Here is a 44,013-nt window from a genome sequence, read left to right as displayed (position 1 = left end):
GGGGCGGGTGGGGCGGGGGCGGGTGGGGTCAGTGGCGGCGGGCGAGGCGGGCGAGGATGCGGCCGGGGGTCATCGGGACGACCGAGAGCATGAGGCGGCCGGAGGGGTCCTTGGCGGGGGTGATGGCGTATACGCGCAGGCCACGGCGCCAGATGAGGGGGCGGGGCAGGCGCAGGCCGGCGGCGCGCAGGGGGGCGGAGCCCTCCTGGCCGCGGGCGTGCACGTGGACCCGGACCGAGCGGCGCTGGCCGCTCAGCGCGCTGGCGGCGATCACGTCGGCGACGGTGAACTCGGCCTCGACCACGGTCGCCGGGCTTGTCTCGGTGATCTGGACCGGCGCGGTCAGGTCCTCGGCGCGGACGCTGATCTCGCCGTGCGCGGCGAGCTCGGACAGCGGGCTGCGGGCCGTGATGGCCAGCACCGTCGCGCCGTCCGCGCCGCGCCGCCACACCGCCTGGGTGGCGTCGAGCTTCGCGGCCCAGCCTGCCGCGTGCGCGGTGATCTCGAAGGTCTCGTCGGGCAGCGCCGAGCCGGGGGTACGGAATCCGGGGTAGGCGGCGTACCAGCGGTCGCCTTCGACGACGATCGGGGCGATGCCCTGATCGACGTCCTGGCGGATCACGGCGAGCAGGTCGTCGACGCCGCCCGCCTGCACGACGGCGATGCGCAGCCGGGTCTCGACCTCCAGCTCCGCGCCGGTCTCGGCGGTCAGGTGCCGGTCGGCCAGCTCGCGTACGCAGGCGTGCACCGCCTCCTGCACCGAGCGGTCGACGGTGAGCAGGTCGTCGCGCAGCACGACGGCGACCTCCAGCGCGAACAGCCGGGACAGCACGGCGTCGCGGTCCTTGCCGGGCGCCATCAGCCCGACCGTGAAGTCGACCAGGCGGCGCAGGCAGTACAGCCGGTCGGCGGCGTTGCTCAGGTGGGTGACGTTCTGGGCGTTGAGCCGCCGCACCGCGTAGTAGCAGTCGTAGTCGGCGACGACCGAGATCCGCGACGCCCGGTAGCAGGCGTCCAGCGTGAACGGGAAGTCGCTGCCGATCGGCATGTCCTCGGGGTAACGGATGCCGTGGCGCTCGATCAGGTCGCGGGAGAACAATTTGATGTTGGCCAGCGACCAGGGCAGCCCCGACCCGGCGAAGCTGATGTCGGCCTCGTTGCGGGCGAAGACCTGCTGGTAGATGAAGCGGCTGTTGACGCCGACGGTCTTGCCGAGCACGACCTCGGCGCCGTACCGGTCGGCGGCGTCGACCATCCGTTCCAGCGCCTCGGGGCCGAGGTAGTCGTCGGCTCCGACGAAGAAGACGAAGCGCCCGGTGGCCAGGCCCAGGCCGTTGTTGCAGGGGCTGGCGGGGCCGCCTGAGTTCGGCTGGCGCACCACGCGCACGGTCCCGGGGTAGCGCTCGGCGAAGCGGGCCAGCTCCCGGTCGCTGCCGTCGGTGGAGCCGTCGTCGACCGCGACGATCTCCAGCCGGTCCAGGCCGATGGTCTGCTTGACCAGCGATTCCATGCAGCGCCGCAGGTAAGGCATCGTGTTGTACACCGGGACGATGACACTCACGTCAGGGGTCACGTATTCGCCTCCAGCGCTCGGCAGGGGTGCCGGGGTTCGTGTGGAGACACCCGGGTGCGGCTTGCTGGCGACTACGGTAACAATAAGCCCGCAGCACGCGTAGATCAGGAGCGGACCGCAGCGGTCCACGGGCTGCGCTCGAACCGGCAGCACCCAGAGAGGCGGACCAGTGGGAGTCGAACGTCGCGGCCGCGGCCGTGTCGTCATGATCGTCGACACCGGGGTCCACGGCGACTCCCGCGTGCAGAAGCAGGCGATCTCCGCGGCGGAGGCCGGCTGGGACGTGACCCTGATCGGCCGTTCTCCGACCGACGAGCCCCAGCAGTGGCAGCTCGGCGGCGCACAGGTGCGACTGATCGTGGTCGGCGGCGGCTCGGGTGGCGGCACCGGAGGTGGCGGCGGCGGTGCCAAGGCCGTCCTGCGACGGGTGCGCACGGCCATGCCGGGCCCGGTCAAGCACGCGCGCAAGCCGGTCGACGTGGCCCTGGTCTGGTACTGGCAGCGCAAGCTCGGCGACAAGTCGTGGCGGCGCCTGGAGCCGGACCTGTGGAGCTTCGAGGCCGCTTTCGGCAAGGTCATCGACGAGCTGGACCCGGACCTGGTGCACGCCAACGACTTCCGGATGCTGGGCGTCGGGGCCCGCGCGGTGCAGCGCGGCCGGGACCGGGGGCGTGACGTCAAGCTGGTCTGGGACGCCCACGAGTACCTGCCCGGCGTGATCCCGTATCGCGACCACGCCCGCTGGCTGCCCGCGCACCTGGCCTACGAGCGCGAGTACGCCCCGGTCGCCGACGCGGTGATCACGGTGTCCGACGAGATCGCGGCCCGGCTGCAGCGCGACCACCGGCTGCCGGTCACCCCGGCGGTGGTGCTCAACGCGCCCGAGGTCAGCCACGATCCCGGACCGGCCGGCCCGACGCTGCGGGAGCTGTGCGGCATCGGCCCGGACGTGCCGCTGATGGTCTACAGCGGGGCGGCGTCGCCGCAGCGCGGCCTGGGCCTGGTCATCGAGGGCCTGCCGCAGCTGCCCGGCCTGCACCTCGCGATGATCATCAACCAGCCGGACGGGCCGTACGCGACGGCGCTGAAGCAACGGGCCGCCGAGCTGGGCGTCGCCGACCGCATCCACCTGATGAGCTACGTCCAGCACGACCGGGTCGTGCCGCTGCTGGCCACGGCCGATCTGGGCGTGATGCCGATCCGGCACCACCTCAACCACGAGATGTCGCTGGCCACCAAATTCTTCGAGTACTCCCACGCCCGCCTGCCGATCGTGGGCAGTGACGTGCGCACCCTCGCGGCGACCGTACGCAGCACGGGGCAGGGCGAGGTGTTCCGCGCCGACGACGTGGCCGACTTCGTACGGGCAGCCAGGGCCGTACTGGCCGACCCGGAGCGCTACCGGGCCGTCTACGACAAGCCGGGCCTGCTCGACGGCTGGACCTGGCAGCACCAGGCCGACGTGCTGGAGCGCGTCTACTCGTCCCTGCTGCCCGGCCACTGACCGGTCGCGATCACCGACGCGGGCGGCGCTCCCTCAGGACGCCGCCCGCGACCCGTCTCAGCCGCCGTACCAGCGGCGGGCCGTGTCGTGCCAGAGGTCTTCGCGTTCGGGTTCGGTGCACCCGGTGAAGACCTGCTCGTAGGCGTCGTACAGGTGGGTGAAGCCGCCGCGCAGGCGCTCGATGGGCAGGTCCGAGCCGAGCATGCACCGGCTCGGGCCGAACGCGTCCAGGGCCCCGAGCAGCCAGGGGCGTACGCGGTCGGCGGTCCAGTCGCCGAAGATCGTGCCGAGCGCGTCGACGCGGGTGGCGGTGTTCGGCGCGGCGGCCACCTCGGCCAGCCGTGCCGCGTGCGCGCGTGAACCGGCGGCGGTGAGGTCGGTGGGCCAGCCGAAGTGGTCCAGCACCACCCGGACCTCCGGCAGCTCGCGGGCGAGCCGCGCCACCTCGCCGAGCTGGTCGGCGGTGGCCTCGACGGTGAGGGTGAGGCCGTGCTCGGCCATCAGCCGCAGGTGGGCGACGGCGTCCCCGGCCAGGACCGTGCCGCCGCCCAGCCCGCTGACGAGCCGGATGCGCACCCCGGCGGCGGCGGGCAGTTCGGCGAAACTGCGCAGGAACCCGGGCCAGCCCGCCGACGCGGGATCGGCGAGTGTCACCAGCAGCACGTCCAGGCCCGGCCCGGCGGTATCGCGCCGCGCTCCGGTGGCGGGCGGCTCGGCCGCGCCCGGGGCCTGCCCGTCTGCCTGGCGCTGGACCCAGGCGGCGGCGTGCAGCGGGTCGGCGCTGCCCGCGTCGGACCAGACCACCCCGCGCACCGGGTACGCGGCGGTCTCGGCGCGGTAGTCGGCCAGCGGGTAGACCTCGGGCAGGCTGTCGTAGTCGCCGAGCAGGTCCCGTACCGCGGTGCGGTCGGCGAGCCAGCCCACCGGGTCGTCGCGCTGGTCCCACAGATGCACGTTGCAGTCCATGATCGGCCTCACCGGCCGACGGTAGCGGCCCGGCGGTCGACGGCGCTGCGGACACGCGCGGCTTACTCCAGGATCTCGACGTGGCACATGCAATTTTTGCGCCACGCGTTGACAGCATCAGCGTCATGGGTGCAAATTTGTGACTGCCTCGAAACATCGGTGCAATCCATGCGCCGCAACGGCTCTGCCGCACCCTGCTCCACCGCACCGCTCCCCTCCGGGGCCGCTCACCCGCGCCAGGGGTTTCCGCCGTCCATTTCCGACGAGGAGACCGTCCATGCCCCTCGCGTCATCGTCCCTGCATCCACCCCTGACCAGGCTGTTGCGCCTGCTGGCCGTAGTCGTGCTGGCCGCGGCCGCGGGCCTGCTGGCCGCGCCGCAACGCGCCGACGCGGCCCCGTTCTCGGTGCTGGTCTTCTCCAAGACCGCCGGGTTCCGCCACGACACGATCCCGGCCGGGATCACCGCCATCCGCAACCTCGGCACCGCGAACGGCTTCACCGTCGACGCGACCGAGGACGCCACCGCGTTCAACGACACCAACCTGGCCAAATACGCCGCGGTGGTGTTCCTGTCGACGACCGGCGACGTGCTCGACGCCACCCAGCAGTCCGCGTTCGAGCGCTACATCCGCGCGGGCGGCGGCTACGCGGGCGTGCACGCCGCCTCCGACACCGAATACGGCTGGTCCTGGTACGGCAACCTGGTCGGCGCGTACTTCTCCAGCCATCCCGCTGAGCAGACCGCCACGGTGAAGGTCGAGGACCCGGCGCACCCGTCGACGGCGGGCCTGCCGCCGCTGTGGTCGCGGTTCGACGAGTGGTACTCGTTCCAGACGAATCCTCGGACGAATGCGCACGTGCTGGCGAGCCTCGACGAGCGCAGCTACGCCCCGGGCGGCTCGGCGATGGGCGCGGACCACCCGGTGGCCTGGTGCAAGCCGTACGACGGCGGCCGGTCCTGGTACACCGCGCTCGGGCACACCGCGGCGGCGTACACCGACACGAACTTCCTCAACCACCTGCTCGGCGGCATCCGCACGGCTGCGGGCCAGGTCGCGGGCGACTGCACCGCGACCAGCGCGGCCAGCTTCCAGAAGGTGAGCCTGGACAGCAACACCAGCAACCCGATGGAACTCGACGTGGCCGCCGACGGCCGGGTCTTCTACATCGAGCGCGACGGCCGCGTCCAGATCATCAAGCCGAGCACCGGCACCACGGTGACCGCGCTGACCCTGCCGGTGTTCACCGGCAACGAGGACGGCCTGCTCGGCATGCGCCTGGACCCGGGCTTCGCGAGCAACGGTTTCATCTACCTCTACTACTCCCCCACCACCGGCTCGGCCCGCAACCAGCTGTCGCGGTTCACCGTCTCCGGTGACACGATCAGCACGGCGACGGAGAAGGTGCTGGTCCAGGTCGCGACGCAGCGCAACACGTGCTGCCACGCGGGCGGCTCGATGACCTTCGACGCGGCGGGCAACCTCTACCTGGCCACCGGCGACAACACCAACCCGTTCGAGTCGAACGGCTTCGCGCCGCTGGACGAGGGCGCGGGCCGGTCGGACTTCGACTCGCAGAAGAGCTCGGGCAACACCAACGACCTGCGCGGCAAGGTGCTGCGGATCAAGCCGCAGGCCGACGGGACGTACACGATCCCGAGCGGGAACCTGTTCGCGCCGGGCACCGCGCTGACCCGGCCCGAGATCTACGCGATGGGCTTCCGCAACCCGTTCCGGATCGGCACCGACCCGGCGACCAACACGCTGTACGTCGCCGACTACGGCCCCGACGCGGGCGCGAACGACCCGAACCGGGGCCCCGAGGGCACCGTGGAGTGGAACATCGTCGGGCAGGCGGGCAACTACGGCTGGCCGTACTGCATCGGGGCGAACTACGCCTACAACGACTACACGTTCCCGTCGGGACCCGCCGGGGCGAAGTACAACTGCTCCGCACCGGTGAACAACTCGCCGAACAACACCGGCCTGACCAACCTGCCGCCCGCGCAGCCCGCCACGGTCGACTACGACTACGGCGGCAACCCGCTGTTCGCCGAGATCGGCGGCGGCGGTGCGCCGATGGGCGGGCCGGTCTACCGGTACAACGCGGCGTCGACGTCGGACCGCAAGTGGCCGCAGTACTTCGACGGCAAGGCGATCTTCGGCGAGTGGAACCAGAACAAGCTGTACACGATGCAGGTCACCCCGAACGGCAAGCAGCTGGTCGACATCAACCAGCTGTTCGGCTCGATGAGCTTCCTGCGGCCGATGGACCTGGAGTTCGGGCCCGACGGCGCGATGTACCTGATCGAGTGGGGCACCGGCTTCGGCGGCAACAACGCCGACTCCGGCGTCTACCGGATCGACTACATCGCCGGGGACCAGAACCCGATCGCGGTCGCCTCGGGCAACCCGACCTCGGGCGGGGTGCCGCTGACCGTGCAGTTCTCCAGCGCGGGCTCGCGTGACCCGGCCGGGCAGCCGATCACGTACGCGTGGACGTTCGGCGACGGCGGCACCTCGACCGCGGCCAACCCGTCGCACACGTACGCTACGGCGGGCAACTTCAACGCCCAGCTCACCGTGCGCGACCCCGGCGGGCGTACCGCCGTGGCCAACGTGCCGATCACCGTGGGCAACACCGCGCCGACGGTCACGTTGACCGCCCCGGCCGACGGCGGCTTCTTCGCCTGGGGTGACCAGGTGCGCTTCACGGTGACGGTGACCGACCCGGAGGACGGCACGATCAACTGCTCGCGGGTCAACGTGCAGTACTACCTGGGTCACGACGCGCACGCGCACCCGCTGCAGGGATACACCGGATGCACCGGGGTGATCCAGACCTCGATGGGCACCGGCCACGGTGACGACGCGGACATCTTCGCCGTGATCGAGGCCAGCTACACCGACCTGGGCGGGGGCGGCGCCGCGCCGCAGACCGGCCGGGCCACGATCAAGCTGCAGCCCAAGCACAAGCAGGCCGAGTTCTTCAACAGCACCGGCCGCGCGCCGGGCGCGATCGGCGGCGGCGACCCGGGCGTGCAGCGGGAGACGACCACCGACGCGGCGGGCGGCTTCCAGAACATCGGCTTCATCGAGGACGGCGACTACTGGTCGTACAGCCCGGTGAACCTGCGCAACATCACCTCGGCGCGCTTCCGGGTGGCCTCGCCCGGTTCCGGCGGCCGCATCGAGGTGCGCACCGGCGCGCCCAACGGCACTCTGCTCGGCACCGCCACGTTCGGCGGCACCGGCGGCTGGCAGACGTTCGCCGACGTCACCGCGACGCTGTCGGCGAGCACGGCGACCGGGCCGCTGTACCTGGTCGCGAAGAACCCGGTCGGCGACACCGGCCAGGGTTCGATCTTCAACGTGAACTGGGTCGACTTCATCGGCCAGGGCGTCGCCGACGGCTCGCAGTTGCAGATCACGCCGGGCAGCCTGGCCTTCGGCTCGGCGAACGTCGGCACCACCACGGCGGCGCAGACCGTCACGGTGAGCAACCCGGGCACGGCGGCGGCGAGCATCAGCGCGATCACCGTCTCCGGCCAGTACACGCAGACGAACACCTGCGGCAGCTCGCTGGCCGCCGGGGCGTCCTGCACGGTGAGCGTGCGGTTCGCGCCCACCTCGGCCGGGGCGCAGAGCGGCACGCTGTCGGTGGCCAACGCGACCACCGCGCAGCCGCTGGCGGTGTCGCTGACCGGCACCGGGGTCAGCAGCACCACCAACCTCGCCATCGGCGCGGCGATGTCGGCCAGCACCGCCAACGGCGGTTTCCCCGCCTCGGCCGCCAACGACGACAACACCGGCAGCTACTGGGAGTCCAACAACAACGCGTTCCCGCAGTGGCTGCAGGCCGACCTGGGCAGCGCCAAGCAGGTCGGCTCGGTGACGCTGAAGCTGCCGCCGCCGGCGGCATGGGGTGCCCGCACCCAGACGCTGTCGATCACCGGCAGCACCGACGGCACGAACTTCAGCACGCTGAAGGCGTCGGCGGGTTACCAGTTCGACCCGGCCACCGGCAACACGGCGACCGCGACGTTCACCGCGGCGTCAGTGCGCTACCTGCGGGTGACCATCACCGCGAACACCGGCTGGCCCGCCGGGCAGCTCTCCGAGCTGCAGATCTTCGGCGGCGGCGGGCAGCCCGGCCCGGCCGTGCTGGCCGCGAACCCCGGCTCGGTCGCGTTCGGCAACCAGAATGTGGGTACGACCAGCGGCGGCTCGGCGGTGACCGTCACCAACACAGGCGGCACCGCGGCGGTCATCTCGGCGGTGTCGGCGTCGAGCCAGTTCGCCGCGAGCGGCTGCGTGGGCACCCTGAACGCCGGGGCGTCCTGCACGGTCACGGTCACCTTCAGCCCGACCTCGGCCGGGGCGAAGAGCGGCACGCTGACCGTGGCCAGCAACGCGTCCAACCCGTCCCTGACCGTCAGCCTGACCGGGACCGGCACCACGGTGCAGACCCCGGCCACGCTGGCCGCCAACCCGACCAGCATCGCGTTCCCGAACACGACCGTGGGCAGCACGGTCACCCGTACGACGCAGATCGGCAACACCGGCGGCACCACCGCCTCGATCTCGTCAGTAACCGTGTCCGGGACCGGGTTCACCCTGTCGGCCAACGGCTGCGGGTCGGCGCTCGCGCCCGGGGCGAACTGCACGGTGACGGTCGCCTTCAACCCCGCTACCGCGGGCGCGAAGACCGGCACGCTGACCGTGGCCAGCAGCGCGTCGAACCCGACACTGTCCGTCGCGCTGACCGGCACCGGCACCACGGCGACCAGCTCCAACCTGGCGCTGGGCAAGCCGGTGACGGCGAGCCACGTGCAGAACTACGTGCCCGGCAACACGGTCGACGGTGACGCGAACTCGTACTGGGAGAGCCCCAACAGCGCCTTCCCGCAGTCGATCACCGTCGACCTGGGTGGTTCCGCCACGCTCAGTTCGGTCGTGCTGAAACTGCCGTCGGCGTGGGGTGCCCGCACCCAGACGCTGTCCGTGCTGGGCAGCGCCAACGGGTCGACGTTCACCACGATCGTGGGCTCGGCGGCATACCAGTTCAACCCGGCGGGCAACACGGTGACGATCACCCTGCCCGCGACCACGACCGCCCGTCACGTCCGGCTGACCTTCACCGCGAACACGGGCTGGCCCGCGGCGCAGCTGTCGGACTTCCAGGTGATCGGGGTGTTCGGCTAGGCCCCGGCCGGTGGCGGCGGGCGCGACGCCCGCCGCCACCGTCCATAGCCGAGGGTTGTTCCCCTGCGGCCCCGGATGGTCCACGATGTGACGATGCGTATCTCCTGGCGTGCCGCCACGGGCGGGCTGGCCGGTCTGGTCGGGGCCGTGACCTGGGCGATCAGCTCAGCCGTCTACCAGCCGATCATGGAACCTGCCGGCGTGTGGTTCAGCGACTCCGGAGGCACGGCCGACCCCTTCGGCGTGCTGCCGGAGGTCGGCGGGCTGGTGCAGCAGACCGCCTCCAACAACACCTACTGGCCCCGCGAGCTGCGCCAGCTGGCCATCCTGCTGGCGGTCGCCGCGATCATCGTGCTCTGCCGCACGTCCTCACGAGCCGTCGCCATGGCGGCTGTCGCTGCGGGCGGCTGGCTGACCGCCGACGTGCTGCTCGACCGGGCCGACGTGCACGGCGGCGACACCGCGTTCGTGCTGGCGGCCGCCGCGGTGGCGTACCTGGCTGCCGTCGCGTTCATCGCGGCCCGGCTGTCGCGCGCCGAGCCCGGCGGGCCCGCGCTGCGGCACGTGGTGGCCGGAACACTCGCGGTGCTCGCCGCGGCCTCGCTGCTCGTGGTCACCCCGTGGACCGAGCAGACCACCCCCACGGAGGTCCGGGTCGAGGCCGAGATGACCGCGCTGAAGATCGCGTTGTGGGCGCTGTTCGCGCTGCTCGCGGCCGTCACCGTCGGCCGTCCGGCGGCTCGCCCCGCCGTCGCGCTGGGCTTCGGGCTGGTCTCCGTCGCGGCGGGGCTGTGCCTCGTGGTCGGCGAGAGCAGCAGCGCCTACCCGAGCGTCTTCGTCTACGCGCTGCCGGTCGCCGTCGTCGCAGCGATGACGGCGGTCGCCGCGCCGCGCGTCCGCGGCGTCGGCGGGCTGGTCGCCGTGGCCGCTGTCAGCGCCGTCGGGGCCGCCGCCGCGTTCGTGGCGCTGATCTTCGGCGGCATGGTCGTAGGGAGCCTGCTCACCCGGCTGGCCGACAATCCGCCGGTCAACGGCGCGGACACCGACATCTCCGCGCCCCTGGTGGTGACGGTGGCCGGAATCGCGCTGTCGCTGCTCACCCTCGCGGTGACGGCACTGCCCGACGCGCTGCGCGCCGTCCGGACCGGACCGCCCGAGAGCGCCGCCGTAGCCGGGTGACCTCCCGGATCGGGATGCCCGCCGCGGCCTTACCATCGACGCGAGTGCTCGTGACGGACTCCGCCGCGTCGTGCGGCCCTGCGGCCTGCCACGCCTTACGCTCGGCAGATCGACACGGCGAGGAGATGAAGTGATCCGCTGGACGTACGCGTTCATCGACCGGCCCGCTGACGCGTTCACCGAGGCGGCGTCATTCTGGTCCCGGGCGACCGGCACGCACCTGACCGCGCGCCGGGGCGGGCACGGCGAGTTCGCGTCGCTGCTGCCGATCGGCGCGGCCGACGCGTGCGTCAAGCTCCAGGCGGTCGACGGCGACGGCGGCGCGCACCTGGACCTGTGCGTCGACGACCCGGCGACCCTGGCCGCGCGGGCGATGGCACTGGGCGCGGAGCAGGTCGCGGACCGGGGTCACCCGGTGCTGCGCTCGCCTGGCGGGCTGCTGTTCTGCGCGGTGGCGTGGCAGGACGAGTTCCGCCGCCCGATGGCGCACACCACGCCCGACGGCGCGCTCAGCCGCCTCGACCAGGTCTGCATCGACGTCGGCCCGGCCGCGTACGACGCGGAGGTCGCCTTCTGGGCGGAGCTGACCGGCTGGGACTCCGCGTTCGGCTCGCGGCCGGAGTTCCATGTCGTCGCGCCGCCCGCCGAGCTGCCGGTGCGCATCCTGCTGCAGCGCCTCCAGCAGGAGCGGCCGACCTCGGCGCACCTCGACCTGGCCTGCTCGGACATCGAAGCGGTGCGGGCCTGGCACGAGAAGTGTGGGGCCGTACATGTCGCCGACGGCGCGCGCTGGGCCGTCATGCGCGACCCCGCCGGAGGCGTCTACTGCCTGACCGCACGAGACCCGAAGACGGGCGGCCTGCCCGCAACATGATCCACCCGGCTGCGCCGTGGCCCGACGGTGCGGTATCTTTGGCGATTCGAGCACAAAAAAGAACGGCACGCTGAAAGCGTCCGTTCGGGCTTCAGTATAGACCCGAAGGAGCCAGGTTTGTCAAGCGACGTCGCCGACGAGATTCACCACGAGCAGGAGTACGTCACCGACCTGTACCGCCGCCTCGACAACCTGCGTGAACAGGCCGAGCGGCGGCTGTCGCAGGCGCTGCTCCAGACAGGCGGCACCCAGCAGGAACGCTCGCAGCGCGAGTCGACGGTCGCCCTCTACGCCGACCAGCGGGCCTCGCTCGGCGCGGTCGAGAGCGGGCTGTGCTTCGGCCGGCTGGACCTGGCCGAGGAGGGCGCGCGCTACATCGGGCGCATCGGCATCTTCGACGAGACCGCCGAGTACGAGCCGCTGCTGGTCGACTGGCGGGCTCCCGCCTCCCGGCCGTTCTACCTGGCCACCGCCGCCTCGCCGCAGGGAGTGCGGCGGCGGCGGCACATCCGCACCAGCGAGCGCACCGTCACCGCCCTCGACGACGAGGTGCTCGACCTGGCCGACGCCGCCGCGACCACGCCCCACCACGAGGGGCTGACCAGCGAGGCCGCGCTGTTCGCGGCGATGGACGCGGGCCGCACCGGCCGCATGCGCGACATCGTCGAGACCATCCAGGCCGAGCAGGACCACATCATCCGCGCCGACCTCAACGGGATCATGGTGGTGCAGGGCGGCCCCGGCACCGGCAAGACCGCCGTCGCCCTGCACCGGGCGGCCTACCTGCTGTACACGTACCGCAAGGAGCTGCAGAGCCGGGCGGTGCTGGTGGTCGGCCCGAACACGACGTTCCTGAAGTACATCTCCCAGGTGCTGCCGTCGCTGGCCGAGACCGGGGTGGTGCTGCGCACCGTCGGCGGGCTGTTCCCCGGTGTCACCGCCACCGGCGTCGAGCCGGACGAGACCGCCGAGGTCAAGGGCCGGGCGGTGATGGCCGAGGTGCTGGCCGCCGCGGTACGCGACCGGCAGCGCGTGCCCGACGACACCGTCGAGGTCGAGTTCGACCGCGAGCCGCTGGTGCTGGACCGGGCCGCCTGCGAGGCCGCCCGCGACGTGGCCCGGCGCAGCGGCAAGCCGCACAACCTGGCCCGGCCGCTGTTCGACGTCGAGATGATCCACGCCCTGTCGGCGCAGCTCGCCGACCGGATCGGCACCGACCCGTACGCCGACGACCCGCTCGGCGGCGACGACGCCCCCGGCGACCCGCAGCTGCTCGACGCCGCCGACCTCGCCGAGCTGCGCCGGGAACTGCAGGCCGACCCGAACGTGCAGACGGTGCTGGACTGGCTGTGGCCGGTGCTGACCCCGCAGCGGCTGCTGGGCGACCTGTACGCGAGCGAGGCCCGCATCGCCTCGGCCGCGACCATGCTCACCGAGCACGAGCAGGGGCTGCTGCGCCGTGACCGCGACGCCGGGTGGACCGCCGCCGACGCGCCGCTGCTCGACGAGGCCGCCGAACTGCTCGGCGAGGACGACCGCGACGCCGAGGAACTGGCCGAGCGCCGCCGTCGGCAGCGGCTGGCGTACGCCGAGGGAGCCCTGGAGATCCTGCACGGATCACGCTCCATCGACCTGGAGGACGAGATCGACCCCGAGATCCTCACCGCCGCCGACGTGCTCGGCGCGATGGAACTCGGCGAACGCCAGGAGGACGCGAACCGGCTGACCGCCGCCGAGCGGGCCGCCGCCGACCGCCGCTGGGCGTTCGGGCACGTCATCGTCGACGAGGCGCAGGAGCTGTCGCCGATGGCGTGGCGGCTGCTGATGCGGCGCTGCCCCAGCCGGTCGATGACCATCGTCGGCGACGTCGCGCAGACCGGGGACCCGGCGGGGACCTCGTCCTGGGACGCGGTGCTGCACCCGTACGTGGCCGACCGGTGGCGGCTGTCGCAGCTGACGGTCAACTACCGTACGCCCGCCGAGATCATGGATCTGGCCGGTCAGGTGCTCAAGGCGATCGACCCGGCGCTGGAGCCGCCGCGTTCGGTGCGCCACACCGGCCAGGCCCCCCAGCTGACCGAGGTCAGCCCGGAAGAGCTGGCGGCCCGGCTGGCCGACGAGGTACGCCGCGAGGTCGCGGCGCTGGGCGACGGCACGCTGGGCGTCCTGGTCCCGACCGGCCGGCTCGACGAGCTCGGCGCGATCGTCACCGCGGCCGTGCCCCAGGCCCGCGTCGGTACGCAGACCGAACTGACCGACCAGGTCGTGGTGCTCAACGTACGCCAGGCCAAGGGCCTGGAGTTCGACGCCGTCGTCATCGCCGACCCCGGCGGCATCCTCACCGAATCCCCCCGTGGCCACAGCGACCTCTACGTCGCCCTAACCCGCCCCACCCAGCGCCTGACCGTCCTCCACCACGGCGACGCCACGTTCTAACCCCACCCCACCCCTCAGGCCCGGCCCCGCCGCCGGGCTCCGGCCCCTTCCCGCGACAACTCTTAAAGACTTGCGGCCTCCGAATGACTCGGAGGCCGCAAGTCTTTAAGAGTTGCGGATCGGGCGGGGCCGCAGGCGGGGCGCGGACGCGCGGGGCGGGGCGCGGGTGGGGCGGGGTGGTGGTTTGGGTCAGGTGGTCCCGGTCAGGTGGCTCGGATGAGTGAGAGGAGTCGATGTGGACGGTCGTGGGGACGTAGACTGCGGCGGTGGGATCACGCTGGGTGGCGGTCCTCGTCGCCGCGCTGCTCGCGGTGGCGGGGTGTGGCACGTCCGCGAACGGGACGCCGGAACCACGGCCCGCGCCGCAGGCGGCGGCGATACGGCTGGAGCTGGTCATGGACGTCACGGGGCCGCAGCGCACCGCCGTCGAGTCCTGGCTCAAGGCGCGGCCGGAGGTCGCGTCGTTCACGTTCGAGTCCCGCGAGCAGGCGCTGGCCCGGTTCCGGGAGGCGTACCGGGAGTCGGGTGAGCTGGTCGGCTCGCTCAGCGCCGCCGACCTGCCCGAGTCCTTCATGGTCACCCTCGCCGCGGGCGCCGACGCGGACGGCTTCGTGGCAGCGGCCCAGCCCCTGGACGGCGTCGACCACGTCGAGCACGACACCGGCGAACCGCCGCCGGGCTGACACTCCGCCGACTGGTGGACTCGCCCGCCGGGTGGTGGACCCCCCAGGCCATGCGTCGTGTGTCACGGCCGCCAGCGGTGGATGTGCACCGCTGCCGCGCTCTGCCACGCTGCCCGCACTTGCAGCGCAGGACTGCGGTGCTCATGGAGGCCATCGTGTTGGATTCGCCGCCTGACGTCGCGGGCCGGTGCGCAACCGACGGTATGGCGACAGACCGCAGCCGTCGCGCCGGGTGCTTTGCCAACCTGGGGGCGACGTGACGCCGCACAGTGCCCGGACGGTGTCGCGACGGAACGGAGGCCGCCATGGACGCCACCGGCACCCGCCCGCCGACCGCTACTCCGCTCGCGCGCGAGACCGGGGTACGCATCCTCGGTCCGATCGAGGCGGCGGGTCGGGACGGCCCGGCCGCGCTGTCCGGAGCGCGCCAGCGGGTCCTGCTCGCGGTGCTGGCCGTACACGCGGGCACCGTCGTGCACCAGTCGCGCCTCATCGACGCGCTGTGGGGCTGGGACCCGCCGCGCACCGCGGTCAAGACGCTGCACAGCCACATCGCGCGGGTGCGCCAGGCGCTGGACGCCTGCGGCCTGCCCGCGGCCCTGCACACCCGGCATGCCGGTTACCTGCTCGACATCCCCGCGCTGGCGGTCGACGCGCACCTGTTCGAGTCCATGGTGGCCGCCGCCCGCCACCACCTCGCCGACGGCGCGCCCGAGGCGGCGGCCCGCGAGCTGCGCGAAGGGCTCGCGTTGTGGCGCGGTGACGCGCTGGCCGACGGCGAGCCGACGGGCTGGGCGGCCGCCGAGGCGGCCCGGCTCGACGAGGTGCGGCTGTGCGCCGAGGAGGACCTGTGGGAGGCCGAGCTGCGGCTGGGCCACCACCGCACCGCGACCGGCGAGCTGGACCGGCTCCTGGTCACCCACCCGCACCGCGAGCGCCTGGTCGGACTGTCCATGCTGGCTCTGTACCGGTGCGGGCGGCCCGCCGAGGCGCTGGACGCCTACCGGCGGCTGCGCGCGTACCTCGCCGACGAGCTGGGCGCCGATCCCAGCCCGGACCTGCAGCGACTGCACACCGCGATCCTGCGCGAGGATCCGGCACTGCGGGGCCCGGCCGGCTCCGTGCTGCCGTCGGCTTCGGCGACGGCTGTGCCCGGCGGGCAGCTCGCGCGCGGCGTCGAGCCTGTGCCTGCGGAGCTGCCTGCGGCTGCCGGGCACTTCACGGGCCGGGACGAGGAACTGTCGGCACTGGATCAGCTGATGGAACACGAGGGCCCCGAGCCGCGTATCGGCTTCGTGGCCGGTCCCGGTGGCATGGGCAAGACCGCGCTCGCCGTACGCTGGGCGCACACGGCCGTGCCCCGGTTCCCCGACGGCCAGCTGTACGTCGACCTCGGCGGCCACGACCCCGCGACCGCGCTGCCCGCCGCGCAGGCGCTGGCCCAGGTGCTGGTCAGCCTCGGTGTGCCCGCCGGGCGCATCCCCGCCGACACCGCCGCCCGCTCCGCGCTCTACCGGACGCTGCTGAGCGAGCGCCGCGTGCTGGTCGTGCTCGACGACGCGGCCGGACCCGACCAGGTGCTGCCGCTGGTGCCGCCGAACGCGGCGAGCCTGCTGCTGGTGACCAGCCGCAGCCGCCCGACCCCGCTGGCCGTCCACCACGCGGTGCACGCCGTGGCTCTCGACGCCCTCGACCGGCACGCGGCCGTCGCGCTGCTGGCCCGGGTGCTCGGCCGGGCCCGCGTCGACCGCGAGCAGGCCGCCGCCGTCGCGCTGGCCGAGTTGTGCGGCGGTATGCCGCTGGCGCTGCGGATCGCCGCCGCGAAGCTCGCCGCCCGCCCGGGCCGCCCGCTGGCCGAGCTGGCCGCGGAACTGGTCCACGACGACCGCCTCGACGAGCTGTCGGTGCCGGGTGACAGCCGCGGCGTGCGTACGGTGTTCGGTTCGGCGTACCGGGCGCTGCCCGCTCCGGCGGCCCGGCTGTTCCGGCTGCTCGGCCTGCATCCGGGGGCCACGTTCACCGGCGACCTCGCCGCCGCCGTGGTGGACCTGGCGCTGCCCGCCGCGCGGCGGGTGCTTGCCGAGCTGGTGTCGGCGCACCTGCTCGCCGAGGTCGGCCCGGACCGCTACCGCTGCCATGACCTGCTGCGGCTGTACGCCCGCGAGTGCGCGGACGCCGACGAGACCGCCGAGGCCCGCGCCGAGGCAGTCGACCGGCTGCTCGACTGGCACCTGGCCGTCGCCGACGCCGCGAACCGGCTCGTCGATCCGGGCCGCGACCGGGTGCGGGCGGCACCCCGGTTCCCTCCGGCGCGGCTGCCGTTCGGCGACGACCCGGCTGCCGCGCTGGCGTTCCTCGACGGCGAGCGCGCCGGGATGCAGGCCGTCGTGCGGTATGCCGCCGAGCACGGGCACGACGCCACAGCCTGGCAGCTCACGTATCTGCTGACGGGGTTCTTCGACTCGCGCGGGCACTGGGCCGAGCGGGTCGAGCTGTGCCGCTGGGGGGTCGCCGCCGCGGCGCGCTGCCACGACCCCGGCGCGGAGGGGCTGATGCGCAGCGGCCTGGGCGTGGCCCTGATCATGACGCGGCGTTTCGACGAGGCCCTCGACGTGCTCCAGGCGGCGCTGGCGCTGACCCGCCGGTGCGGGGACGCGCGCGGCGAGGGCCACGTGCACAACAACATCGCCGTGGCCCATGCGGGGCTGCGCCGCCATGACGAGGCGGTGGAGGCGTACCAGCAGGCCCTGGCCCTGCACACGGCGCGCGGCAACGCGCTCGGGGTGGCGCTGGGGCTCAACAACATCGGCGACGCGTACGTCCGGATGGGACGCGCGGAGCTGAGCCTGCAATACCTGGCCCGCGCCCTGCCAGCCGCCCGGGAGCTGGGCAACGCCCGGCTGGAGGCGGCGGCCCTGAGCGGCCTGGGCCAGGCCCACGCGGCCCTGGGCGACCTCGACGCCGCGCTCAACCACCTGCGCCAGGCCCTGGCGGTACGCAGGCACCGCGGCGACCGCCGCCACGAGGCCGACACCCGCAACACCATCGGCACCGTGCACCTGCGCGGCGGCGACCACCGGGCCGCGCTGGACGAGTTCGGCCGGGCGCTGGAACTCAGCCGCGAGATCGCCGACCGGCACCTGGAGGCGTGCGCGCTGGCCAACCTCGGCCGCACCCACCTGCAACGCGACGACCCGGTCGCCGCCGCCGGTTACCTGCGCCTGGCGCAGACCCTGCGCGGCCTCGCCCCGGACCACTTCGAGGCCGCCCGCATCGCCCGCGACCTGGGCGAGCTCGCCCACCGCGGCGGCGACCCGGCCGAGGCACGCACGCAGTGGGAGCTGGCCGTCGACCTGTTCCGCAAGGCCAACGCGCCCGCTGAGGCGGACGCGCTGGCCGACACCCTCGCCTGAGCGCGGCCGTCAGTACGCGGCCGGGTCGCGCACGGTCACCGTCGACGTGGCCAGGACCCGGCCGTCCCCGTCGAGGAACTCCACGGCGAACGCCTCGTCGCGCTCGCGCGCCGCGTCACCGGCCACGAACACCCGCAGATGGGTCGAGCCTCCGGCGGGCAGCGAGATCTCCGCGGACGGCACCGCGACATAGTCACCGGGTGCGACGGCGGTCCCGTCGGCGGTGCGGTATCGCAGCACCGCCCCCGACCCGGCCGGGGTGCCCTTGACCACGAGCTGCACGGCGCACCACTCCTTCTCCCAGCAGACCGCGTCGCGGTTGATGGCCACGCACTGCGGTCCGCACGGCGTGCTGCCCGCCGCGGACGCGGGCTGCGGCAGCAGCACGATCATCGCGAGGAGAGCCAGGGCTGAGGCGCTGAGCCAGCGCGCGATACGAGTCATGGCCGCACGGTAGGAAAGCCGGGTTGTGGAAAGGTTGTGCCGCAGGGTGGGTGCAGGAAGCTGCAGCGATCGGGGGTTACCCGCCGGGGCGGGCGGCTGGCATGATCTCGCCCATGACCGAGGCAAACGACGCCGACCAGTACGGCCACGTCCGGCTCACCGTCACCGAGCCCGACGGGCAGCTCATCACGGAGGTGCTGCCCGCCAGGGCGCTGCCGGGCGGGCTGGCCGAGCTGCTGGGCAGCCCAGGCCTGGTCATGGGCGCGGCCGCCGGTGACGTGCTGGTGCTGCAGGCCAGCGGCTTCCAGGTGGTGCGCCGCGGCCCGAACGACTGCGTGCAGGTGTACGCCGACCCGCCGCTGGACGACCACGCGATGGCGTGGCTGGCCAAGGCGTTCGAGGCGGCGGGCGGTTACGTCGAGGCCCCGCCGCAGCGGCAGTTCGCCGTGGTCACCGTCCCGTCGGCGGCGGGCCGTGAGCAGGTCGAGGCGATCATGGCCGAGGCGGGGACGCAGATCCCCGGCCTGGAGTGGCAGTTCGGCACCGCCTGAGCCCGCTCAGAAGGTCACGATGATGCCGACGACCGGTTTCTTCGGCATACGCAGGACGCGCGCGGCCCAGTTGCCGAGCCGGGACAGCAGGTACTTGCGGGCGATCAGCGCGCGTACGCGCGCCGTCCCGGCGTCGTCGAGGACCCGGGCGCTGCCTTCCACGGGTACGGCGCCGGACGCGACGCGGCCCCGGACGTCGCAGGGGGTCAGGGAGACCCGGCTCGTGCGGCGGATGCGCTTGACCTTCCACGCGTCGGCATCGGACACGATGAACAGCTCGCCGCCGTCGACTGCCAGCCAGACCGGGGTGGCGACGGGCGTGCCGTCCTTGCGGTAGGTCGTCAGGCTGACGTATTTGGCGCGGGCGAACTGCTCGGCAGGGGTCACGCGGATCAGCTTAGGGGCTTCCCGCGCCCGTCCGGATGCGGGAAGCCGTGCGCTGTCAGCCGCCGACCTCGGCGAGCTGCTTGAGGGCGGCGGCGGTGCTGTCGGGGTGGGCGTCGAGCAGCGGCAGGCGTACGCCCGGGGTGGGGATGCGGCCCTGGGCGTGCAGCGCGGCCTTGACCACCGTCGGGTTGGGCTCGGCGAACAGCGACTTGGACAGTGGCGCGAGCCGGTGGCCCAGTGCGCGGGCGGCGGTCGCGTCCCCGGCCTGCCACAGCCGGATCAGCTCGGCGAACTGCGCGGTGGCCAGGTGTGCCGAGGACAGGATGCCGCCGTGTGCGCCGAGCGCCAGCAGCGGCGAGATGAACGTGTCGTCGCCGCCGAGCACCGCGAAGCCCGCCGGAGCATCGGCCATCAGCGCGATGGTGTCCTCGTTGATCCCGCCTCCGGCGTACTTGACCCCGGCGACGTTCGGGATGGCGGCCAGGCCGCGCAGTGCGCCCGCGGTCAGGTACTGGCCGGTGCGGTACGGGATGTCGTAGACGATCAGCGGCACCGGGCTCGCAGCGGCCAGCCGGGCGAAGTGGGCGAGCACGCCCGCCTCGCCGGGGCGCACGAACGGCGGCACCACGGTCAGCGCCGCGACCGCCTCGGTGCGGTCGGCCAGCTCGGCGAGGGCGTCGGCGGTGGCCGCGCCGACGGTCAGCGGAGCGGACCGCTCCCGGCACACCCGGGCCACGGTCTGCACGACGGCCTGCTTCTCGGCCGTGGTCAGCGAGCCCGGTTCACCGGTGGTGCCGAGCGCGACGAGGCCGGTCGCGCCGTCGTCGAGCACCTGGTGCGCCAGCCGCTCCAGCGCGCCGAGGGCGACCGTGCCGTCGGTCTCGAACGGGGTGATCAGCGGGAGGTGGAGGCCATGCAACGTCATGCCCTCATGCTGCCGAAACCCTTCCGGAAGGACCAGTTCCGATTCCTGACGCAACCAGTAAGCTGAGCTGATGCTTGACGTGCGCCGCCTGCGCCTGCTGCGCGACCTGGACCGGCTGGGCACCATCGCGGCGGTCGCCCAGGCCCACACCTACTCGCCCTCGGCGGTGTCGCAGCAGCTCGCCGCGCTGCAGCGGGAGGCGGGTGTGCCGCTGATCGAGCGCACCGGCCGGGGCGTGACGCTCACCCCGGCGGGCAGCGCGCTGGTGCGGCACACCGAGACCGTGCTGGCCGCGCTGGAGGCCGCGTCGGCGACGCTGGCCGCGGCCCGCACCGGCCTGCACGGCACGATGCGCATCGGCGCGTTCCCGACCGCGGTGCGCACCCTGCTGCCCGCGGCGCTGGTCGCGCTCGCCCGCGACCATCCGGCGCTGGACCTGATGGTCACCGAGCTGGACCCGGTGGCCATGCCCGACGCGCTGCGCGACCGCAGCCTCGACGTGGCGCTGCTGCACGACTACGACCTGGCCCCGGTCGCGCCCGACCCGACCGTCGACTCGACCCCGCTGCTCGACGAGACCGTGTACCTGGCGGTGCCCGTGGCGTTCGCGGTCGACGGCGATCCGGTGCGGGCGGCGCGCGAGGCCGACTGGATCGTGGGCACGCCGGGCACCCTGTGTCACACCGTCGCGCTGCGGGTCTGCCAGGCCGCGGGGCACCAGCCACGGGCCCGCCATCACGCCGACGACTTCACGGCCGTGCTGGCGCTGGTCGCCGCCGGTCAGGGGGTGGCCCTGGTCCCGCAGCTCGGCGCGGTGCAGCCACCGCCGGGCGTCCGGCTGGTGCCACTGGACACCAGGCGGCGCACCAGGATCGCGTACCGGCGCGGCGCGGGCGAGCACCCCGCGGTGGCCGCGTGCGTCGCCGCCGTACGCACGGCCACCGCGGCGTTCCTCGCCCAGCACGCCTAGACCGCGCGCCGCAGGCCTCCCCGGCACCCGATCATGACGGGTTAGCATCCTGGGCATGTCGACGCGGCTGGTACAGATCAACATGAAGGCACACGACGACGCCGCGCTGGGCGGTTTCTGGGCGCAGGTGCTCGGCTGGGGGATCGCCAGCGAGGGACCCGGCGTGACCAACCTCGAACCGCACGGCTTCGGCTACCCCGACCCCACCGCCGTGTGCATCGACCTCATCGCGTCCCCGGAACCCAAGACGGCGAAGAACCGGGTGCATCTCGACCTCGCCACGACCTCGGCGGCCCACCGCGCGGAGCTGATGGCGCGCCTGACCGAGCTCGGCGCGACCCCGGCCGACATCGGCCAGGGCGACGGCGCGTGGACGGTCCTGGCCGACCCGGAGGGCAACGAGTTCTGCGTGCTGGACCCGCAGGACGAGGACACCGGGCCGATCGCCGCGGTGGTCGTGGACTGCGCGGATCCCGCTGCCATGGCCCGGTTCTGGGGTCAGGCCACGGACTGGACCGTGCACGGGGTGACCGAGCACAGCGCGGTCATGCGTTCCACCGCGGGCGTCGGCCCGTACCTGCGGTTCGTCCGCACCCCTGACGTGAAGACCGGCTGGAACCGCGTCCACCTCGACGTCCGCCCCTATCCCGGGGACAGCCCGGAGGCGGAGACGGCCAGGTTGCTGGCGCTCGGGGCGACCGTCGCCGACCTCGGCGGGGGCGAGGTCCCGTGGACGGTCCTGGCCGACCCGGAGGGCAACGAGTTCTGCCTGCTGTCCCCCGCCTGATCCCGCCCCGGGCGGGCCACCCGGATGCCGGCTGGCCCGCCCGGTCCGATCAGTGCGCGACGGGGCAGCCGCCGGTGAGCTTGCCGAGGAACTGGTTCGGGTCGTAGTAGTGCTCGACCTCGACCAGCTTCAGGTCGTCGCTGACCTTGGCGACGCTGACGCCGAACATCTCGATCGTCTTACCGTCGGGCTGGTGGCCGTGGTACTCGCCCTCGAACGCGCCCCAGTGCCGCCACTTGAACGTGACGACCGGCGGCGGGCTGAGGACCTCCAGGACCTCCCAGTAGAACCCGCCCGGGAACGCCTTGTGGAAGATGTGGTGCGAGGACTCGAACGACTCCTGGCCGCTGCGGTAGAACGGGCTCTCGCCGATCAGGATGTTGTAGCTGCCGATGTCGACGATGTCCTGCGCGCTGGCCCAGGCTCCGCCGTTGACGTTCGTGCGGAAGTGCTCGGTCACCATCGAGACCCAGGTCGCGGGGTCCTTCTTGTACGAGACCTCCATCTCGAAGACCTGGACGATGCTCTCCACGATCGCCTCGAGCGAGTCGGGCGCGTGCTGGGTGCTGCGCTGCCCGGGCATGACCGTGTGGGACAGGTGGTAGTCGGGGGTGGTGCCGTCACGCCAGGCCGACGGGTCGGCGGCGTCGATGACGGCGGTGCGGCCCTGCAGCCACAGTGGGGTTTCAGACATGAAACGCCCGTCCTTTCAACAACGTGGGGGGTGAGGGTGCCCGGCAGGCCGGCCGCCTGCCAACGCGTACGGCCACCAGCCACGCGCGGTCACCGGCCGTCGGGTGCCGGTGGACGCCGCGTGGAGCGGGGGCGATGTCGTGAGGGTCCGGCCGTGGCACCAGTCCGCGCCGGCGGACGGGCAGACGTCATGGCACACCGGAACACCTCCCCCATCAGGTGGTCGCAGTGAGACTATCGAGGTTGCGACCGCTACGGAACCCCGAACATCATCTTCCTGAGTGGACGGAACAGCGTTTCCACCCCAGGCCGCAGGCGTGCACGACGGCCGGGTCAGACGACGACGATCGTATGTGGACCACGCATGACCTCGATGGAGTAGTACGTCGGACGCAGCCGCGGCGCACCGCCCTCCCCGCTCACCTCGAAGAACCGCAACTGGCCGCGCCGGTGTACGAGGTCGAGGTGGTCGAACACGGTCACCACGACGAACTTGCCGTCGGCGTCGAAGGCGACGCCCTCGGGCCGCAGCCCGTCGAACAGCTCCTCGTCCACCGCCGTCAGCCGCCCGCTCGCCGGGTCGAAGGTGAGCAGGCTCAGCGAACCCTGCCGGTCCAGCCGTGGATCGCCCCAGGCCAGGTGGCTCATCCGCAGGTTCGAGGTGACCACGTGGCGGCCGTCGGGGCTGACGGCCAGACCGCCCGGATTGCGGCCCACCCCGGCCTCGCCGATCTTCTCCCCCGCACCCGTGTCCGGGTCGATCCGCAGCACCGACAGCCTGCCCTCGGACGGCTCGCCGTCGGCGGCGTCGCGCCCCCACAGCACGTCAACGGTGAGGAAGTGCCGCCCGTCCGGGGTGAACCAGCCCAGGAACGGGAACCGCCCCGTCCTGATCGGCGGCCCGACCGGCTCGATCCACAGCTCGGGCGTACGGTGCGCGGCGTACAGGCGCACCTCGTCCCGCCACGGATAGCACACGGCCAGCAGCTCCCCGCCCGGATGCCACTCCACGTACGACGGCACCGTCGGCGCGCCGTCCTCGGCGTGCGGCACCAGCACGGCCCCGTCGCCGAACCCGTTCGGCCCGATCGGCACCAGGCGCAGCGACGGGTACGGGTCCGGGCCGAGGATGGCGAAGACGTCGCCGCAGGCCAGCGCGAGCAGGCCTCCGCCGGGGTGCAGTGACACGGCCTGCGGCATGTGCCCGGCCGGGTAGGCGTACAGCAGCTGCGGCTTCGCCGCGTCCCCGATGTCGTACGCCCGGATGGTGCTGCCCGCCTCCAGTTCGGTCAGCAGGTGCGCGTCGGGGCCGCGCGGGCCGAGGGTCTCCACGACGTACGCGTACTCCCCCGCGCCGTCGACCGCGAGCACGCTCGGCGGCGGGGTCACCGAGTTCGACGCGGCGATGGTGCCGATGACCGGCGGGGTGCCGTCGAACGCCAGCGGCAGCGCGATGACGGTGAGCGTGTCCTCCTGCCCGGCCTCGCGGGGACCGAGCTGTGCCTGCAGCGGCGCGGACGGCACCGCGTCGGCGTCGCTGACCACCACGATGCGCCGTCCCTGGAACAGCCCCGCCGCGGGTGGCCCCTGCAGTGATCCGGCCCTGGCATAGGTGCTCATGTGCGGCTCCTTCCGGTCCTGACGACCAGCGGCGGAGGCCGCGACAGACAGCCCTCGCGTTCACGGCCAGGCTATGCCCGCCGGGCCGACCCGGCCGGAGCGTTGCGCGATCTGTGCCGCCGCCCGATCCCACCCGTCCCGTCAGCCACTCGGGGAACCACCGGCCCGTCGGCGTGTGCAGCACCCGCCGACGCGTCGGCGGAGCCATGGCGCGGCGTTGATAGAAACATGTCATGTCTTGGATGCTGGTGCCGCTGGTCGCGGCCCTTGCGCCTGGCGGTCGGGGTCATCCCGCCGCCGGCCGACTGACCACAGCTCGGGCGATCGCCCGCTGAGCGTGGCGGGCGGTCAGTGCGGGATGGGGCGGCGCTCGCGGCGGCGGTCCAGGCCGTCGCGGTACTCCTCGATGGCCAGGGCGACCTCGGCGCGGGTGCGGGTGTGTTCGAGGCCCGGCAGGTAGTGCACGTGCCGGGCCAGGCCGTCCAGGTCGACGGTGAAGTACATCGCCATCAGCGGGTTGACGAACAGCTCCGTGCCCTCGGTGCGCGGCAGCGTGTGCACGTCGCCGAAGTCGCCGCGGACCGCCGAGGCGATCTGGGTGTTGACGATGCTGGCGGTCAGCGGCGTTCCGGCGGCGGCGTGCGCGACGGCGTCGCAGTACGCGGCGGCCTCGGCACTGCCGGGCGGGATCGAGAACGCGCCCAGGAACGCGCCCTCGCGCTGGAGCGCGGCCAGGTTCTCCAGCACGTGCGCGTGGCAGACGCCGTGGTGGGAGTCGATGCCGAAGCCGAGGCTGACGACCAGTTTCTGCGGCACGGGCAGGCCCGCGACGGCGGCCAGGCTGGTCATGTCCTCCTCGGGGGTGCCGAGGCCGGACTCGTCGCCGCGCATGAGGATGTCGGTGCCGCCGTCGGCGAGCACGATCGCGTCGATGCCGAGCAGGTCGACGAGCTTGCGGTACGCGGCGCGCAGCGGGCGTACGCCGGTGCGCTCGAAGGCGTACACGACGGGGTCGTGGCCCTGGGTCGCCAGCCAGCGGGCCAGGGTGCGTTCCGGGAAGTAGCGGTCGTTGCCGGCGCTGTCGGGGCGCACGGCGGCCAGGCCGGTGCGCACCCAGGACGACAGGCTGAGCGCGCCCAGCTCGCTGACCGCGTAGCTGGCCAGGGTGACGCGGGTGCCCGCGTTGCGCAGGGCGAGGGCGAGGGGCAGCCCGGCGTACACGTCGAAGCCGCCGCCCGCGCCCGCGATCAGGACGTGTTGCGCGTCGCGCAGGCGCTGGGACAGCGGTGGCTCGAAGACGGCGGGCATGTCCGGCACGGTAGTGCGCGGCGTCGAGGCGGGCACCTGCTTATTCGGATACCCCCGGATGTTCCGACACCCGTCTTCTAACATGAAAAAGGATCAAACAGACGAAGGTGGATCAGGTGGACGCACTGCGGACAATCGGCTCCAAGGCGTGGGCGATCGTCGGCATCGCCCTGGCCGCCGCCGTCTTCGTGTTCCTGATCATCCTGCTCAAGCCGCTGGTCATCGCCCTGGTCGCCGCCGTGATCGTATCGCTGGCGCTGTCGCCGGCCGTGGAGGCGCTGGCCCGCCGGGGGCTGCGCCGCGGGCTTTGCGCGACGCTGGGCGTGCTGTTCCTGATCGCCCTCGGCTTGGGCGTGCTGTTCCTGGTGGTGAAGGGCCTGGCCAGCCAGTGGAGCGAGCTGAGCGCGGCGCTGGGCAAGGCGGTGCACCGGCTGCACGAGTCGCTGACCTCGCTGGGCGTGCTGGGCTCGAACGCCGAGACGGCGCGCGACTCGCTGACCGACCGCACTTCGACGCTGGTGTCCGGGCTGCTGCCCGCGCTGGGCAACCTCGCCGGAACCACGGCCAGCGTCTTCATCGGCACGTTCGTCTTCCTGTTCACCACGTTCTTCATGCTCAAGGACGGCCCGGCGATGGTCCGTGCCGCCCAGCCGTGGATGCCCCTGGGCCGCCCGTGGATGGACCAGGTCGGCCGGATCATCCGCGGGTACGTGGTCGGCTTGACGCTGCTCGGGGCGTTCAACGCCGCGGTGGTCGGGCTGGGCGCGCTGTTCCTGGGCGTACCGCTGATCGCCACTCTGATCATCATCACGCTGCTCGGCAACTACGTGCCCTACCTGGGCGCGTGGGTGGCCGGGGCGTACGCGGTGCTCATCGCGCTGGCGTCGGGCGGCGTGAAGACCGCGGTGATCATGATGGTGGTCGTGTTCCTGGCCAACGGCACGCTGCAGACCATGCTCCAGCCCTTCGCGTACGGGGCCGCGCTGCGCATGCGCCCGCTGACGATCCTGCTGGCCACGGTCGTCGGCGGCCTGATCGCGGGCATCCTCGGCGTCATGCTGGCCGCCCCCGCCGCCGCCATCATCCAGCACACGTTCGAACTGCTGCGCGCCCGCCGCGACGGCGGCCCGCCCGCCGCCGAGCCCGACGAGGGGCCCGGCGAGGGGCCCGGCGAGGGGCCCGGCGATCTCGCACCCGCCTGAGACGAGCCGCGTCCGCGCCGTGCGCGAGATCGCCGGGACCGGTCAGTAGGTCAGGCCGAAGCCGTACGCGAACAGCGGCGTCTTGCCGTCGCCGTGGTTCACCGGTTCCTGCGCCGCGTTCGCGGGCCAGGACATCGGCAGCTTGCCGGTCGGGGCGTACGCGCCGAACAGCACGTCGGCCACGCCCGCGCCCTCGGTGCCGGGCAGCCACGCGGCCACCAGCGCCCGCACCTGCGGCAGTTGCGCGCTCACGTCGACGGGGCGGCCGGAGACCAGCACGACCACCACCGGCACGCCGGACTTGCGCAGCGTGGCGAGGGTGTCCAGGTCGACCTGGTCGAGCTTGACCCCGTCCGGCCGGTCGCCCTCGTACTCGGCGTACGGCGTCTCGCCGATCACCGCGATGGCCACGTCGTAGTCGCGGGTCAGCCCGGAGCCGTCGGCGCTGTAGGTCACCGTGCCGCCGGGCTCGACGGCCTCCTTGACGCCCTGCAGGATCGTGGTGCCCTCGGTGATCGCGCCCGAACTGCCCTGCCAGCTCAGCGTCCAGCCGCCGGACTGGTTGCCGATGTCGTCGGCGTTGCGGCCCGCCACGAACACCTTGCCGGTCTTCGGCTTCAGGGGCAGGATGCCGCCGGTGTTCTTGAGCAGCACCTGCGACTTGCGTACGGCCTCCCGCGCCAGTTCCCGGTGCGCGGCCGACCCGACCTTGTCGAACTGGGCACGGTCGGCGAGCGGGTGCTCGAACAGGCCCAGCTCGAACTTCTTGGTCAGGATGCGCCGGTTGGCGTCGTCGATGCGCGCCATCGGCACGGTGCCCGTGTTGACCTCGTCGCGCAGCACGCCGATGAACTCGCGCCAGCGCTCGGGCACCATCACCATGTCGATGCCCGCGTTGATCGCCGCGCTGACCTCGGCCGGGGTGAACGCGTCGCGTACGCCGTCCAGCTGGTCGATGGCGTTCCAGTCGGAGACCACGAAGCCGGTGAAGCCCAGCTCACCCTTGAGCACGTCGGTGATCAGGTAGCGGTGGCCGTGCAGTTTCTCGCCGTTGAACGAGCTGAACGAGACCATCACCGAGCCGACGCCCGCCTTGACCGCTGCCCGGAACGGCGGCAGGTGGACCTTGCGCAGCTCCTCCTCGGAGATCTGCGCGTCGCCCTGGTCCTTGCCGCCCAGGGTGCCGCCGTCGCCGACGTAGTGCTTGGCGGTGGCCAGCACCGAGTTCGGGCCGCCCAGCTTCTCGCCCTGCAACCCGGTCACGATCGTGGTCATCGCCGACGCGATCTCGGGGTCCTCGCCGAAGGACTCGTAGGTGCGCCCCCAGCGGACGTCGCGGGCCACGCACACGCACGGCGCGAAGTCCCAGTCCAGGCCGGTCGCGGTCACCTCGGTGGCGACCGCCTCGCCGATCCGGCGGGCCAGCTGCGGGTCGCGGGCCGCACCCAGGCCGATGTTGTGCGGGAAGATCGTCGCGCCGCGCACGTTGTTGTGGCCGTGCACGGCGTCCACGCCGTAGATCATCGGGATGCGCAGGCGGGTGGCCAGGGCCTCGTGCTGGAAGCCGTCGTACATGTCGGCCCAGCCCTGCGGGCTGTTGTCGGACGGCACCGAACCGCCGCCGGACAGCAGGGAGCCCAGCGCGTAAGCGGTGACGTCGCTTCCGACCACCTCGCGGCGCTCGGCCTGGGTCATCTGGCCGATCTTCTCGTCGAGGGTCATCCGGCCCAGCAGGTCGTCGACCCGCTCGGCGACCGGGCGGGAGGCGTCGAGGTAGGGCGCGTCAGGGTCGTACGCGCCGTCGTCGGTGTCCCTGGTGAACCAGTAGACGGCGGCGGCAGCGGCGAGCAGGAGCACCAGGCCCGCGGCGAGCAGCCGGACGCGGCGGCGGGACGGCGGCGGGGGTGCCGCCGTCGGAGCGGTGACGGTCGTGGTCATGATGCCTTCCAGGGGCGTCGCGGCAAGGGTCGGACGTGCTGCCGCGAGTGCCCTCATCGCCACGACGGCGTCAGTCAGCCAACACTTGCCGCGTTCCGGTGTCAATGGATTGCTGGAACAGAATGCCGCACAGATGAAACAGAATCTGAAACAGAAACCTGTCCCCATAGGAGTACGCCCCGGGACGCGCCGCCGGAGGTTGCGCGGCGCAGAAATTGCATCGACACGTTTGCACGGCGGTCCTACCGTTCGTGGCATGACCCATCGACATCCACGGGTCCTCCCGCGCAGGCTGGAGGGCGACTCGCCGATCGACGGACGGCACGCGGACTACCTGGCAGCGCGGAGGCGCCAGGTCCCCGCGGGCGACCATCTCCCCCTCACCCTCACCCCCTGGGCCGGTGGCCCGCAGGCCGAGCAGTGGCGCCCCGACGCCGCCCCGGCCGCGCACGAGGCCACCCCGGCCGTCCTCCAGCACGTCCCACGCCCCTGACGCGCTATGACCCCAACACCGGGAACACGGGGCATCTCGGTGTAGCCGCAGCACCACGCCGCTGAGCGAACCGTCGCGAGCCGCCCGGTCGCGCCGGTGACTCGCAGCTCACAGGCTTACCGCGAAAGGAAGGGCACCTTCCACAACGCATGGCGTTGGGAAGGTGCCCTTCCTTCGCTTCGGTCAGTGGCAGGAGCCGGTGCCGGAGTCGTTGTAGGTCTTGCCGGCCTGCGGGACGAACTGCCAGTCGTAGCTGTCGGCGTGCAGCGTGAACTTCAGCACGCCCCAGGTGTCGCTGTTGCGGGCCTGGCTGTTGGGCTGGATGGTGCCGAAGCCGTAGAAGCCCGCGCCGCCCATGCCCGCCACGAACGAGCGGATGCCGCGCGAGCTGTCGGCGGCACCGCTGGCGTTCATCGGGGCGAAGCGCTCGTACTGGTGGTTGTGGCCCCAGACGATCACGTCGGCGTTGTAGTCGTACAGCGCCTGGTAGAGCGGGCGGGTCGAGGTGGACGGGGCGTGGTTGGCACCCGAGGTGAACAGCGGGTGGTGCCAGTACGCGATGGTGCACGGCTTGCCGCTGGCGGCGAGGTCGTTGCGCAGCCACGTCTCCTGGGCCGAGCCCGCCGACATGCTGATGTTGGAGTTCAGCGACACGACGTGCCAGTTGCCCAGGTCGTAGGAGTAGTAGCCCTGGCCGGACGGCCCGGCGACCGAGCCGAAGTAGTTGTAGTAGCCGGTCGCGCCCGAGGTGTTGTAGTCGTGGTTGCCGGGCGCGGGGCGGGTACGCGCCTTGTGGCGGCCCCAGGTCGGGTTGTAGTAGCTGCTGAACTCCGACGCGGTGCCGTTGGTGTAGACGTTGTCGCCGGTGGTGAACACGGTGCCGGAGATCCCGTCGAGCAGCGCCGCGGTGGCGGTGTCACCCGAGCCGGAGTCGGCGATGTCGCCCGCGCCGACCAGCACCGGGTCACCCGAGGGCGGCGGCGTGGACGGGCTCGGCGACGGCGTCGTGCCGGTGGTGACCACCAGTTGCGGCGAGTCCGCGCCGCTCTCGCGGGTGTCGTAGTAGGCGCCGTCGCTGTTGGTCGAGCTCGCGCCGATGCTGAACGTGCCGTTGCCCTTGACGTACGAGGTCACGTCGACCTCGTACCAGCCGTTGGCGACGACCGAACCCAGCGTGCCCAGCGTCGCCCCGTCGAGGGCGGGCTTGTTGTTCCACGTCGTGCCGGTCTCCGACCACGACGTGTTCGACATCGCCTTGAAGGTGCCGCCCGCGACGCTGCCCTCGTTGCCGCTGATGTGGCGCAGCCGCAGCTTCGCGCCGGTCACGGTGCCGCTGACACCGCTGACCGTGAACCGCAGGAACATCTGGCGCTGCGGCGAGCTGTCGACGGTGATCTGGACGGAGGTGCCGTAGTTGGTCGACGCCGTGTCGGCCTGCACGTACGTGTCGGCCACCGGGGTGAACGTGGTCGTCGCGGCGGCGGCGGTCTGCGCCGACACCGTCAGCACCGTCGCGACCGTGGCGGCGGTCAGCACGAACGCCGTGCCGGCCGTCAAAGCCATTCGGCCCTTGCGGATTCCCATGACTCGAGCCCTTCTGGGGGTGTACGGCCGCGCGGTCGGCGCAGCCGTGCGAGGAATGTAGGGAGTCCCGGGAACGGGTGACCCACGTTCGGGTGAACGGCGTGGGTGAGTCGGATGAGCGTCCACAGCCGACCGGCTGCTGTGACACCGTCTGTTCATCGGAAGCACGCCCGCTGGTGGCGTGCGCGAAGGCCCTGCGTACCGCGGGCGGCTCAGGATGTGCCCGACGCGGGGTGCCCGCGGCGTGCCGCGACAGCGGTGGCCGTGGACCGTCCACGTCGACCGACCCGTCGTCGCGGACGCCATGCCGCGGGAGGAGCGCAAACGCGTGTACCTGTCCACCGTCACCAGTCCGGCCGCCACACCCCCGGCGGGCAGGTCCGGACGACGCCGGTTCGCCAAGGTCAGCGGGAACGTGATCGCGCTGGGCACGGTCAGCCTGATCACCGACGTCTCGTCCGAGATGGTCACCGCGATCCTGCCCCTGTACCTGGTGCTGGGCCTGCAGTTGAGCCCGCTGGCGTACGGCGTGATCGACGGTGTCTACACCGGAGCGACCGCGCTGCTGCGCCTGGTCGGCGGATACGTCGCCGACCGCACCCGCCGCCGCAAGACCGTGGCCGGGTTCGGCTACGCGCTGTCGGCCGTGGCGAAACTCGCGCTGCTGGCCGCAGGCCGATCGGTGCCCGCGATCGGGCTCGTCATCGCCGCCGACCGCACCGGCAAGGGGCTGCGCGCCGCACCCCGCGACGCCATGATCACCCTGTCCACGCCGCCGGCCGAGCTGGGCCGCGCGTTCGGCGTGCACCGCGCCATGGACAGCGTCGGGGCGTTTCTCGGCCCGCTGGCCGCCCTCGGCGTGCTCGCCCTAGCCGCGAACTCGTTCGACGCCGTGTTCGTGGTCAGCTTCTGCGTCGCCGCGCTGGGCGTGATGGTGCTGGTGCTGTTCGTCCGCGACCGCCGCGAAGCCGTACCCGCCACGGCGAAGGTCTCCGTCCGCGAGGCGGCCACCCTGCTGCGCAACGCACCCGTACGGCGGCTCGTGCTGGCCGCCTGCCTGCTCGGGCTGGCGACCATCGGCGACGGGTTCATCTACCTGCTGCTGCAGCGCCGCGAGGAGCTGAGCACCGTGTGGTTCCCGCTGCTGGCCGCCGGGACCAGCCTCGGCTACCTGCTGCTGGCCGCCCCGCTGGGCGTGCTCGCCGACAGGGTCGGCCGCCTGCCCGTGATGCTCGGCGGCTACGTCGCGCTGACCGGGGCTTACCTGCTGCTGTTCGGCCCGCTGGGCGGCACGCCGCTGCTGGTGGTGACGCTCGGCCTGTACGGGTTGTTCTACGCCGCCACCGACGGCATCCTGATGGCCCTGGCCGGACCGGTGCTGCCCGACCGGCTGCGCACCACCGGCATCGCCCTGATCCAGACCGGCCAGGCGCTGGCCTACCTGGTGTCGTCGGTCCTTTTCGGACTCGCCTGGCAGACCTGGGGCCCCGCCACCGCCTCCCGCGTCGCCGCCCTGGCCGTGGTGCTCGCCGTCGCCGCGACGCTGCTGCTGCTCCGGCCCCGAGGCCGGGGCGCGGGCACAGTGGCCGCCACGGCACCGACGGGACCCCACGACCGCAGCACGGCCACCGAGCCCGCCGCGCCCTTGCCCGGCGGATCCACGCCGACGGCCGAACCGGACGATCCCACCGGCCCGACCACCCCGGCACAGCCCGGCGCGGACCGCGCCGACCGGAACGCGGAGGCCCAGCGATGACCGAGCTCACCACCCGTGCGCGGGTCACGCTCGCCGCCGTCACGACCCTGGTGCTGGCCGCCGTCGCGATCGGCTACGTGCAGCTCGCCAAGGGCCGCGCCGACATCCCCGACACGGTGCCCGCCGCGTCGATCACCCTCGACCCCGGGCCCCGGCTGCTGGTGGTCAGCGACCGCCACGCCGCGACCGTGTCACGCGGCGAGCCGTCCGGCTCCCGGCAGGTGTCGGGCGTCGCATGTGTACGCGTGTACGCGGCGGCGGGCACCGGCGTCTGCATCCAGCCCGACACGGCCTGGTCGTACCAGCTCGTCGTGCTGGACCGCGAGCTGAGGCCGACCCGCTCGTTCGCCGTGCCCGGCCTGCCGAACCGGGCGCGGGTGTCGGCCAGCGGCCGGATGGTCGCCTGGACCACCTTCGTCGGCGGCGACTCCTACAGCAGCGGCGGCTTCTCCACCCGCACCGGCATCCTGGACACCCGCACCGGCACGCTGGTGTCCACGCTGGAGGAGTTCGCGGTCACCCGCGACGGCAAGCCCTACCGCAACGTCGACGTCAACTTCTGGGGTGTCACCTTCACCGCCGACGACAACGCCTTCTACGCCACCATGGCCACCGCGGGCAGGCGCTACCTGATCCGGGGCGACTTCGCGGCACGCACGGTACGCACGGTCACGGACAACGTGGAGTGCCCGTCGCTGTCGCCCGACGGCACGCGGATCGCGTTCAAGCAGGCCGTCGGCGGCGACCCGCAGCGCGGCTGGCGCCTGTCGGTACTCGACCTGGCCACCATGGCCGTGACCAACCTCGCCGAGACGACCAGCGTCGACGACCAGCCCGCCTGGCTCGACGACCACACCGTCGCCTACACCCTGCGCGCCCCCGACGGCACCCCCTCCATCTGGTCCACCCCCGCCGACGCCACCGGCCGCCCCACCAAACTCCTCGACCAGGCCGAATCCCCCGCCGCCCTCGGCTGACCGGCCAACCGCACCACCCCGCCGCCCGGCCGGCGTCCCCCTTGGAGATCACTGTTTCAGGTCACAAACTGGGGTCTGACCAGAGGTTCTGACCCGAAACAGCGATCTCCAACGGAAACCTGCCCGCGACCAACGCGGCTGCCGCGGCCGCCGCCGGGAAGTGGCGGTCAGCGCCACCAGGGGCGGCGGCGCTGGTCGGCGAGCTCGTGGGCCGGGGCGACCAGGTCGGCGAGGTGCAGTTCGAGGTGGCGCAGGTGTTCGCCGACCCAGCGGCGGCGCAGCCGGTGCAGGGGCAGCCCGTCGCCGCCCGCCCCGAGCACCTCGTCGTCGGGCGGGCTCGGCGGTGCCAGCAGCGGCGGCATCGGCCCCGACGGCCTGCCGACCTGGTCGGCCAGCGAGGCGTAGAAGGCGGCGAGCGCGTCGGCGTGGCGCAGCAGCGCGTCGCAGCGCGGGTCCGGGGACGCGTCACGCGGGGTGAGGTCGTCGAGGGCGTTCGCGGTCTGCCGCAGGCGTACGCCGGAGATGACCAGCCGCCACAGGTCCTGCCGGTTCATCCGCTTCGAGCCGGGCTCGGCGAGGTAGCCGCGCAGCGCGTCCTCCAGCCGGAACGCCGACGCGGCCGCGCGGGCCTCCAGGTGGGGCGGCTGCGTACGCCGTCCCAGCGCCCAGGCCACCGACTCGGTCAGGTGCACGCCGCCGTCGCGGAACATCTCGGCGACGTCGTCGCGCACCAGGTCACCGGCCCCGCGCGGCCAGACGAGCAGACCCGCGACCAGGCTGACCAGGCAGCCGATGGCCACGTCCTGCAGCCGCACCAGGCCCAGGGTCCAGCCGGTCGGCGCGAGAATGTTGTAGAGCACCAGGATGACCACGGTGAACGCCGCCTGGCTGACGATGTCGGGCACCTTGCCCGGCCCGTACCCGACCACGAACACCGCGAGCGCCAGCGCGCCCCAGCTCGTCCACGGCGACGGGCCGACCAGCGGCAGCAGCGCCGCGCCGACCGCGACCCCGGCGGCCGTGCCGACGACCGCCTTGACCGCCTGGGTGCCCGTCGACGCGGCGCTGGTCCGCAGCACCGACAGCGCCCCCAGCAGCACCCAGAACCCGCTGCGCACCCCGCTGAGCTGCACGATCACCACGGCTGCGGACAGCGCCAGCGCGCCGCGCAGCGCGTTGACGAACCAGACCGAGCGCAGGCTCGCGTTGCGCAGCACGATCCCGGCGACCCCGGCGGGGGTGACGAGGCGGCGCAGCGGCGGCCGGTCCGGCCGGGCGAGGGTGTACCAGCGCCGTACGCTGCTGGCGGCGGTCAGCGGATCGGCCCCGCGGGTGGCGATGAGCACGTCGGTGGCGAACGCGCGTACGCAGTTGGCGGTGGTCTGCCCGTAGAACGCGACGACCAGCTCCATCGGGTCGGCGTCGGGCCCACCGGGTCCGGTGAGCCGGGCGATGCTGTCGGCGCTGGCCTGTTCCAGCCCGTTGAGGTCCGGGTCGACCTGCTCGCCGCGCAGCACCGCGGCCGCCTGCCGGAGCACCTTCGCCGAGGCCTCCAGCGGGGCGCGTACGGTCAGCGGCGCGTCGCGCAGGTCGCCGACCCGGTCGATGCCGTCGCCGACCAGCCCCTTGCACCACTCCAGCTGGTTGACCGCCCCGGCCATGGCCTGGTCGGCGATGACCAGCCCGCTCGGCCGGTTCGGCGCGGACACGAACAGCGCCATCATCTTGTGCGTGGCGTCCACGACGGCGGCCCGCAGCTCCGGCAGCGCGGCCCGGAGCGCCCCCGCCTCCAGCAGGTCGGCGAGCCCGACGGCCAGCGTGGCGGTGGCCTGGCGCAGCTCCGCGCCCGCCGAACGGGGCGCGGTCAGCACCACGGCCAGACCGCCGACCCCGGTCGCCAGCACCCACCCGGCGACCCGGTCGCCGATGACGCCGGGCGGCGCGGCCGCCGAAGCCGCCAGCATGTACGGCAGCATCGCCGCGGCCGCCCCGGAGGCGTCGTTGGGCCCGATGACGGCGGCGAAGTACGAGGTGAACGCGACGACGGCGGTGGCGATGGCGGCGGCCACCACCGCGTGGCTGGCCAGCGTGCCGATCACGATCAGCACCGCGCCCACCAGCGTGAGCATGGTGTGCGCGACGGCCCGGTCCCGCCGCGTGCCGCCGAAGGCCGCCAGCACCAGGCTCGCGAACCCGCCGAACGCCGTGAACGTGGCCACCGGCGGCGACTTGATCACCAGCAGCGCGAACGCGAACAACGCCGGCACCAGCACCGCCGCCCGCACCGCGCGCACCGCCGCCGCGGGCGACCACAGCCCCCGCCACCAGCTCACCCGGCCACCCGCCCGGCCGTGATCGTCCGATCTGCCGGGCACCTGTGCGTATCTTGCGCCCTCATGCGCACAGGTGCCTGGCGAGTCGAGTGATCCGGGTGCGGCATCCCATCAGCGTCCCGCGAATCGGGGCGCGGCGCGGTCAGTTCCGCACGAGCGGGGTGACCTCCTGCGCGACGAAGGCCATGAAGGCCTCCGGGTCGGGATCGTCGGGGGTGGGCTGCAGCACGACCGTGTCCGCGCCCGCCCCGGCCCAGGTGCGTACCGCCCCGGCCACCGCCTCGGCGTTCCCTGCCACGCCGTGGCCGTCGATGACGTCGTAGCCCCAGCGCACCCGCTCGGCCTCCATCCGCGCCGCCGCGTCCGGGCCGGTCGCCGCGTGCAGGTAGACCACGATCTGGTGGTGGTCGGTGCGCCCCGCCTTCGCCCGGCCCTCGTCGATCAGGCCCCGCGCGCGCCGCACCTGCGCGGGGGTGGTGCCGCCGGTCAGGATCGTGCCGTCGGCGACCTCCCCGGACAGCCGCAGCGTACGGTCACCGGTCGCGCCGGACAGCAGCTCGGGCCGCCGCGGCGGCGGCCAGTCCAGGGCCACCCCGTCCAGCCGCACGTACCGGCCGGAGACGGTCACCCGCTCCCCGGACAGCAGCGCCCGCAGCGCGGTCAGCTGCTCGCGCAGCAGCGCCATCGGCGACTCGGCCCGCGCGCCGACCTGCCCCATCCAGTCCTGCACGCCGTGCCCCACACCGACCCGGGCCCGGCCGGGGAACAGCCGGTGCAGCGTCGCCAGCTCCATCGCGGTGATCGCGACGTTGCGCAGCGGCACGGGCAGCAGCCCCACCGCGACGGTCAGCCGCTCGGTCCAGGCCAACGCGGCCGCGACCGCCGTGATGCCGCTCTCCAGGAAGCAGTCCTCCCACAGCCACAACTCGTCCAGCCCGGCCTGGTCGGCGGCCTGCGCCACCGCCCGCAGCCGCTCGGGCGGCAACTGCGGCACGAACACCGCGCCCACCCTGACGCCCCTGCCCACCGTCACATCAGTCACGCCGCCATCATGGCGCACGGCACCGGGCATCGGTCAAGATCGCCGTTTCGGGTCAGGAAACGCGGTGCCACCGCACGAAATGACTATCTCCGCTGGCCCCGCCCCGAAACAGCGATCCACCGCGCAGCGCCGACCTGCCCGGTAGCGTCAACAGAGGGCCGCCGGCCAGCGCGGACGACACAGAGCCCGGTAGCACCTCACCGGTCCGGCGACCCGTCAGTGATCATGGAACGGGGGCAGTGCCATGGCCGGATCGACTCTCGAGCAGTTGCGGACACGCGTCTCCGGGCAGGTGATCACCCCCGGCGACGACGGCTACGACCAGGCTCGCACCGTGCACAACGCCATGTTCGACCGGCGACCGCGAGCCGTGGTCCGCTGCACGAGCACCACCGACGTGCAGGCTGTGGTCGACTTCGCCCGCGAGAACGGCCTGGATCTGGCCGTACGCGGCGGCGGGCACAGCGTGCCCGGCTTCGGCACGGTCGACGACGGCATCGTGGCGGACCTGTCCGGGATGCGCGCCGTCGCCGTCGACCCGCACGCCCGCACCGCCCACGCGGGCGGCGGCGCGACCTGGGGCGACTTCAATGCCGCGACCGGCGAGTTCGAGCTGGCCTCGACCGGCGGCATCATCTCCACCACGGGCGTCGGCGGGCTGACCCTGGGCGGCGGCATCGGCTATCTCGCCCGCGGTCTCGGGCTGTCCTGCGACAACCTGCTGTCGGCCGAGGTCGTCACCGCCGACGGGCGGGCGGTGGTGGCCAGCGAGAAGGAGCACGAGGACCTGTTCTGGGCGCTGCGCGGCGGCGGCGGCAACTTCGGGGCGGTGACCTCGTTCGAGTTCGCGCTCAGCCCGGTCGGCGACATCTTCGGCGGGCCGATGTTCTTCGAGCTGGCGCACGTGCCCGACGTGCTGGGCTTCTTCCGGGACTTCATCGCCGACGCGCCCGAGCAGTACGGCGGCTTCCCTGCGTTCCAGATCGCGCCGCCGCTGCCGTTCATCCCGGCCGACCGGCACGGCGAGCCGTTCATCGCGCTGGTCAACTGCTGGATCGGCTCGACGGCAGACGGGCAGCGCATCATGGACCGGATCCGGGCGGTCGCGCCGCCGGTCGCCGAGATGGTCGGCGTGATGCCGTACGCGGCGCTGAACACCGCCTTCGACGGCCTGGTCCCGGCGGGGCTGCAGCACTACTGGAAGGCCAGCTTCGTCAAGGAGCTGACCGACGACGCGATCGCCGCGCACGCCGTGCACGGGGCGAACGTGCCCGTCGTCAACTCGACGGTGCACATCTACCCGATCAACGGGGCCTGCCACCGGGTCGCCGCCGACGCGACCGCGTTCGCCTACCGCGACGCGAACTTCGCCGTGGTCATCGCGGGCATGTGGCCGGATCCGGCGGAGAACGACGCCAACACGGCCTGGGTGCGCGACTACTACGCGGCCACCGCCCCGCTGTCGGAGGAGGGCGGGTACGTCAACTTCATGTCGGGCGACGACCAGGGCCGGATCCGAGCCAACTACGGCGGCAACTACGACCGGCTGGTCGAGGTCAAGCGGGCGTACGACCCGGACAACCTGTTCCACCTGAACCAGAACATCCGTCCCTGAGGCGGGGCCGCTTGACAACGTACAACCGATTGGTTGTATGTTTGAGGGGTGACCGAGCAGAGCGAGGACCGGGCGGACGCCTTCTTCCACGCCCTGGCCGACCGCACCAGGCGCGACATCATGCGCCGGGTGCTGGCCGGACAGCACTCGGTCTCCGCGCTCGCGGCGAAGTACGACATGAGCTTCGCCGCGGTGCAGAAACACGTCGCCGTCCTGGAGAAGGCCGGCCTGCTGACCAAGCTGCGCAGCGGACGCGAGCAGCTGGTCAGCGGTGACGTGGCGGCGGTGCGCTCGGTGGCGTCCCTGCTGGCCGAGCTGGAGCAGGTCTGGCGCGGCCGCATCGCCCGCATCGACGACCTCATCGCGTCCGATCCCGAACCGGAGGACTGAACCATGCCCGTGATCGACGTCAAGCACGACCTCGACGCGCTGACCTTGACCATCGTCGCCGACTTCGCCGCCCCGGTGGAGCGGGTCTGGCAGGTCTACGCCGACCCGCGCCAGCTGGAGAAGGTGTGGGGCCCGCCGACCTACCCGGCGACCGTGGTCGACCACGACCTGCGGCCCGGCGGGCGGGTCAACTACTTCATGACCGGCCCCGAGGGCGACAAGCACGCCGGATACTGGCTGGTCACGGCCGTCGACGAGCCGGACGGCTTCGCGTTCGAGGACGGCTTCGCCGACCTGGACTTCACCCCGAACCCGGACCTGCCCGCCTCCCGGAACGTCTACACGTTCACCGCGCACGACGGCGGCACCCGCGCGACGTACCTGGGTGTCTACCCGTCGGCCGAGCAGCTGCAGCAGGTGCTCGACATGGGTGTAGTCGAGGGCGCGTCGCTGGCCATCAACCAGATCGACGACCTGCTCGCCTCGTGACAGGCCGTGGCCCGCGCGCAGGAACGGCCGCCGTGCCGGGCACGCCTGGGGCAAGGCGGGTCCGGCACGGCGGCCGCGAGTGCGGCCCGCGGTCCGACGTTCGGCGTCGTGGACCGCGGGCCGGTCAGCGCCCGCCGGGAACGGCGGGAGTCAGCTGGCCCAGACCTCGAACTCCGAGAGCTGACCGGCGGGCCAGCCGGTGTTGCCGGTGAAGTTCAGCCGCACGTAGCGGGTGGACGTCGCCGGGAAGGTGATGGTCACGGTGTTGCCCGAGGACGGGTTGAACGTGTACCCGGCGGAGTTCACGACGGTGCTGAACGTCGAGCCGTTGGCGCTGCCCTGCACGGACAGCGTCTGGGTGCGGCTGGCCCACGACGCGGCCGGCGGCAGCTTGAGCACGACGCGGCTGACCGTGGTCGCCGCGCCTAGATCGACCTGCAGCCACTGCGGGAACGCGCTGTTGGCGCTCTCCCAGTACGTGTCGGCGTTGCCGTCGACGGTGTTGCCCGGCCCGTAGTTCTGCGTGTAGCTGCTGGCCTGGGTGGGCTTGTTGCGGGCCAGGTTCGACGCGGGCGCCGAGCTGGTGGTGGCCGTGGCGGTGTTCGACGGCGACGACGTGTTGCCCGCCGCGTCCTGCGCGGTGACCGTGAAGGCGTAGGTCGTCGCCGGACTCAGCCCGGTCACCGTGTACGCCGTCCCGGTCGCGCCCGCGACCACGTTGCCCGCCTGGCGCACCTGGTATCCGGTGACGCCGACGTTGTCGGTGGACGCCTGCCAGGACAGCGACACGCTGTTGGCGGTCTGCCCGGTGACGGTCAGGTTGCCCGGGGCGCTGGGGGCCTGGGTGTCGCCCTGCGGCGCGGTCCCGTACACCTCCAGCGTGGACAGCTGCGCCGCGGGCCAGCCGGTGTTGCCGGTGACGTTGATCCGCACGTACCGCGTGGTCGCCGCCGTGAACGTGATGGTGACGGTGTTGGCCGCGCCGGGGTCGAAGGTGCGCCCGGCCGAGGCCGACAGGGTGCTGAACGTCGAGCCGTTGGTGCTGCCCTGCACGGACAGCGTCTCGACCCGGCTGCCCCAGCCCGCGGGCAGCTTCAGCACGACCCGGCTGACCGTGGCGGCCGCGCCGAGGTCGACCTGCAGCCACTGCGGGAACGCGTTGTTGACGCTCTCCCAGTAGGTGGCCGGGTTGCCGTCGACCGCGTTCTGCGGCACGAAGTTGGCGTTGACGCTGCTGGCCGTGACCGGCTTGTTCAGCGCCAGGTTGCCCTCGACCGGCGGCTGCCCGCCGACGACCGGCTGGGTCGGGCGCACCGCGGTCAGCGCGAGCTGCCCCTTGAGCATCCGGCCGCCGTCGGCGGTGATGCGCAGGTAGTAGTCCGACGAGCAGACCGTGCCGTCCTCGTCGAGGGTGACGATGCCCGAGTTGGTGGGCACCTGCGAGGCGTTCTCGGCGGTCTTGGCGATCTGGTTGCCCTCGTTGTACTCGTCGAACATCGACACGTACAGGCCCTGCGCCCCGACGCGGATCATGTTGTACAGGTGCCGCCAGTAGAAGTCGCCGTGGAACCGGTGGTGCGAGGACAGGTCGCCGGGCATGACGCACGGCTGGTAGTCGATCCCGCGGTTGTTGCACTCGGCCTGGTCGGGCACGTTGACGTTGGTGTAGAACCAGTCCAGCCCGGCGACGTCACCGGTGCGGCCGACCATCCACGGCGAGATCATGTTGAACGCGGTGTAGACGTTGAAGAAGCCCGCGCGGGAGTCGTTGATGCCCTGCCGCCAGTACGTCGGCACGCCGCCGATGACGTAGCAGCCCTGGGCCTTGAACCAGTTCAGCACCTCGAGGCAGACCTCGGGCGCGAACGGGCGGCCGGGGTCGTTGAAGCCGAAGCCCCAGATGCAGACGACCGGCTTGCCGTTCTGCCGGGCGTACGCCGACGAGGCCGTGTACGCCGACATCTTCGTGGTCCAGTCGGTCTTCAGCTCCGACTGCATGTTCGCCCAGTTGGTGACGTCGTACATGATGTAGAACTTGCGCCCGTTGGCCTCGGCGGCGGAGCGCACCTTGGCGGCCATCGCGTCGCGGGTCGGGCCCTCGCCGCCGAACGGGTTGAACCGCTGCAGCGCCGCGGTGTCGCAGCCGTGCTGCGCCATCCACTGGAAGTGCAGGTTCACCGTCGACTGGTCGTAGGACGAGAACAGCTTCGCGGGCTGGCCGCTGCCGAGGTTGGCGTACGCGGTCTGGTATTGCGCCGGGTAGTCGCGCATGTCCGGCCAGGACACGATCGCGTTGTTGCTCGGCGACGGCGGCTGGCCCCAGTTGTTGCTCCAGTGCCACCAGCCGTTGATCGGGGCCCCGTCGCCGGTGGCCGCGAACCACCCCTGGTAGCCGACCGAGATCTTGCCGACGACGTCGCCGGGCGGGCTGGCCGCCGCGGCCGGGCTCGCCGCGGTCAGGCCGCCTGCGACGGCTCCGCCGGTGGCGGCCAGCGCCGAACCGGATGCCACGGAGGTCACGAACCTCCGCCGGGATACTGCCATTGCGCACACCCTTCCTGCACAGCCGGAGGGTGGCGCGGGAGCGTGGCACCCTCCGTCGCCGGAACATCGGATGTCCGGCGGCGAACGGCGGTGAGCGGGACCGCATCCCCGGGCGGGGATTGGCAAAACCCTATGCCCGCGCCCCAGGCTCGGCAAGATGTCGACGGAAACAATTCCAAAACCGACCCGCAACATCACCGTTTACCGCAACGGAGCGTGCAACCGCTTGCACACGCCGAGTCATCGGGTCAGTGCACGGGCGACCTCGGCCGCCGGGTACGGCGCGTCCATCTCGCCGTCGAACAGCCGCCAGTAGAAGCCGTTCAGCAGCGCGGCGACCGGCGCGTGCCGGACGATCATGTCGGCGAGCTCCGGCGCGACGCCCTCCGGCCGCCTGCCGGAGGCGCACTCGCGGATGTAGGCGTTGCGCTCGACCGGCCCGCCGACCTCCGGCACCGGCACGCCGACCACGTGCTGGACGAGCCAGTTGACCAGCCGCATCCGCACGTAGCCCGGATCGTGGGTGGCGTGGCGGGTCAGGAACGCCGACTCCCGCGGCGACAGCGCGAAGCGCGGTGACACCGCCAGCCCGAAGTCGACGAAGTAGACGTGGCGGCCGTCGGTGAGCAGGTTGCCCAGGTGCGCGTCGAAGTGGTGCAGCTCGTGCGCCTGCAGGAAGTCCACCCCGCCGAGCAGCTCTCGCTCCATCATGTGGCACGCCGCGACCAGTTCGTCCCCGCCCGCCGCGAGCGGTCCGGCCAGCCAGTCACCCAGCCGGTGCGGGAGGTGTTCGAGGAACAGGACCAGGCTCGCCGAGGCCCCCGCCAGCGCCGCCAGGCGGTCGCGGACGGCGGCGTCGCCGCCCAGGAACGCGACCGTGGCCTCGGCGTCCTCGTGCTCCGCCGCGACGGCCGGGGCACCGGGCAGCACCCGCCAGTGGTACATGAGCGCGAAGCCCGGATGCCGTCCGGCCAGCACCCAGTTGGTGGTCAGCGTGTTGGCGGCCAGCTCGCGCCAGGCCCCGAAGCCGGGCGAGACGATGCCGTACTGGCAGTGCGGGGCCAGGCCGTGCAGGTTCGCGGTGGAACGCACGTGCTCGGGACGGCGCTCCAGGTCGGTCAGCGGGATCCGCTTGACGAACACCGGTGTCCCGTCCAGGTCGAGCCGGGCCGCGACGCCGCCGATGCCCGCGCCGACGACCTCGGCCGCGGTGACCCGGTCGGCGAGTTCGGCGTCGCTGAGCAGCGCCAGCGCGGCCGAGGCCGCGTAGTGGCGGGCCAGCCGCGCACCGTAGGCCAGACCGTCGCGCATGGGGTGGTCCTCCCGTCGTCGTGACGGCAGGCTACCCGCAGATGATCACTTTCGCTCGTCGGCGAAGGTGAGACCGCGCTCGGCGAGCGCCTCGCGCAGGATCCGGATCGCCTTGGGCCCGACGCCGTGCAGGGCGAGCAACTCTTTCTTGGTCAGCTCCGCGATCGCGGTCAGGGTCGTGTGCCCGGCCAGGGCCAGGGCGCCGTTCGCCGGGCCGCTGATCTTCGGGATCTCGTCGCCCGGGACTGCGCTCATGGTCCCGATCGTAGATCAGCGGACCGACAACGCCCGGCCCGGCGATGATGGAGGCGTGGACACGATGGCCGCCTGGGAGGTCGCCGCACCCGGCCCGATCGCGACCAGGCCGCTGCGGGCGGTGCGCCGCCCGATGCCCGTCCCGGCCGCGGACGAGCTGCTGGTACGCGTACGGGCCTGCGCCGTGTGCCGTACCGACCTGCACGTCGCGGAGGGCGACCTGCCGCCCCACCGCAGTCCCGTGATCCCGGGCCACCAGGTCGTCGGCGAGGTCACCGCGCTCGGCGACGCCGTGACCGGCTGGGCGGCCGGCGACCGGGCGGGCATCGCCTGGCTGCGCCACACCGACCAGACCTGTGTCTACTGCCGCCGTGGCCGGGAGAACCTGTGCCCCGCCTCCCGCTACACCGGCTGGGACGCCGACGGCGGCTACGCCGAGTACGCCACGGTGCCCGCCGACTACGCCTACCGGCTGCCGGACGGGTACGACGACGTGCACCTCGCGCCGCTGCTGTGCGCGGGCATCATCGGCCACCGGGCACTGCGCCGCGCGGACCTGCCGCCG

The 44,013-nt window shown here is 72.9% G+C and carries 33 protein-coding genes (1 of these 33 cut by a window edge); 18 read left to right on the top strand and 15 right to left on the bottom strand.

Translation table 11 applies throughout. The features are described from left to right. Window positions 1-28: 28 nt before the first annotated feature. The gene (locus HAV40_RS25105; RefSeq protein ID WP_275413436.1) at window positions 29-1,573 is read right to left on the bottom strand and encodes a glycosyltransferase family 2 protein; all 1,545 of its coding nucleotides are present in this window, start codon (window positions 1,571-1,573) and stop codon (window positions 29-31) included. A 205-nt stretch (window positions 1,574-1,778) separates the two neighbouring features. Between HAV40_RS25105 and HAV40_RS25100 the strand changes: the two genes are divergently transcribed. Beyond that, on the top strand, window positions 1,779-3,077 hold the full coding sequence (locus tag HAV40_RS25100; protein ID WP_166385307.1) for a glycosyltransferase family 4 protein: 1,299 nt from the start codon (window positions 1,779-1,781) through the stop codon (window positions 3,075-3,077). A 57-nt stretch (window positions 3,078-3,134) separates the two neighbouring features. Here the strand turns inward: HAV40_RS25100 and HAV40_RS25095 are convergent, their stop codons facing one another. Beyond that, window positions 3,135-4,055, bottom strand: coding sequence for an amidohydrolase family protein (locus tag HAV40_RS25095; RefSeq protein WP_203670939.1), 921 nt, complete (start codon window positions 4,053-4,055; stop codon window positions 3,135-3,137). Window positions 4,056-4,320: 265 nt separating this feature from the next. Here HAV40_RS25095 and HAV40_RS25090 point away from each other — a divergent pair, with 265 nt between their 5' ends. The 6 genes from HAV40_RS25090 to HAV40_RS25065 all read left to right on the top strand — a co-directional run bounded on the left by HAV40_RS25090 (window position 4,321) and on the right by HAV40_RS25065 (window position 17,834). Next, window positions 4,321-9,249, top strand: a complete 4,929-nt coding sequence (locus HAV40_RS25090; RefSeq protein WP_166385305.1) for a ThuA domain-containing protein — start codon at window positions 4,321-4,323, stop codon at window positions 9,247-9,249. A gap of 93 nt (window positions 9,250-9,342) precedes the next feature. Continuing rightward, window positions 9,343-10,428 carry a hypothetical protein gene (locus tag HAV40_RS25085; RefSeq protein ID WP_166385303.1) on the top strand — a complete coding sequence of 362 codons (1,086 nt, stop codon included), beginning with the start codon at window positions 9,343-9,345 and terminating at the stop codon, window positions 10,426-10,428. 130 nt (window positions 10,429-10,558) lie between these two features. Then, the gene (locus tag HAV40_RS25080) at window positions 10,559-11,302 is read left to right on the top strand and encodes a VOC family protein (RefSeq protein ID WP_166385301.1); all 744 of its coding nucleotides are present in this window, start codon (window positions 10,559-10,561) and stop codon (window positions 11,300-11,302) included. Between the two features lie 117 nt (window positions 11,303-11,419). Next, window positions 11,420-13,738 (top strand): HelD family protein, encoded by a 2,319-nt coding sequence (locus HAV40_RS25075; RefSeq protein WP_166385299.1) that lies wholly within the window; start codon window positions 11,420-11,422, stop codon window positions 13,736-13,738. 266 nt (window positions 13,739-14,004) lie between these two features. Continuing rightward, window positions 14,005-14,421, top strand: coding sequence for a permease-like cell division protein FtsX (locus HAV40_RS25070; RefSeq protein ID WP_166385297.1), 417 nt, complete (start codon window positions 14,005-14,007; stop codon window positions 14,419-14,421). Window positions 14,422-14,726: 305 nt separating this feature from the next. Further along, window positions 14,727-17,834, top strand: a complete 3,108-nt coding sequence (locus HAV40_RS25065) for an AfsR/SARP family transcriptional regulator (protein WP_203670941.1) — start codon at window positions 14,727-14,729, stop codon at window positions 17,832-17,834. 9 nt (window positions 17,835-17,843) lie between these two features. On the opposite strand, the gene HAV40_RS25060 is transcribed toward HAV40_RS25065, so the two are convergent. Beyond that, complete coding sequence (locus HAV40_RS25060) at window positions 17,844-18,278, bottom strand: Calx-beta domain-containing protein (RefSeq protein WP_166385295.1); 435 nt, start codon at window positions 18,276-18,278, stop codon at window positions 17,844-17,846. Between the two features lie 113 nt (window positions 18,279-18,391). On the opposite strand from HAV40_RS25060, the gene HAV40_RS25055 reads away from it, so the two are divergent. After that, window positions 18,392-18,829, top strand: coding sequence for a DUF4265 domain-containing protein (locus HAV40_RS25055; RefSeq protein ID WP_166385293.1), 438 nt, complete (start codon window positions 18,392-18,394; stop codon window positions 18,827-18,829). A 6-nt stretch (window positions 18,830-18,835) separates the two neighbouring features. On the opposite strand, the gene HAV40_RS25050 is transcribed toward HAV40_RS25055, so the two are convergent. Continuing rightward, window positions 18,836-19,216 carry a PPOX class F420-dependent oxidoreductase gene (locus HAV40_RS25050; RefSeq protein ID WP_166385291.1) on the bottom strand — a complete coding sequence of 127 codons (381 nt, stop codon included), beginning with the start codon at window positions 19,214-19,216 and terminating at the stop codon, window positions 18,836-18,838. Between the two features lie 55 nt (window positions 19,217-19,271). After that, complete coding sequence (locus HAV40_RS25045; protein ID WP_166385288.1) at window positions 19,272-20,141, bottom strand: dihydrodipicolinate synthase family protein; 870 nt, start codon at window positions 20,139-20,141, stop codon at window positions 19,272-19,274. 70 nt (window positions 20,142-20,211) lie between these two features. Between HAV40_RS25045 and HAV40_RS25040 the strand changes: the two genes are divergently transcribed. Next, complete coding sequence (locus HAV40_RS25040; protein WP_166385286.1) at window positions 20,212-21,111, top strand: LysR family transcriptional regulator; 900 nt, start codon at window positions 20,212-20,214, stop codon at window positions 21,109-21,111. 55 nt (window positions 21,112-21,166) lie between these two features. Next, entirely contained in the window at window positions 21,167-21,898 is a 732-nt protein-coding gene (locus HAV40_RS25035) for a VOC family protein (protein WP_166385284.1), read from the top strand. A gap of 49 nt (window positions 21,899-21,947) precedes the next feature. On the opposite strand, the gene HAV40_RS25030 is transcribed toward HAV40_RS25035, so the two are convergent. The 3 genes from HAV40_RS25030 to HAV40_RS25020 all read right to left on the bottom strand — a co-directional run bounded on the left by HAV40_RS25030 (window position 21,948) and on the right by HAV40_RS25020 (window position 25,519). Further along, window positions 21,948-22,592: an ester cyclase gene (locus HAV40_RS25030; protein ID WP_166385282.1), complete on the bottom strand. Its 645-nt coding sequence runs from the start codon at window positions 22,590-22,592 to the stop codon at window positions 21,948-21,950. Window positions 22,593-22,924: 332 nt separating this feature from the next. Next, a complete protein-coding gene (locus HAV40_RS25025; protein ID WP_166385280.1) occupies window positions 22,925-24,211 on the bottom strand; it encodes a lactonase family protein in 1,287 nt (428 codons plus the stop codon). Between the two features lie 348 nt (window positions 24,212-24,559). Then, window positions 24,560-25,519 (bottom strand): DUF1152 domain-containing protein, encoded by a 960-nt coding sequence (locus HAV40_RS25020; protein ID WP_166385278.1) that lies wholly within the window; start codon window positions 25,517-25,519, stop codon window positions 24,560-24,562. Between the two features lie 116 nt (window positions 25,520-25,635). Here HAV40_RS25020 and HAV40_RS25015 point away from each other — a divergent pair, with 116 nt between their 5' ends. Further along, window positions 25,636-26,721 (top strand): AI-2E family transporter, encoded by a 1,086-nt coding sequence (locus HAV40_RS25015; protein WP_166385276.1) that lies wholly within the window; start codon window positions 25,636-25,638, stop codon window positions 26,719-26,721. A 42-nt stretch (window positions 26,722-26,763) separates the two neighbouring features. Here the strand turns inward: HAV40_RS25015 and HAV40_RS25010 are convergent, their stop codons facing one another. Then, window positions 26,764-28,659, bottom strand: coding sequence for a glycoside hydrolase family 3 protein (locus tag HAV40_RS25010; RefSeq protein WP_166385275.1), 1,896 nt, complete (start codon window positions 28,657-28,659; stop codon window positions 26,764-26,766). A 256-nt stretch (window positions 28,660-28,915) separates the two neighbouring features. Here HAV40_RS25010 and HAV40_RS25005 point away from each other — a divergent pair, with 256 nt between their 5' ends. Continuing rightward, on the top strand, window positions 28,916-29,152 hold the full coding sequence (locus HAV40_RS25005; protein WP_166385273.1) for a hypothetical protein: 237 nt from the start codon (window positions 28,916-28,918) through the stop codon (window positions 29,150-29,152). Window positions 29,153-29,335: 183 nt separating this feature from the next. Here the strand turns inward: HAV40_RS25005 and HAV40_RS25000 are convergent, their stop codons facing one another. Further along, the gene (locus tag HAV40_RS25000; RefSeq protein ID WP_239085718.1) at window positions 29,336-30,715 is read right to left on the bottom strand and encodes a CBM96 family carbohydrate-binding protein; all 1,380 of its coding nucleotides are present in this window, start codon (window positions 30,713-30,715) and stop codon (window positions 29,336-29,338) included. 265 nt (window positions 30,716-30,980) lie between these two features. Here HAV40_RS25000 and HAV40_RS24995 point away from each other — a divergent pair, with 265 nt between their 5' ends. Next, the gene (locus HAV40_RS24995; RefSeq protein WP_308440993.1) at window positions 30,981-32,492 is read left to right on the top strand and encodes an MFS transporter; all 1,512 of its coding nucleotides are present in this window, start codon (window positions 30,981-30,983) and stop codon (window positions 32,490-32,492) included. Continuing rightward, a complete protein-coding gene (locus tag HAV40_RS24990) occupies window positions 32,489-33,469 on the top strand; it encodes a TolB family protein (protein ID WP_166385269.1) in 981 nt (326 codons plus the stop codon). Before HAV40_RS24995 ends, HAV40_RS24990 begins: the two co-directional genes overlap by 4 nt. 167 nt (window positions 33,470-33,636) lie before the next feature. On the opposite strand, the gene HAV40_RS24985 is transcribed toward HAV40_RS24990, so the two are convergent. Beyond that, window positions 33,637-35,802: an FUSC family protein gene (locus tag HAV40_RS24985; RefSeq protein WP_166385267.1), complete on the bottom strand. Its 2,166-nt coding sequence runs from the start codon at window positions 35,800-35,802 to the stop codon at window positions 33,637-33,639. 142 nt (window positions 35,803-35,944) lie between these two features. Then, the gene (locus HAV40_RS24980; RefSeq protein ID WP_239085719.1) at window positions 35,945-36,844 is read right to left on the bottom strand and encodes an LLM class flavin-dependent oxidoreductase; all 900 of its coding nucleotides are present in this window, start codon (window positions 36,842-36,844) and stop codon (window positions 35,945-35,947) included. Between the two features lie 244 nt (window positions 36,845-37,088). On the opposite strand from HAV40_RS24980, the gene HAV40_RS24975 reads away from it, so the two are divergent. From HAV40_RS24975 to HAV40_RS24965, 3 genes are read left to right on the top strand one after another with little or no spacing between them, the layout of a single operon-like run. Further along, window positions 37,089-38,459 carry an FAD-binding oxidoreductase gene (locus HAV40_RS24975; protein ID WP_166385263.1) on the top strand — a complete coding sequence of 457 codons (1,371 nt, stop codon included), beginning with the start codon at window positions 37,089-37,091 and terminating at the stop codon, window positions 38,457-38,459. Between the two features lie 48 nt (window positions 38,460-38,507). Further along, window positions 38,508-38,849: an ArsR/SmtB family transcription factor gene (locus HAV40_RS24970; RefSeq protein WP_166385261.1), complete on the top strand. Its 342-nt coding sequence runs from the start codon at window positions 38,508-38,510 to the stop codon at window positions 38,847-38,849. Window positions 38,850-38,852: 3 nt separating this feature from the next. Next, window positions 38,853-39,338, top strand: a complete 486-nt coding sequence (locus HAV40_RS24965) for an SRPBCC family protein (protein ID WP_166385259.1) — start codon at window positions 38,853-38,855, stop codon at window positions 39,336-39,338. A gap of 150 nt (window positions 39,339-39,488) precedes the next feature. On the opposite strand, the gene HAV40_RS24960 is transcribed toward HAV40_RS24965, so the two are convergent. The 3 genes from HAV40_RS24960 to HAV40_RS24950 form a co-directional block, all read right to left on the bottom strand. After that, entirely contained in the window at window positions 39,489-41,882 is a 2,394-nt protein-coding gene (locus tag HAV40_RS24960; RefSeq protein ID WP_166385257.1) for a discoidin domain-containing protein, read from the bottom strand. Between the two features lie 240 nt (window positions 41,883-42,122). After that, on the bottom strand, window positions 42,123-43,193 hold the full coding sequence (locus tag HAV40_RS24955) for a serine/threonine protein phosphatase (protein ID WP_166385255.1): 1,071 nt from the start codon (window positions 43,191-43,193) through the stop codon (window positions 42,123-42,125). Window positions 43,194-43,238: 45 nt separating this feature from the next. Further along, the gene (locus HAV40_RS24950; RefSeq protein WP_166385254.1) at window positions 43,239-43,448 is read right to left on the bottom strand and encodes a helix-hairpin-helix domain-containing protein; all 210 of its coding nucleotides are present in this window, start codon (window positions 43,446-43,448) and stop codon (window positions 43,239-43,241) included. 64 nt (window positions 43,449-43,512) lie between these two features. Between HAV40_RS24950 and HAV40_RS24945 the strand changes: the two genes are divergently transcribed. Next, window positions 43,513-44,013, top strand: the 5' portion of a protein-coding gene (locus tag HAV40_RS24945; protein WP_166385350.1) for a zinc-binding alcohol dehydrogenase family protein. It continues 498 nt past the right edge of the window; 501 of the gene's 999 nt are visible here — the first part of the coding sequence; the start codon lies at window positions 43,513-43,515; its stop codon lies beyond the right edge, outside the window.

This window comes from Catellatospora methionotrophica (genome assembly GCF_011297335.1).
Lineage (GTDB): Bacteria > Actinomycetota > Actinomycetes > Mycobacteriales > Micromonosporaceae > Catellatospora > Catellatospora methionotrophica.
This window is presented reverse-complemented; position numbering and strand designations above follow the sequence as displayed.

Excerpts from the sequence above, each read along its gene's own strand:
- HAV40_RS25100 (WP_166385307.1), top strand. The coding sequence starts at position 1,779 with ATGATCGTCGACACCGGGGTCCACGGCGACTCCCGCGTGCAGAAGCAG.
- HAV40_RS25090 (WP_166385305.1), top strand. The coding sequence starts at position 4,321 with ATGCCCCTCGCGTCATCGTCCCTGCATCCACCCCTGACCAGGCTGTTG.
- HAV40_RS25085 (WP_166385303.1), top strand. The coding sequence starts at position 9,343 with ATGCGTATCTCCTGGCGTGCCGCCACGGGCGGGCTGGCCGGTCTGGTC.
- HAV40_RS25065 (WP_203670941.1), top strand. The coding sequence starts at position 14,727 with ATGGACGCCACCGGCACCCGCCCGCCGACCGCTACTCCGCTCGCGCGC.
- HAV40_RS25060 (WP_166385295.1), bottom strand. The coding sequence starts at position 18,278 with ATGACTCGTATCGCGCGCTGGCTCAGCGCCTCAGCCCTGGCTCTCCTC.
- HAV40_RS25055 (WP_166385293.1), top strand. The coding sequence starts at position 18,392 with ATGACCGAGGCAAACGACGCCGACCAGTACGGCCACGTCCGGCTCACC.
- HAV40_RS25045 (WP_166385288.1), bottom strand. The coding sequence starts at position 20,141 with ATGACGTTGCATGGCCTCCACCTCCCGCTGATCACCCCGTTCGAGACC.
- HAV40_RS25040 (WP_166385286.1), top strand. The coding sequence starts at position 20,212 with ATGCTTGACGTGCGCCGCCTGCGCCTGCTGCGCGACCTGGACCGGCTG.
- HAV40_RS25035 (WP_166385284.1), top strand. The coding sequence starts at position 21,167 with ATGTCGACGCGGCTGGTACAGATCAACATGAAGGCACACGACGACGCC.
- HAV40_RS25030 (WP_166385282.1), bottom strand. The coding sequence starts at position 22,592 with ATGTCTGAAACCCCACTGTGGCTGCAGGGCCGCACCGCCGTCATCGAC.
- HAV40_RS25025 (WP_166385280.1), bottom strand. The coding sequence starts at position 24,211 with ATGAGCACCTATGCCAGGGCCGGATCACTGCAGGGGCCACCCGCGGCG.
- HAV40_RS25020 (WP_166385278.1), bottom strand. The coding sequence starts at position 25,519 with ATGCCCGCCGTCTTCGAGCCACCGCTGTCCCAGCGCCTGCGCGACGCG.
- HAV40_RS25010 (WP_166385275.1), bottom strand. The coding sequence starts at position 28,659 with ATGACCACGACCGTCACCGCTCCGACGGCGGCACCCCCGCCGCCGTCC.
- HAV40_RS25005 (WP_166385273.1), top strand. The coding sequence starts at position 28,916 with ATGACCCATCGACATCCACGGGTCCTCCCGCGCAGGCTGGAGGGCGAC.
- HAV40_RS25000 (WP_239085718.1), bottom strand. The coding sequence starts at position 30,715 with ATGGCTTTGACGGCCGGCACGGCGTTCGTGCTGACCGCCGCCACGGTC.
- HAV40_RS24990 (WP_166385269.1), top strand. The coding sequence starts at position 32,489 with ATGACCGAGCTCACCACCCGTGCGCGGGTCACGCTCGCCGCCGTCACG.
- HAV40_RS24975 (WP_166385263.1), top strand. The coding sequence starts at position 37,089 with ATGGCCGGATCGACTCTCGAGCAGTTGCGGACACGCGTCTCCGGGCAG.
- HAV40_RS24965 (WP_166385259.1), top strand. The coding sequence starts at position 38,853 with ATGCCCGTGATCGACGTCAAGCACGACCTCGACGCGCTGACCTTGACC.
- HAV40_RS24960 (WP_166385257.1), bottom strand. The coding sequence starts at position 41,882 with ATGGCAGTATCCCGGCGGAGGTTCGTGACCTCCGTGGCATCCGGTTCG.
- HAV40_RS24955 (WP_166385255.1), bottom strand. The coding sequence starts at position 43,193 with ATGCGCGACGGTCTGGCCTACGGTGCGCGGCTGGCCCGCCACTACGCG.
- HAV40_RS24950 (WP_166385254.1), bottom strand. The coding sequence starts at position 43,448 with ATGAGCGCAGTCCCGGGCGACGAGATCCCGAAGATCAGCGGCCCGGCG.